The organism is Pseudomonas rhizophila (assembly GCF_003033885.1).
In the GTDB taxonomy this organism is placed as follows: Bacteria; Pseudomonadota; Gammaproteobacteria; order Pseudomonadales; family Pseudomonadaceae; genus Aquipseudomonas; species Aquipseudomonas rhizophila.
On the sequence record NZ_CP024081.1, the window covers coordinates 2,424,708 to 2,480,387 of the forward strand.

56 protein-coding genes and 1 tRNA gene (2 of these 57 running past the window's edge) are annotated in these 55,680 nt (G+C 59.8%); 41 read left to right on the forward strand and 16 right to left on the reverse strand.

Annotated elements, in window-relative coordinates:
• Positions 1-202 carry the final stretch of an L-arabinose ABC transporter permease AraH gene (gene araH, locus CRX69_RS11330; protein ID WP_076383836.1) on the forward strand. It extends 767 nt beyond the left edge of the window, so the window shows 202 of its 969 coding nt (coding positions 768-969); its start codon lies off the left edge, out of view; the stop codon is at positions 200-202.
• Between the two features lie 178 nt (positions 203-380).
• Here the strand turns inward: araH and CRX69_RS11335 are convergent, their stop codons facing one another.
• Both CRX69_RS11335 and CRX69_RS11340 read right to left on the reverse strand, forming a co-directional pair.
• Entirely contained in the window at positions 381-761 is a 381-nt protein-coding gene (locus tag CRX69_RS11335; protein ID WP_107322024.1) for a Rho termination factor N-terminal domain-containing protein, read from the reverse strand.
• 67 nt (positions 762-828) lie between these two features.
• Positions 829-1,170 (reverse strand): hypothetical protein, encoded by a 342-nt coding sequence (locus tag CRX69_RS11340; RefSeq protein WP_047228216.1) that lies wholly within the window; start codon positions 1,168-1,170, stop codon positions 829-831.
• A 179-nt stretch (positions 1,171-1,349) separates the two neighbouring features.
• Between CRX69_RS11340 and CRX69_RS11345 the strand changes: the two genes are divergently transcribed.
• Complete coding sequence (locus CRX69_RS11345) at positions 1,350-1,832, forward strand: GNAT family N-acetyltransferase (protein ID WP_047228217.1); 483 nt, start codon at positions 1,350-1,352, stop codon at positions 1,830-1,832.
• Between the two features lie 5 nt (positions 1,833-1,837).
• On the opposite strand, the gene CRX69_RS11350 is transcribed toward CRX69_RS11345, so the two are convergent.
• A complete protein-coding gene (locus CRX69_RS11350; protein WP_076383838.1) occupies positions 1,838-2,470 on the reverse strand; it encodes a glutathione S-transferase family protein in 633 nt (210 codons plus the stop codon).
• A 187-nt stretch (positions 2,471-2,657) separates the two neighbouring features.
• Here CRX69_RS11350 and CRX69_RS11355 point away from each other — a divergent pair, with 187 nt between their 5' ends.
• The 5 genes from CRX69_RS11355 (at position 2,658) to CRX69_RS11375 (ending at position 7,839) form a co-directional block, all read left to right on the forward strand.
• A complete protein-coding gene (locus CRX69_RS11355) occupies positions 2,658-3,641 on the forward strand; it encodes a 2-dehydro-3-deoxygalactonokinase (RefSeq protein ID WP_076383839.1) in 984 nt (327 codons plus the stop codon).
• Between the two features lie 17 nt (positions 3,642-3,658).
• Positions 3,659-4,279 (forward strand): 2-dehydro-3-deoxy-6-phosphogalactonate aldolase, encoded by a 621-nt coding sequence (locus CRX69_RS11360; protein ID WP_047228220.1) that lies wholly within the window; start codon positions 3,659-3,661, stop codon positions 4,277-4,279.
• Between the two features lie 49 nt (positions 4,280-4,328).
• Positions 4,329-5,477 (forward strand): galactonate dehydratase, encoded by a 1,149-nt coding sequence (dgoD, locus tag CRX69_RS11365; protein WP_047228221.1) that lies wholly within the window; start codon positions 4,329-4,331, stop codon positions 5,475-5,477.
• A 188-nt stretch (positions 5,478-5,665) separates the two neighbouring features.
• On the forward strand, positions 5,666-6,976 hold the full coding sequence (locus CRX69_RS11370; protein ID WP_047228222.1) for an MFS transporter: 1,311 nt from the start codon (positions 5,666-5,668) through the stop codon (positions 6,974-6,976).
• Positions 6,977-7,035: 59 nt separating this feature from the next.
• Positions 7,036-7,839 carry an IclR family transcriptional regulator gene (locus tag CRX69_RS11375; RefSeq protein WP_013693986.1) on the forward strand — a complete coding sequence of 268 codons (804 nt, stop codon included), beginning with the start codon at positions 7,036-7,038 and terminating at the stop codon, positions 7,837-7,839.
• 6 nt (positions 7,840-7,845) lie between these two features.
• Here the strand turns inward: CRX69_RS11375 and CRX69_RS11380 are convergent, their stop codons facing one another.
• Positions 7,846-8,898, reverse strand: coding sequence for an NAD(P)-dependent alcohol dehydrogenase (locus tag CRX69_RS11380; RefSeq protein ID WP_047228223.1), 1,053 nt, complete (start codon positions 8,896-8,898; stop codon positions 7,846-7,848).
• 179 nt (positions 8,899-9,077) lie between these two features.
• Between CRX69_RS11380 and CRX69_RS11385 the strand changes: the two genes are divergently transcribed.
• Positions 9,078-9,968 (forward strand): AraC family transcriptional regulator, encoded by an 891-nt coding sequence (locus tag CRX69_RS11385; RefSeq protein ID WP_107322025.1) that lies wholly within the window; start codon positions 9,078-9,080, stop codon positions 9,966-9,968.
• A 183-nt stretch (positions 9,969-10,151) separates the two neighbouring features.
• Here the strand turns inward: CRX69_RS11385 and CRX69_RS11390 are convergent, their stop codons facing one another.
• Positions 10,152-11,816 carry an electron transfer flavoprotein-ubiquinone oxidoreductase gene (locus CRX69_RS11390; RefSeq protein ID WP_076383842.1) on the reverse strand — a complete coding sequence of 555 codons (1,665 nt, stop codon included), beginning with the start codon at positions 11,814-11,816 and terminating at the stop codon, positions 10,152-10,154.
• Positions 11,817-12,362: 546 nt separating this feature from the next.
• On the opposite strand from CRX69_RS11390, the gene CRX69_RS11395 reads away from it, so the two are divergent.
• The 11 genes from CRX69_RS11395 to CRX69_RS11445 all read left to right on the forward strand — a co-directional run bounded on the left by CRX69_RS11395 (position 12,363) and on the right by CRX69_RS11445 (position 20,297).
• Positions 12,363-13,112 (forward strand): electron transfer flavoprotein subunit beta/FixA family protein, encoded by a 750-nt coding sequence (locus CRX69_RS11395; RefSeq protein ID WP_007908338.1) that lies wholly within the window; start codon positions 12,363-12,365, stop codon positions 13,110-13,112.
• A gap of 1 nt (position 13,113) precedes the next feature.
• Positions 13,114-14,043, forward strand: coding sequence for an electron transfer flavoprotein subunit alpha/FixB family protein (locus tag CRX69_RS11400; RefSeq protein ID WP_107322026.1), 930 nt, complete (start codon positions 13,114-13,116; stop codon positions 14,041-14,043).
• Between the two features lie 90 nt (positions 14,044-14,133).
• On the forward strand, positions 14,134-14,958 hold the full coding sequence (locus tag CRX69_RS11405; protein ID WP_076386580.1) for a substrate-binding periplasmic protein: 825 nt from the start codon (positions 14,134-14,136) through the stop codon (positions 14,956-14,958).
• Between the two features lie 9 nt (positions 14,959-14,967).
• Entirely contained in the window at positions 14,968-15,327 is a 360-nt protein-coding gene (locus CRX69_RS11410) for a DUF4398 domain-containing protein (RefSeq protein ID WP_047228227.1), read from the forward strand.
• A complete protein-coding gene (locus tag CRX69_RS11415) occupies positions 15,324-16,133 on the forward strand; it encodes an OmpA family protein (protein WP_047228228.1) in 810 nt (269 codons plus the stop codon). The genes CRX69_RS11410 and CRX69_RS11415 overlap by 4 nt, the downstream gene beginning before the upstream one ends.
• Before the next feature lie 201 nt (positions 16,134-16,334).
• Positions 16,335-17,774 carry an aminotransferase-like domain-containing protein gene (locus tag CRX69_RS11420; RefSeq protein WP_107322027.1) on the forward strand — a complete coding sequence of 480 codons (1,440 nt, stop codon included), beginning with the start codon at positions 16,335-16,337 and terminating at the stop codon, positions 17,772-17,774.
• Between the two features lie 89 nt (positions 17,775-17,863).
• Positions 17,864-18,340: a translation initiation factor 2 gene (locus CRX69_RS11425; protein WP_107322028.1), complete on the forward strand. Its 477-nt coding sequence runs from the start codon at positions 17,864-17,866 to the stop codon at positions 18,338-18,340.
• A 138-nt stretch (positions 18,341-18,478) separates the two neighbouring features.
• The gene (locus CRX69_RS11430; protein ID WP_107322029.1) at positions 18,479-18,733 is read left to right on the forward strand and encodes a YkgJ family cysteine cluster protein; all 255 of its coding nucleotides are present in this window, start codon (positions 18,479-18,481) and stop codon (positions 18,731-18,733) included.
• 37 nt (positions 18,734-18,770) lie between these two features.
• The gene (locus CRX69_RS11435; protein ID WP_047228232.1) at positions 18,771-19,379 is read left to right on the forward strand and encodes an START domain-containing protein; all 609 of its coding nucleotides are present in this window, start codon (positions 18,771-18,773) and stop codon (positions 19,377-19,379) included.
• A gap of 138 nt (positions 19,380-19,517) precedes the next feature.
• On the forward strand, positions 19,518-19,754 hold the full coding sequence (locus tag CRX69_RS11440; protein WP_047228233.1) for a hypothetical protein: 237 nt from the start codon (positions 19,518-19,520) through the stop codon (positions 19,752-19,754).
• Positions 19,755-19,955: 201 nt separating this feature from the next.
• Positions 19,956-20,297 carry a ribonuclease E inhibitor RraB gene (locus tag CRX69_RS11445; protein WP_047228234.1) on the forward strand — a complete coding sequence of 114 codons (342 nt, stop codon included), beginning with the start codon at positions 19,956-19,958 and terminating at the stop codon, positions 20,295-20,297.
• 95 nt (positions 20,298-20,392) lie between these two features.
• On the opposite strand, the gene CRX69_RS11450 is transcribed toward CRX69_RS11445, so the two are convergent.
• Positions 20,393-21,205, reverse strand: a complete 813-nt coding sequence (locus CRX69_RS11450) for a c-type cytochrome (protein ID WP_107322030.1) — start codon at positions 21,203-21,205, stop codon at positions 20,393-20,395.
• Positions 21,206-21,822: 617 nt separating this feature from the next.
• Here CRX69_RS11450 and CRX69_RS11455 point away from each other — a divergent pair.
• The 3 genes from CRX69_RS11455 (at position 21,823) to CRX69_RS11465 (ending at position 26,023) form a co-directional block, all read left to right on the forward strand.
• On the forward strand, positions 21,823-23,028 hold the full coding sequence (locus tag CRX69_RS11455) for an acetyl-CoA C-acetyltransferase (protein ID WP_107322031.1): 1,206 nt from the start codon (positions 21,823-21,825) through the stop codon (positions 23,026-23,028).
• Between the two features lie 25 nt (positions 23,029-23,053).
• The gene (locus CRX69_RS11460; protein ID WP_107322032.1) at positions 23,054-25,198 is read left to right on the forward strand and encodes a 3-hydroxyacyl-CoA dehydrogenase NAD-binding domain-containing protein; all 2,145 of its coding nucleotides are present in this window, start codon (positions 23,054-23,056) and stop codon (positions 25,196-25,198) included.
• A gap of 90 nt (positions 25,199-25,288) precedes the next feature.
• The gene (locus CRX69_RS11465) at positions 25,289-26,023 is read left to right on the forward strand and encodes an amidotransferase (RefSeq protein ID WP_047228238.1); all 735 of its coding nucleotides are present in this window, start codon (positions 25,289-25,291) and stop codon (positions 26,021-26,023) included.
• 99 nt (positions 26,024-26,122) lie between these two features.
• On the opposite strand, the gene CRX69_RS11470 is transcribed toward CRX69_RS11465, so the two are convergent.
• The 3 genes from CRX69_RS11470 to CRX69_RS11480 all read right to left on the reverse strand — a co-directional run bounded on the left by CRX69_RS11470 (position 26,123) and on the right by CRX69_RS11480 (position 28,935).
• Positions 26,123-27,094 carry a magnesium and cobalt transport protein CorA gene (locus tag CRX69_RS11470; RefSeq protein WP_047228239.1) on the reverse strand — a complete coding sequence of 324 codons (972 nt, stop codon included), beginning with the start codon at positions 27,092-27,094 and terminating at the stop codon, positions 26,123-26,125.
• A 214-nt stretch (positions 27,095-27,308) separates the two neighbouring features.
• On the reverse strand, positions 27,309-28,031 hold the full coding sequence (locus CRX69_RS11475; RefSeq protein ID WP_076383849.1) for a lysophospholipid acyltransferase family protein: 723 nt from the start codon (positions 28,029-28,031) through the stop codon (positions 27,309-27,311).
• Positions 28,032-28,245: 214 nt separating this feature from the next.
• Complete coding sequence (locus CRX69_RS11480; RefSeq protein ID WP_107322033.1) at positions 28,246-28,935, reverse strand: crotonase/enoyl-CoA hydratase family protein; 690 nt, start codon at positions 28,933-28,935, stop codon at positions 28,246-28,248.
• A gap of 307 nt (positions 28,936-29,242) precedes the next feature.
• Between CRX69_RS11480 and CRX69_RS11485 the strand changes: the two genes are divergently transcribed.
• Both CRX69_RS11485 and CRX69_RS11490 read left to right on the forward strand, forming a co-directional pair.
• Positions 29,243-29,332: transfer RNA gene (locus tag CRX69_RS11485), tRNA-Ser, on the forward strand.
• A gap of 1,638 nt (positions 29,333-30,970) precedes the next feature.
• A complete protein-coding gene (locus tag CRX69_RS11490; RefSeq protein ID WP_230682628.1) occupies positions 30,971-31,471 on the forward strand; it encodes a nuclear transport factor 2 family protein in 501 nt (166 codons plus the stop codon).
• A gap of 77 nt (positions 31,472-31,548) precedes the next feature.
• Here the strand turns inward: CRX69_RS11490 and CRX69_RS11495 are convergent, their stop codons facing one another.
• The 4 genes from CRX69_RS11495 to CRX69_RS11510 all read right to left on the reverse strand — a co-directional run bounded on the left by CRX69_RS11495 (position 31,549) and on the right by CRX69_RS11510 (position 34,814).
• The gene (locus CRX69_RS11495) at positions 31,549-32,616 is read right to left on the reverse strand and encodes an alpha/beta fold hydrolase (RefSeq protein ID WP_107322034.1); all 1,068 of its coding nucleotides are present in this window, start codon (positions 32,614-32,616) and stop codon (positions 31,549-31,551) included.
• A gap of 179 nt (positions 32,617-32,795) precedes the next feature.
• Positions 32,796-33,272, reverse strand: a complete 477-nt coding sequence (locus tag CRX69_RS11500; RefSeq protein WP_107322035.1) for a GNAT family N-acetyltransferase — start codon at positions 33,270-33,272, stop codon at positions 32,796-32,798.
• Positions 33,273-33,376: 104 nt separating this feature from the next.
• Entirely contained in the window at positions 33,377-33,727 is a 351-nt protein-coding gene (locus CRX69_RS11505; protein ID WP_107322036.1) for a DUF7079 family protein, read from the reverse strand.
• Positions 33,714-34,814, reverse strand: a complete 1,101-nt coding sequence (locus tag CRX69_RS11510; protein ID WP_107323254.1) for an NAD(P)/FAD-dependent oxidoreductase — start codon at positions 34,812-34,814, stop codon at positions 33,714-33,716. Before CRX69_RS11510 ends, CRX69_RS11505 begins: the two co-directional genes overlap by 14 nt.
• 77 nt (positions 34,815-34,891) lie before the next feature.
• Here CRX69_RS11510 and CRX69_RS11515 point away from each other — a divergent pair, with 77 nt between their 5' ends.
• The 3 genes from CRX69_RS11515 (at position 34,892) to dapF (ending at position 36,934) form a co-directional block, all read left to right on the forward strand.
• Positions 34,892-35,347, forward strand: a complete 456-nt coding sequence (locus CRX69_RS11515) for a GNAT family N-acetyltransferase (protein WP_107322037.1) — start codon at positions 34,892-34,894, stop codon at positions 35,345-35,347.
• A 138-nt stretch (positions 35,348-35,485) separates the two neighbouring features.
• On the forward strand, positions 35,486-36,049 hold the full coding sequence (locus CRX69_RS11520; RefSeq protein ID WP_107322038.1) for a GNAT family N-acetyltransferase: 564 nt from the start codon (positions 35,486-35,488) through the stop codon (positions 36,047-36,049).
• Positions 36,050-36,112: 63 nt separating this feature from the next.
• On the forward strand, positions 36,113-36,934 hold the full coding sequence (dapF, locus tag CRX69_RS11525) for a diaminopimelate epimerase (protein ID WP_107322039.1): 822 nt from the start codon (positions 36,113-36,115) through the stop codon (positions 36,932-36,934).
• Here the strand turns inward: dapF and CRX69_RS11530 are convergent.
• Positions 36,916-37,653: a GntR family transcriptional regulator gene (locus tag CRX69_RS11530; RefSeq protein ID WP_107322040.1), complete on the reverse strand. Its 738-nt coding sequence runs from the start codon at positions 37,651-37,653 to the stop codon at positions 36,916-36,918. The genes dapF and CRX69_RS11530 overlap by 19 nt on opposite strands.
• A 167-nt stretch (positions 37,654-37,820) precedes the next feature.
• Between CRX69_RS11530 and CRX69_RS11535 the strand changes: the two genes are divergently transcribed.
• Both CRX69_RS11535 and CRX69_RS11540 read left to right on the forward strand, forming a co-directional pair.
• Entirely contained in the window at positions 37,821-38,645 is an 825-nt protein-coding gene (locus CRX69_RS11535; protein ID WP_107323255.1) for an amidohydrolase family protein, read from the forward strand.
• 34 nt (positions 38,646-38,679) lie between these two features.
• On the forward strand, positions 38,680-39,978 hold the full coding sequence (locus tag CRX69_RS11540; RefSeq protein ID WP_107322041.1) for an SLC13 family permease: 1,299 nt from the start codon (positions 38,680-38,682) through the stop codon (positions 39,976-39,978).
• A gap of 266 nt (positions 39,979-40,244) precedes the next feature.
• Here the strand turns inward: CRX69_RS11540 and CRX69_RS11545 are convergent, their stop codons facing one another.
• Positions 40,245-40,406 (reverse strand): DUF2986 domain-containing protein, encoded by a 162-nt coding sequence (locus CRX69_RS11545; RefSeq protein WP_076383854.1) that lies wholly within the window; start codon positions 40,404-40,406, stop codon positions 40,245-40,247.
• Positions 40,407-40,508: 102 nt separating this feature from the next.
• A complete protein-coding gene (gene glcC / locus CRX69_RS11550; RefSeq protein WP_047228250.1) occupies positions 40,509-41,282 on the reverse strand; it encodes a transcriptional regulator GlcC in 774 nt (257 codons plus the stop codon).
• A 251-nt stretch (positions 41,283-41,533) separates the two neighbouring features.
• Between glcC and glcD the strand changes: the two genes are divergently transcribed.
• From glcD to CRX69_RS11610, 12 genes are all read left to right on the forward strand, one after another.
• On the forward strand, positions 41,534-43,033 hold the full coding sequence (glcD, locus tag CRX69_RS11555) for a glycolate oxidase subunit GlcD (protein ID WP_107322042.1): 1,500 nt from the start codon (positions 41,534-41,536) through the stop codon (positions 43,031-43,033).
• Positions 43,034-43,038: 5 nt separating this feature from the next.
• On the forward strand, positions 43,039-44,097 hold the full coding sequence (glcE, locus tag CRX69_RS11560) for a glycolate oxidase subunit GlcE (RefSeq protein ID WP_177513939.1): 1,059 nt from the start codon (positions 43,039-43,041) through the stop codon (positions 44,095-44,097).
• Between the two features lie 2 nt (positions 44,098-44,099).
• Entirely contained in the window at positions 44,100-45,317 is a 1,218-nt protein-coding gene (gene glcF, locus CRX69_RS11565) for a glycolate oxidase subunit GlcF (RefSeq protein WP_107322043.1), read from the forward strand.
• A 12-nt stretch (positions 45,318-45,329) separates the two neighbouring features.
• Complete coding sequence (locus CRX69_RS11570) at positions 45,330-45,731, forward strand: heme-binding protein (RefSeq protein ID WP_047228253.1); 402 nt, start codon at positions 45,330-45,332, stop codon at positions 45,729-45,731.
• A 78-nt stretch (positions 45,732-45,809) separates the two neighbouring features.
• A complete protein-coding gene (locus tag CRX69_RS11575) occupies positions 45,810-47,987 on the forward strand; it encodes a malate synthase G (RefSeq protein WP_107322044.1) in 2,178 nt (725 codons plus the stop codon).
• A 249-nt stretch (positions 47,988-48,236) separates the two neighbouring features.
• On the forward strand, positions 48,237-49,934 hold the full coding sequence (locus CRX69_RS11580; RefSeq protein ID WP_047228255.1) for an L-lactate permease: 1,698 nt from the start codon (positions 48,237-48,239) through the stop codon (positions 49,932-49,934).
• A gap of 505 nt (positions 49,935-50,439) precedes the next feature.
• A complete protein-coding gene (locus CRX69_RS11585) occupies positions 50,440-52,626 on the forward strand; it encodes a response regulator (RefSeq protein WP_107322045.1) in 2,187 nt (728 codons plus the stop codon).
• 685 nt (positions 52,627-53,311) lie between these two features.
• A complete protein-coding gene (locus tag CRX69_RS11595; protein ID WP_047228264.1) occupies positions 53,312-53,728 on the forward strand; it encodes a glycine zipper domain-containing protein in 417 nt (138 codons plus the stop codon).
• Between the two features lie 193 nt (positions 53,729-53,921).
• Positions 53,922-54,089: a hypothetical protein gene (locus tag CRX69_RS27675; RefSeq protein ID WP_171061338.1), complete on the forward strand. Its 168-nt coding sequence runs from the start codon at positions 53,922-53,924 to the stop codon at positions 54,087-54,089.
• Positions 54,090-54,158: 69 nt separating this feature from the next.
• Positions 54,159-54,362, forward strand: a complete 204-nt coding sequence (locus CRX69_RS11600) for a hypothetical protein (RefSeq protein ID WP_076383858.1) — start codon at positions 54,159-54,161, stop codon at positions 54,360-54,362.
• Positions 54,363-54,452: 90 nt separating this feature from the next.
• Positions 54,453-54,812 carry a hypothetical protein gene (locus CRX69_RS11605; protein WP_107322046.1) on the forward strand — a complete coding sequence of 120 codons (360 nt, stop codon included), beginning with the start codon at positions 54,453-54,455 and terminating at the stop codon, positions 54,810-54,812.
• A gap of 196 nt (positions 54,813-55,008) precedes the next feature.
• Positions 55,009-55,680, forward strand: partial view of an HAD-IA family hydrolase gene (locus tag CRX69_RS11610; protein ID WP_047228267.1) — the 5' portion only. Its footprint extends 24 nt past the window's final position; 672 of the gene's 696 nt are visible here — the first part of the coding sequence; it begins with the start codon at positions 55,009-55,011; its stop codon lies off the right edge, out of view.

Below are 55,680 nucleotides of genomic sequence, written 5' to 3' on the forward strand. Positions count from 1 at the left end.
CGTGATCTCGGCTTGCGTGTTGGGCGGGGTGTCGTTGAGCGGCGGTATCGGCATGATTCGCCATGTCATCGCCGGGGTGCTGATTCTGGCGATTATTGAAAACGCGATGAACCTGAAGAACATCGACACCTTCTACCAGTACGTCATCCGTGGCTCGATCCTGTTGCTGGCGGTGGTGATCGACCGAATGAAACAACGCTGAAACCTGCCCCGACCGGGCTGGACCCAATCGCGAGCAGGCTCGCTCCCACAGGATTTGTGCCGGATTCCGAACCCGAGCACGGCGCAGATCCCCCTGTGGGAGGTTCCGAACTCCGGCACAGCGCAGAACCCTGTGGGAGCGAGCCCGCTCGCGATGGCGTCATTCCTGACGCCCGCGATCAACCGACCTTGCGCAGCGCTTCAACCAATTCCTGCTTACGCATCTTCGAACGTCCGGGAATGTTCTTCGCCCGGGCCTCTTTCATCAGGTTATCCACAGTCTGGGTCGCGCGGGAGGCCTTGCTGGTGCGCGGCTGACCTTCGCGGGTCTTGGCTGCGCGACGGGCCGATTCCTTGCGGTCGGTTTTCTTTTCTGCTGCCGGTTTTGTCTTCCCCGACCCACCGGAGCGTTCGCCACCGCCAGACTGCTTGTTGACCGTCGCCCAAGCACGAGCCTCGGCCTTGTCCTCGGACAAACCCTTTTTCTCGTAACTTGCTTCAATGTGTTCGGCTTTGCGCTTTTGCTCGGCTGTGTATTTGTCTTTGCTTCCACGAGGCATGGGAATCTCTCCTCAAGTGTGTGAGCAGAGCCACCCGCCAGGAGCGCGTCGCTCGCTCCCTGGGGGGTTACTGGCTGGCGCCGCCCTCGGAACCCGACCCGCCGGTGGTGGTTTTCGAGCCCGTGCCGGTTTCGGCGTTATCGGGGGTATTGGAGTCCGGCGTATTCATGCCGCCCTGACGACCCGCATCATTGCCCTGCACCCGCGGATCGGTGCCGTTGGCGGGAGGCTGACCATTGTTCAGGCCGCCACCGGTGCCATCGGTGTTCAGCTTGGGCATGCCTTCGGTTGCGGGGGAATTGGGCGCCTGTACCGGATCGGTCGGACCGGTGCCGTCGGTGGTGGCTGCGAAAGCCGCCGAAGACAGCAGCGTGGCGAATGTGAATGCAGTCAGCCTTGATGAGATCATGGTGTCGCCTCCATTTTTTAGAATGCTTGCCTGATTTTGGGCTGTCCTGAATCCGGGTTTGTGCCTGACAGGCGACGAATGGTGCCGTAGGGACCGTCACTCAAAATTTGTCTTCGAGGTGTGACGAGCGCAGCGTGGCGGCTTAGTATGGCGCTTTCAATTGGCTACAAGGCCCGTTCATGTCGATCCAGATTCGTCCTGCGCAACCCAGCGATGCGCCTCAAATCCTTGCCTTCATCACTGAACTTGCCGATTACGAAAAGGCCCGCCACGAAGTCATCGCCAGCGTGACGGACATTCAGCGCAGCCTGTTCAGCGAGGGCTCCACTGCCCATGGACTGATCTGTCTGCGTGATGGCGTGCCCATCGGTTATGCGGTGTTTTTCTTCAGTTATTCCACGTGGCTGGGCAGCAACTGCCTGTACCTCGAAGACCTGTACATCACGCCTGACCAGCGCGGCGGCGGGGCAGGGAAGACGCTGCTGCGTCACCTGGCGAAAATTGCCTGCGACAACGACTGCGGCCGCTTCGAGTGGAGCGTGCTGGACTGGAACACGCCGGCGATCGAGTTCTACAAGTCCCTCGGCGCGCAACCCCAGGAAGAGTGGGTGCGCTACCGGATGGACGGCAAGGTGCTACGGGATTTCGCTAACGGCAATTGAGCACTTCATGAGTGGGCGTCGGATGCCCACTCGGCAAACCCCGGTCGTGGTTCGAGTCGTTTGCAATATGCGGCCACGGCCGGGTAGTCCGGGCGTTCCATGGGCGTCTGGCGCCAGCGATGCACCGACAGACCGATGAGCACATCCGCGAGGGAAAAATCCGCACCGGCCACGTAGGCGCCAGTGCGGCTCAACTGATCCTCCAGCAACCCCATCTTTTCGTTCCAGCCTTTGACCCCGGCGGCGATGCGTTGTGGGTCCTGAAACTCCGGGTTCTTGCGCACCAATGCATGAAACGCATAGCCCCATGACGGGTTGAGTTCGGTCGCTTGCCAGTCCATCCACTGTTCGATTCGGGCGCGCGCGGCCGGTTCGACGGGCAGTAGATCGTTGCCTCCATGCTTGCCCACAAGGTAGCGACAAATGGTGTTGGACTCCCACAGCACACCGTTTTCATCAATGATCACCGGCACTTGGGCGTTGGGGTTGAGCGCCAGAAACTCGGGGTCATGGGTCGAGGCAAAGCCGATGCCCCAGTCTTCGCGCTCGTAGGCGATCTCCAGCTCCTGACAGGTCCACAACACTTTTCTGACGTTGATCGAAGAAGTGCGGCCGAGGATTTTCAACTGTTGTCCCATCCCTTTTTCCCTGAGTTGTTTGGCGTCCGATCAGAAACGTAGCAGGGTCTTGGGCGAATGGCGATTGGCTTTGTCGTCGATGTATTTAATCCCAATATATGGGAGTGATATTTATATATTGAGATTTTGTTGCGCCCAGGTTTATAGTCCGTGCACTCACTGCCAAAAAACAAAACAGGTGAAACGGATGCAGGCGCAATTGATTGCGCTCGATTGGGGGACCACCTCATTACGGGCTTACAAACTCGCCGCCGGGGGCGAGGTGCTCGAACAGCGTTCGCTGTCGTCGGGGATCATGCAGTTGCCCTCCGGGCCGCGAACGGTGGCCGGTCAGGTGTGCATCGACGGTTTTGAACTGGCCTTCGACGAGGCGTGCGGCGATTGGCTCGACGCCCAGCCAGGCCTGCCCGTGATCGCCTGCGGCATGGTCGGCAGCGCCCAGGGCTGGCGCGAAGCGCCTTACTGCGACACACCCGCCAACGTCGCCAATCTCGGACATTCCCTACAAATCATTCGTAGTCTTCGCGGTGTCGATGTGCACATCGTGCCGGGGGTGATCCAGCGTTCGCGGTTACCCAATGTCATGCGCGGCGAAGAAACCCAAGTGCTTGGCGCCTTGCACAGCCTGCCGGATGAAGCGGTACTGATCGGCTTGCCCGGCAGCCATTCGAAATGGGTGGAAGTGGCCAACGGTTGCATCGTGCATTTCGATACGTTCATGACCGGCGAGATCTTCGCCGTGCTCAGTGACCACAGCATTCTGGGCCGCACCCAGCAACGTGGCACGGCGTTCGATAGCCTGGCTTTTGATCGCGGCGTGCAGGTGGCGTTGTCGGTGGACGGCCAGATCGGCCCGTTGTCCACCGTGTTCAGTGCCCGCAGTCTGGGCTTGACTGGCGAACTCAGTGGCAGCGCCCAGGCGGATTACCTTTCCGGCCTCCTGATCGGTCATGAGCTGACGGCCCTGGCTACCGTGCAACGCCGACGGCGCGACACCATTCATCTGCCGACGGTGGTGTTGATCGGCAATTCTCAACTCTGCGTCCGTTATCAACGGGCCCTCGATGCCTGCGGTTTTGCCCGGGTGTCCCTGGCCGAACAGGCCACCGAACGTGGTTTGTGGCAACTGGCCGTGGCGGCCGGGCTGCTCGATTCCACCGCATCGCGTTAAACGACTGGAGGTCTGACATGCTCACACAAGCACTGGCGCACAACGGGCTGATCGCAATTTTGCGCGGTCTGCGTCCGGAGGAGGCCGCCGCTATCGGCGAAGTCCTTTATGGCGCCGGATTTCGCGTCATCGAAGTACCGCTCAATTCTCCCGAGCCGTACGAAAGTATCCGCATCCTGCGCAGTACCTTACCCGCCGATTGCCTGATCGGGGCCGGCACGGTGCTCACGCCGGAACAGGTCGAGCAAGTGAAAGCCGCCGGCGGTCAAGTCATCGTTATGCCCCATAGCGATCCTAAGGTGTTGCGGGCGGCGAAAGCCGCGGGCTTGTACCTCTCGCCCGGCGTCGCCACGCCCACCGAAGCCTTTGCTGCACTGGCCGAAGGTGCCCATGTGTTGAAGATGTTTCCTGCCGAGCAAATGGGGCCGGCGGTGGTCAAGGCGTGGCTCGCGGTATTGCCGGCCGGAACCGTGCTGGTGCCGGTGGGCGGGATTACCCCGGACAACATGGCGGTGTTCGTCGAGGCCGGCGTCAAGGGGTTCGGCCTGGGTTCCGGGTTGTTCAAGCCGGGCCTGACGGCTGACGAAGTGGCGGTGCGCGCCAAGGCCTACGTGGCCGCGTGGAATGCCTTGAACTGACGACTTTTCCAGCGCCCCGCGCGCTGCATCTGATAAGAGAGACAACAAGATGAAAATCACCAAACTGACCACGTTTATCGTTCCGCCGCGCTGGTGCTTCCTCAAGGTCGAAACCGACGAAGGCGTCACTGGTTGGGGCGAACCCGTGGTTGAAGGCCGCGCCCACACGGTGGCGGCCGCCGTTGAGGAATTGTCCGACTACCTGATCGGCAAAGACCCACGCAACATCGAAGACATCTGGACCGTGCTGTATCGCGGCGGCTTCTACCGCGGCGGGGCGATTCATATGAGCGCCCTGGCCGGTATCGACCAGGCGTTGTGGGACATCAAGGGCAAGGCCCTGGGCGTGTCAGTCAGCGATTTGCTTGGCGGGCAGGTACGCGACAAGATCCGCGTGTATTCGTGGATCGGCGGCGACCGCCCGGCGGACACCGCCCGAGCGGCGAAAGAAGCCGTGGCGCGGGGTTTCACGGCGGTGAAGATGAACGGCACCGAAGAACTGCAGTTTCTCGACACCTTTGAAAAGGTCGACCTGGCCCTGGCCAATGTCGCGGCGGTACGGGATGCAGTCGGGCCGAACGTCGGCATTGGCGTGGACTTCCACGGTCGGGTGCACAAGCCGATGGCCAAGGTGCTGATGAAGGAGCTCGATCCGTACAAGCTGATGTTCATCGAAGAACCGGTGCTCAGTGAGAACTACGAAGCCCTGAAGGAATTGGCGCCGCTGACCAGCACCCCGATTGCCCTGGGCGAGCGGTTGTTCTCGCGCTGGGATTTCAAACGGGTGCTCAGCGAAGGTTACGTGGACATCATCCAGCCGGATGCGTCCCACGCCGGTGGCATCACCGAAACCCGCAAGATCGCCAACATGGCCGAGGCCTACGACGTGGCGCTGGCACTGCACTGCCCGCTGGGCCCGATCGCCCTGGCGGCGTGCCTGCAACTGGATGCGGTCTGCTACAACGCGTTCATCCAGGAGCAGAGCCTGGGCATCCATTACAACGAGAGCAACGACCTGCTGGATTACATCAAGGATCCGCGGGTGTTCGACTATGACAAGGGTTTCGTGAAAATCCCTAACGGTCCAGGCCTGGGCATCGAGATCAATGAGGAGTACGTCATCGAACGCGCCGCCATCGGCCACCGCTGGCGCAACCCGATCTGGCGGCATGCCGATGGCAGTTTTGCTGAGTGGTGAGTGGGTTCTGATTTCACCCGATCCCCTTGTGGGAGCGAGCCTGCTCGCGATGGCGATTTGTCCGCTGCACATGAGTCAACTGACACACCGTCATCGCGAGCAGGCTCGCTCCCACATTTGATCTCCCCTGCTGGGAGATCCGCTCAACGTCCCCGATTCCTCAATAAACATAAAAAGAGGCACCTCACATGCAAGCGCACACCCTGAGCGCGCAAGCGTCGTTGGTGACGCCCAGCCGCAAGCGTTTTTTCATCATGGTCCTGCTGTTCATCACCGTGGTGATCAACTACCTGGACCGCAGCAACCTTTCGATCGCCGCCCCCGCGCTGACCAGTGAGCTGGGCATCGATCCGATCCACGTCGGGCTGATTTTCTCGGCGTTCGGCTGGACCTACGCCGCCATGCAGATCCCCGGCGGCTGGCTGGTGGATCGGGTGCCCCCGCGTATTCTGTATAGCGTTGCACTATTGCTGTGGTCGGTGGCCACGGTGATGCTCGGTTTTGCCGCCAGCTTCATCGCGTTGTTCGTCCTGCGCATGGCGGTTGGCGCCCTGGAGGCACCGGCCTACCCGATCAATAGCCGCGTGGTGACCACCTGGTTTCCTGAGCGCGAACGGGCCACGGCCATTGGTTTCTACACCTCGGGGCAGTTCGTCGGGCTGGCCTTCCTGACGCCGGTATTGGCGTGGCTGCAACACGCCTTCGGTTGGCACATGGTATTTGTCGCCACGGGCGCGGTGGGCATCATCTGGGCGGTGATCTGGTACGCGGTGTATCGCGAACCGCGGGATTTCAAAGGGGTCAACGCCGCCGAGATCGAACTGATCCGCGAAGGCGGCGGGTTGGTGGATATCCAGGCCGATACAGCCAAGGCCAAGGCCAAGTTCAGTTGGGCGGACCTGGGTATCGTCCTGACCCAGCGCAAGCTGTGGGGCATTTACCTGGGCCAGTTCTGCCTGAATTCCACACTGTGGTTTTTTCTGACCTGGTTCCCGACCTACCTGGTGAAATATCGCGGCATGGACTTCATCAAGTCCGGCCTGTTGGCGTCATTGCCGTTCCTCGCCGCGTTTGTCGGTGTGTTGTGTTCCGGGTTCTTCTCCGACTGGTTGATCCGTCGCGGTTCCACGGTGGGGTTCGCCCGCAAACTGCCGATCATCGGCGGGCTGCTGATCTCTACGGCGATCATCGGCGCCAACTTCGTTGAGTCGACACCGCTGGTGATCGCTTTCCTGGCCCTGGCGTTTTTCGGCAATGGCCTGGCGTCGATCACCTGGTCGCTGGTCTCGACCCTGGCGCCCGCGCGGTTGCTTGGCTTGACGGGCGGGGTGTTCAATTTCATCGGTAACCTGGCGGCCATCGCCACGCCCATCGTCATCGGTTTCCTCGCCAGCGGCGATTCGTTTGCCCCAGCCATCACCTATATCGCCGTGCTGGCGTTGATTGGCGCGCTGTCCTACATCCTGCTGGTAGGGAAGGTCGAGCGCATCGAGTTGTAGTCCGACGGGGCGGGCGACCATAATGCCGCCCGTTCCCCGCTCACTGTTGAAGGCCGGATATGCAGCAAGACGATCCAAAAATCACCAAGGACGCGGCGCCCACAGGCACCCAGACACTGCTGCGTGGTCTGGGTGTGGTCCAGGCGGTCGCCAGCGGCGCCCGTGACCTGAAGGAAATCGCCCGGTTGATCGGCACCACTCGCAGCACCACCCATCGTTTGGCCAGTTGCCTGGTGGATGAGCGCTACCTGCGGGTGGTGCCGCAAGTGGGTTATCTGTTGGGGCCGAAGCTGATCGAGCTGGGTTTTCAGGCCCGGGAAGAGTTGCCGCTGGTGAGCCTGGCGGGGCCGTACCTGGACGAGTTGTCGGCGCTCACCGGTGACACTGTTCACCTGGCGATTCGCGAGGGCGACGAGGTGTTGTACCTGCTGAAAAATCCAGGGCGCAATGGCCCGGAAATGCGTTCGCGCGTGGGCCATCGCATGCCGCTGGCGCGTACCGGGATCGGTAAGGCGCTGATGCTCGATGATTCTCAGGAACAATGGAAAAGGCTGTATGAAATCAGCTTGCCGGCGGGAGGGAAGAATCAGTTCTGGCCCCAGCATCAGGAGCAATCCTGGGAGCAGTTCCAGCAGCGGATGGTGGAGTATGTAGCGGGTGGTTATGCCTTCGATCTGGAAGACAACGAGCCGTCGATTCGTTGCGTGGCGGCGCCGATCCGCGACGCCGGCAAGCGCATCGTCGCCGGTATCAGCATCGCCAGCACCGTACCGTATATGCCGCTGGAAAAAATGGCCGAGCTGATTCCCCTGGTCAAAGGGGTCACAGCCCGGCTGTCGGCGGAACTAGGCGCGAAGGTCTGACGAACGTCAGGCTTTGAGCGTCGCCATGTCGATGACGAAGCGGTACTTCACGTCGCCTGCGATCATGCGGCTGTAGGCCTCGTTGATCTGGCGGATGTCGAGCATTTCAATGTCGCAGCTGATGTTGTGTTCGGCGCAGAAATCCAGCACTTCCTGGGTTTCGGCAACACCGCCGATCAGCGAGCCGGCCAGGACCCGACGGCCCATGATCAGTTTGGCCGCGTGTACCGGCGGATCGATCGGCTCGACCAGACCCACCAGGATATGCACGCCGTCGAAACGCAAGGTGTCGAGGTAGGGATTGAGGTCGTGCTGCACCGGAATGGTGTCCAGCAGGAAGTTGAAATGTCCGGCGGCAGCAGCCATCTGTTCTGCGTCGGTAGACACGATCACGTGGTCGGCGCCCTGGCGTCGGGCTTCCTCAGCCTTGCTCGCCGAGCGGGTGAACAGCGTCACTTCCGCGCCCATGGCCTTGGCGAACTTGATGCCCATGTGGCCGAGGCCGCCCATGCCCAGCACGCCGACCTTGTCACCGGCTTTCACGCCATAGTGCTTGAGGGGCGAGTAGGTGGTGATGCCAGCGCAGAGAATCGGTGCGGCGCCGGCCGGGTCGAGGGTTTCCGGGATGCGCAGCACAAAGTGTTCGCTGACCACGATGCTGTTGGAGTACCCGCCCATGGTGTGGCCGCCGCTGATACGGTCCGGGCTGGCGTAGGTCTGCGTCATGCCTTGGTAGCAGTATTGTTCCAGGTCAGCGCGACAGGCTTCGCACTCGCGGCAGGAGTCGACCATGCAGCCAACGCCCACCAGGTCGCCAATCTTATAGCGGGTGACATTCGCACCAACGGCGGTGACTTTTCCGACGATCTCATGGCCGGGCATCAACGGATAAACGGCAATGCCCCATTCATTGCGGGCCTGGTGGATGTCGGAATGGCATACGCCACAGTAGAGAATGTCGATCGCCACATCGTCGGCTCGCGGGCTGCGGCGTTCGAACTTCATTGGGGCGAGGGGAGTGGTGGCCGATTGGGCGGCATATCCGATAGCAGTGTACATAATGGACCTCGCTAAGCAGTGAACGGTGAGGTGGACCATTGTGGGAGTCATGTCGCTTCGCGGCGATGGCGATTCCTACGCGTGTCGTGCCTATTCCTCCGACATTGACTATGGTTTGATCCTACGAAGCATTAGACCTGCGATGATGCTTTCATCCCTTTTTTCGTGAAGTTTTTCCCATGTTGTTGACCCGTCATCTTGATGCCAATGCCCCTTTGGTCTCGCTGATTGAACCCCTGGCGACCCGCGACGGATTCTTGCCCACGCAGTTGCCGGGCGTACAGGTGCTCAGGGCCAGCCAGGACGTTGCCCGTGGTCCACAGCTCTACGAGCCGAGTCTGGTGATCATTGTCCAGGGCAGCAAACTGGCGTTCCTGGGGCCACGCACGCTGGAGTACGGTGCGGGGCATTATTTGATCCAGGCGCTGCCGGTGCCGTTCGAATGCGAAACCTACGCCATGCCCAATGCTCCGTTGCTGGGGGTTTCCGTGGCAATCGATCGGGCGATACTGGGGGAGCTGGTGCTGGCCATGGGACTGGTGCCGGGGCGCAGCCTTGCGCCGCAGACCCCGGAGTCGATGACGTGTGCGGTGCTCGATGACGCCATGCGTGGATGTGTCGAGCGCTTGTTGCACTGCCTGCACGATCCGTTGGAATGCCAGGTCATGGGGCAGGCGCGGCTGCGGGAGCTGCTGTTTGTCGCCTTGCGCGGGCCCCAGGCCGACGTGCTGCGCGCGCTGGTGGAGCAGCAAGGACAGTTTGCCCGGATTGCCGCTGCCCTGAGCCATCTGCACGCGCATTTCACCGAGCCGTTGAACGTCGAGACGCTGGCCAGCTGCGCGAACATGAGTGCTTCGACCTTCCATGAACATTTCAAACGCAGCACGCTGTTGTCGCCGGTGCAGTACCTCAAACGACTGCGTCTGCTCAAGGCTCAGCGGTTGCTGCTGATCGAGGGCATGGGCGTGGCCCAGGTTGCGCACCAGGTGGGGTATCAGAGTTCGTCGCAGTTCAGCCGGGAGTACAAGCGTTACTTCGAGCGCAGTCCCGGGGAAGAGCGCGTCGCTTGATCACTCAGGATTCCTTGTGGGAGCGAGCCTGCTCGCGATAGCGCCTTGTCATTCAAGATGAATGTCGACTGACGCGCCGCTATCGCGAGCAGGCTCGCTCCCACATGGGTTCGGTATGGTTGACAGAATCGCAGGCAACAAAAAGGCCCCCATGTCGGGAGCCTTGATGTTCAGCGAATCGGCTTACATATTCGGGTAAGTCGGCCCGCCGGCGCCTTCCGGCGAAACCCAGGTGATGTTCTGTGCAGGGTCCTTGATGTCGCAGGTCTTGCAGTGAACGCAGTTCTGGGCGTTGATCTGGAAGCGCTTCTCGCCGTCTTCCTGGGTCACCACTTCGTACACCCCGGCCGGGCAATAGCGTTGGGCCGGTTCGTCATACAGCGGCAGGTTCTTGCTGATCGGGATGCTCGGATCGGTCAGCTTCAGGTGGCAGGGCTGTTCTTCTTCATGGTTGGTACCGGAGATGAACACCGAGCTGAGTTTGTCGAAGCTGATCTTGCCGTCCGGTTTCGGGTAGTCGATCTTCTTGCAGTCAGCCGCCAGTTTCAGGCAGGCGTAGTCCGGTTTGGTGTCATGCAGGGTGAACGGCATCTTGCCGGCGAAGATGTTCTGGTCGAGCCAGTTGAAGCCGCCGCCGATGATAGCGCCGTACTTGTGAATCGCTGGGCCGAAGTTACGACTGGCGAACAGCTCTTCGTACAGCCAGCTGTTCTTGAAACTGTCGACGTAGGCGGTCAGTTCATCGCCGCCTTCGGATTCGGCGAACAGGCGATCGGCCACCGCTTCGGCGGCGAGCATGCCGGACTTCATGGCGGTGTGGCTGCCTTTGATCTTGGCGAAGTTCAGGGTGCCGAGGTCGCAACCGATCAGCGCGCCGCCCTTGAAGACCATTTTCGGCAGCGAATTCAGGCCGCCCTTGCAGATGGCACGCGCACCGTAGCTGACGCGCTTGCCGCCTTCCAGGTACTGCTTGAGCACCGGGTGATGCTTGAGGCGCTGGAACTCGTCGAACGGCGACAGGAAAGTGTTGCTGTAGGACAGATCGACGATCAGGCCGACGACCACCTGGTTGTTTTCCAGGTGATAAAGGAAAGAGCCCCCGGTATTTTCGGTGCCCATGATGTCCAGCGGCCAGCCGGCGGTGTGCACCACCAGGCCCGGTTGATGCTTGGCCGGGTCGATTTCCCAGATTTCCTTCAGGCCGATGCCGTAGTGCTGGGCGTCGGCGTCGCTGTCCAGGTTGAAGCGCTTGATCAGTTGCTTGCCGATATGACCACGGCAGCCTTCGGCGAACAGCGTGTATTTGCCACGCAGTTCCATACCAGGGGTGTAGAGGCCTTCTTTCGGCTTGCCTTCACGGTCGACACCGAGGTCGCCGGTAATGATCCCGCGTACGACGCCGTTCTCGTCGAACAGCGCTTCCTGGGCGGCGAAGCCCGGGTAGATTTCCACGCCCAGGTTCTCGGCCTGCTGGGCCAGCCAGCGGCACAGGTTGCCCAGGGAAATAATATAGTTGCCTTCGTTGTGCATGGTCTTGGGCACAAAGAAGTCAGGGATTTTGCTCGCGGTCTCGGCGTTTCTCAGGACAAAAATGTCATCGCGCACGACGGGCGTGTTCAACGGTGCGCCGAGTTCTTTCCAGTCCGGGAACAATTCGTTCAGGGCGCGGGGTTCGAATACCGCACCGGAGAGAATGTGCGCACCGACTTCGGAGCCTTTTTCGACCACGCAGACGCTGATTTCCTTACCGGCTTCGGCGGCCTTCTGTTTCAGTCGGCAAGCGGCAGACAGGCCAGCGGGGCCGGCACCGACGATGACCACGTCGAATTCCATGTATTCGCGTTCCACAGGCTATCTCCTACTCAAGGCTCAACAGTTTTTTCTAATTGGAGGTTTGGCGTTGCATCCACGATCTGCTTCGCGAAATCGACGAAAGCGGCAATGAATGACCCGCGGTTCTCTCTTAAGCGGCGCATTATATCTACACCACTCTCAGGGTCCAATACAAACGTTTGTTTGAAATAGCCGCAGGCCAGATAAATCACTGACGTACGGCTTATGACTGACCATTTTGCCGTATTGACCGGAATGGGCGTTCCGGTCAAGATACGGGCGGTTTTGCGCTCGCCGTAGGCTGACTGTTGGTTCCAAGAGCACCTCTAAAGACAGGGCGAAGGCAGCACAAAGTGACGTATTGCGTGGTTCGGACGCGCAGTTTACACGCCACGATAATGAATGACTCGTCGGTCATCACTGACGAACGGTCTTCACTCCCGTGAGCAAGGTCATGTGTGGTTCATGCCGGCGTTTTTAGAGGTGCCCTTGCGCCCATGAGCATCAACCGCCAGGTTCGCCTAGGCGACTTTCTTTTCACCGGAGAGTAACGAGGAATCCATGAAGGTTCTTGTAGCTGTCAAACGAGTGGTCGACTATAACGTCAAGGTTCGCGTCAAGGCGGACAACTCCGGCGTCGACCTCGCCAACGTCAAGATGTCGATGAACCCTTTCTGCGAAATCGCCGTAGAAGAAGCCGTACGCCTGAAAGAAAAAGGCGTGGCGACTGAGATCGTCGTCGTCTCCATCGGCCCGACCACTGCCCAGGAGCAACTGCGTACCGCGCTGGCGCTGGGTGCTGATCGCGCCATCCTCGTCGAATCCGCCGAAGACCTGACTTCCCTGGCCGTGGCCAAGCTGCTCAAGGCCGTTGTCGACAAGGAACAGCCACAGCTGGTGATCCTCGGCAAGCAGGCCATCGACAGCGACAACAACCAGACTGGCCAGATGCTCGCGGCATTGAGCGGCTACGGTCAGGGCACGTTCGCGTCCAAAGTTGAAGTGTCCGGCGACAGCGTTGCCGTGACTCGCGAAATCGACGGCGGCGCGCAGACTGTTTCCCTGAAACTGCCGGCCATCGTCACCACCGACCTGCGTTTGAACGAGCCGCGTTATGCGTCCCTGCCAAACATCATGAAAGCCAAGAAGAAGCCGCTTGAAGTGCTGACTCCGGACGCTTTGGGCGTTTCCACCGCCTCCACCAACAAGACCCTCAAAGTCGAAGCGCCGGCTGCACGCAGCGCGGGCATCAAGGTCAAGTCGGTGGCTGAACTGGTCGAGAAACTGAAAAACGAAGCGAAGGTAATCTGACATGACTATCTTGGTAATCGCCGAACACGATAACAAGGCGTTGGCTCCGGCCACGCTGAACACCGTTGCTGCCGCTGCGAAAATCGGTGGTGATGTCCACGTTCTGGTGGCCGGTCAAGGCGTTGGCGCCGTGGCTGAAGCCGCTGCGAAAATCGCGGGTGTGGCAAAAGTGTTGTCGGCCGACAACGCTGCCTATGCGCACCAGTTGCCGGAAAACGTTGCACCGCTGGTGGCCGAGCTGGGCAAGGGCTACAGCCACATCCTGGCTGCCGCCACGTCCAACGGCAAAAACATCCTGCCGCGCGTTGCCGCTGCGCTGGACGTCGACCAGATCTCCGAGATCATCTCGGTGGAAAGTGCCGACACCTTCAAGCGCCCGATCTATGCCGGTAACGCCATTGCTACCGTGCAGTCCAATGCTGCGGTCAAGGTCATCACCGTACGTGCTACCGGTTTCGACCCGGTTGCCGCCGAAGGTGGCTCCGCTGCTGTTGAAGCGGTGGCTGCTGCTCACGACGCCGGTATCTCCAGCTTCGTCAACGAAGAACTGGCCAAGTCCGATCGTCCGGAACTGACCGCTGCCAAGATCGTCGTTTCCGGCGGTCGCGGCATGCAGAACGGCGACAACTTCAAACACCTGTACGCCCTGGCCGACAAGCTGGGTGCTGCCGTCGGTGCTTCCCGCGCCGCGGTCGACGCAGGTTTTGTACCTAACGACATGCAGGTCGGCCAGACCGGCAAGATCGTTGCGCCACAGCTGTACATCGCCGTCGGTATCTCCGGCGCGATCCAGCATCTGGCCGGCATGAAAGACTCCAAGGTGATCGTCGCGATCAACAAGGACGAAGAAGCGCCGATCTTCCAGGTGGCTGACTATGGCCTGGTAGCGGACTTGTTCGAAGCCATCCCTGAGCTGGAGAAGCTGGTCTAATCCGGCGTCTTCACTTATAAAGAGCCCGGCCCTTTGGCCGGGTTTTTTATTATCTGCACGTTGTTGTCACTGCAAGGGGAGCATATCGCCATGGATCTTCGCCGTTTGGCTGGCGTGTCGTTGCTGTGGGCGCTGGCCGTCGTGCCAGGTCTGTCTGTCGCCGCCGGCAAGTGTGAACGTCTGATCGCCACCGGTAGCCCGGATGCGCCGCCCTACCTGTGGCAAGACCCCCAGGATCCCAAACACCTGATCGGTGCCAGCGCCGACCTGCTGGCGCAAGTGGCGACGGAGCTGGGGATCAAGATCGAATTGCTCTATGCCGGCAAGCGTGCTCAGGCCCTGGACGAAGTGCGCAGCGGACGCATGGACCTGCTCGTCGACGCCGCGCTGACCATCAGCGAGCTTGAAACCCTGGACTATGTTCATCCGCCCTTGCTGAATAACGATTACCTGGTGTGGACCCGCAAGGATTCGACATTGGTGATCGCTCAGCCCGAGGACCTTCATGGTCATCCCGGGGCATTGTCGCAAAAGGCGCGAATGACCCAGGCATTTGGCGTATTTGCCGAGCAGCAATTGTCCCTGACCCGTACCCCCAACCTGACTGAAGCCTTTCAGAAACTGCTGCTGGGGGAGGTGGAGTATGTCCTGGCAGGGCGTTACTCGGGCCTGGCGATGGCCCAGACATTGGGCATGGCCAATGACCTGCAGGCCGCGCCGCAACCAGTGGATACCCCGGGGCTGTTCCTCGCGGTTTCCCATAACTCCGCCTGCAATGACCCATGGTTGCGCGGACAGCTGGCGCAAAAGATGACAGAATTGGCCGCGTCCGGCCTGACGGAGGCTGTGTTGCAGCGCAATATCGAGCGTTGGAAAACACAGTTGCAGCCACCTGTTGGTGCCCCAAAACAGTAGGGAACATTAGTGACTATTCGACCTCTTTTCGCTGCCCTGGCCGTACTGGCTCTGGCGGGTTGCGCAGCCGATCCGGCGCCGAATGAACAGATTCGCCTGACTGAACAGGCGCTGGAGCAAGCCCGCGCCGTGGGCGCCACATCCGAAGAAGTGCCCGAGTTGAAACTCGCCGAAGAAAAGTTCGCCCGCGCCCAGTCCAACATGGCCGACGAGTCGTTCAAGAAGGCCCGCATGCGCGCTGAGCAAGCCGAACTGGATGCACGCCTGGCCGAAGCGAAGGTGCTGACCCTCAAGGGCGAGGAACACCTGAACGTGCTTAACACCCGCATCGAGCGCTTGCGCAAACAGTTGAGAGATGATGCCCAATGAAGCAGTCCCAAGTATTTGGCGGCCTGATTCTCGCGGGCCTGGCCAGCTTGTACGGTTGCGCGGGTCAGCGCAGCGAAGTGGCGCTGGAAAAGGCAGGTGCCGACTTCCAGAAGGTCAAGGAAGACTCCAACGTATTGCGAGCCGCGCCCAAGGATGTCATCCGCGCCGGTGAATCCCTGGCCCGGGCCGATCGCTTGTCCAGCTACTGGGGCAGCAGCGAAGATGTGCTGCATTACGCCTACCTGAGCCAGCGTTACAGTGAGATTGCCCGTGAGCACAGCAATCAGGTGCTCAATGAAGAGCGCGCGGCGAAGCTCGAACTGGAGCGCCAGCGCCTGCAATTGGCCCTGCGCGAGTCCAAGTTGCTGAGTGTCCAGCAACAGGGCAAGTGGCTTGAAGAGCAGATCATGGCGATGGCGACCACCCAGACCGATCGCGGCCTGGTGATGACGCTCGGTGACGTGCTGTTCGACACCGGCCAGGCGCAGTTGAAGAACTCGGCAAACCGGGTGGTGCTCAAGATCGTGCAATTCTTGCAGCTCAACCCCAAGCGTGTGGTGCGCATCGAAGGTTACACCGACAGCACCGGCGGCAAGCAGGAAAACCTCAAGCTGTCCCATAGCCGGGCCCAGGCGGTGGCGGACGTGCTGGTGGACCTGGGGATCGACGAAAAGCGCATTCAGGTCGAAGGCTACGGTGATGAGTTCCCGGTCGACGTCAACGCTTCCGAGCGTGGTCGGGCACAGAACCGTCGGGTTGAAATTGTGTTCTCCGACGAGAAAGGCCAGCTCGGCGCCGCCCGCTAAGGGCTGCGTTGCTGGAAAACCCGGCCCCTTCAGAGGCGCCGGGTTTTTTTGGGCCTGCGAATCAGTGATTCATGAGTACAGTTGGGGGCTGTCACTGCCCTCTAGGGTCGGGTAATCTGGCAACTGTCCCAGTACACTTCTAAACTGTTCCGGTACTATCTCTCACAAAAATAAAATGCCCGTGAAATCGAGTGCTGCGTCATGACCAACCTCTTGCTCTATCAACGTATTGCCCAACAACTGGCTGAAGACATCCGGCGCGGTGTGTATCAGCCCGGCGAACGTGTGCCTTCGGTGCGCAAGATGAGCTCGCAGCTCAACGTCAGCCATGCGACGGTGCTGCAGGCCTACGCCAACCTTGAAGATCAGGGGCTGATCCGTGCGCGGCCGCAGTCCGGTTACTACGTGCATCAAACCCCGGCCCTGACGGCGCCGACGCCGGACATCGCGCGGGTCGAGCGTCCGGGGCTGGTTACGCGCAGCAGCATCATCCAGCAAGTGTTGGTTGAGTCGCGCCGCGAAGGGGTATTTCCCCTGGGCGCGGCGGTGCCGAGCGTCGACTACCTGCCTGTACGAGCGCTGCACCAGCAACTGGCCAAGGTCACGCGCTTCCACAGCCCGCGGGCGTTCAGCTACATGTTCAGCCCGGGCTTCGAACCCTTGCGCCGCCAAGTGGCGATTCGCATGCGCGATGCCGGGGTCGTGGTGGATCCCTCCGAGGTGGTGATCACTCACGGTTGCGTGGATGCGCTGCAAATGTCCTTGCGGGTGCTGACCCGGCCAGGAGACCTGATCGCCGCCGAGTCGCCGACCTACTACGGCTTGCTGCAACTGGCGGATCTGCTGGGCCTCAAGGTCATCGAGATCCCCAGCGACCCGGTCACCGGCATGAGCCTGGAAGCCCTGCAACTGGCGGCCAATCAGTGGTCGATCAAGGCGCTGGTGCTGACCACGCGCTTGAGCAATCCCCTCGGTGGGACGATGCCCGAGGAGCGGCAAAAGCAACTGTTGCGCCTGGCCTCGGATTTCGACATCCAGATCGTTGAAGACGATATTTATGGCGAGTTGATGTTCGAGCAAGGACGCACCAAGGCGCTCAAGGCCTATGACCGGTTGGACCGAGTCATTTACTGTTCGAGTTTTTCCAAGACGTTGTCACCGGGCGTGCGCATTGGTTGGATGATTGCCGGTAAATTCCAGCAGGAAATCCAACGGCTCCAGACCTTCAGCACGCACTCGGCATGCAGCGTCACGCAGATGGGCATCGCGGCGTACCTGGAAAATGGCGGCTATGATCGGCACTTGCGTTATATCCGCCAGGAGTACCGCAAAAACCTCAGTGCCTTTCAGTTGGCAGTGCAGCAATACTTTCCCGAAGGTACGCAAATGAGCCGGCCTAATGGAGGCTTCATTCTGTGGGTCAGTCTGCCGGGGCGGGTCAACACCCAGGAGTTGCATGTACGGGCGTTGCAGCAAGGTATCAGCATTGCACCAGGGCTGATTTTCAGTAACACCGAACAGTTCAACCATTGCATCCGCCTCAATTGCGGTACGCCTTGGAACCGCGAAGCTGAACGGGCCTTGATGACGCTCGGCTTGCTGGCCACCCAACTGTGCCAGGAGACCACCAGCGGTTTTTGATAGAAACTGGCGGCTCCTGCCTGATGTGCTTGTCAGCGGCTGAGTAACAGGCGAGCATGGGGATCTCTGCCGTAAGTGCCGTAGTGTCTATGAAAGCCATTGCTCCTGCCGCCTGGGTTTTGATCGGCCTGTTGACTGCCTTCCCTTCGGAAGGTGTCGTGGCTGCGTCGGCGCAGGAGAAACCGGCCGCCAGTGCCACTAAAAGCGCCTCGAAGAAAAAACCGGCAGTTGTTAAAAAAGCGCCGGCTAAAAAAGCTGCGGTAGCGAAGAAAAAACGGGCCCCTGTCGCCTCCAAGAGTCAATCTGCCCGCGAGGTCGCCAAAACCCGGTTACCGCCGGCCAAGCTGGATTTGAGCCTGCCTCAAGACATGGTCGAGGATCTGCAGCCTCCGGGGGCGGTGCCGTTACCCAAGCGTGAGCCTTTGTTGCCCTCCATGTTTGGGGAAAAACCGGGCCCGTTCCAACTCAATGGCCGTTTGCTGAGCAATGAAATGCAATTGCCGTTGCGCAATCAGGAGCGCAATGAAGTCGAAGGCGCGGCGTTGGATTTCGAATTCAAGCAGTAATCCTCCCATCTCGCCGCTGACTGTAGGGTCATCCTGGCGTACAAGAAAAAACACACGGACGGTAATTTAAAACGAGTGTTTTAGCCGTTACTCTGTGTTCTGTTACCAATCATTACTTGTCGTGAGGATGTTGTCGTCATGAAATGCCGCGAAGGCTGTGGCGCCTGCTGCATCGCCCCTTCCATCAGTTCGCCGATTCCTGGCATGCCCCACGGCAAGCCGGCGGGCGAACGTTGTGTGCAGCTGTCAGTCGATAACCTGTGCCAGATCTTCGGCCAGCCGGAGCGGCCGAGGGTGTGCTCGGCGTTCGAGGCCGACATCGAGGTCTGCGGCAACAGCTCTGAAGACGCCATCCGGCTGATCGGTTGGTGGGAGCAAATCACGGCAGCGTAATGGGCCAGTTCGGAACTTCGATAACAAGGAAAAAACTATGGGTTCGCTGCATCGTATGGCTGTGTTGTGTGGTTTGACCGTGCTGCTGGCAACGGCTACCGCCCAGGCAGAAGACTGGAAAGTCGCCAAGGAAGAGGATGGCATCAAGGTTTCCCTCAGTGAAGTGGCCGGTTCCAAGTACAAGGCCTACCAAGGCGTGACCGTCATGAAAACCACCATGGCCAAGCTGCAAGCGCTTCAGGAAGACGTTTCGGCTGCCTGTGCCTGGATTCACGAATGCAAGAGCCAGGAGCTGCTCAAGCATGAAGGGGACCAGAGCTGGACCTACACCCAGTTCAACACGCCCTGGCCGGTTACCCCGCGGGACTCGGTGTTGCAAGTGACCACCGTCAAAGGTGCCGATGGCAGCCTGACCCGCAACCTCAAGGGCGTGCCAACCTACCGGCCTGAAAAAAAGGGTTTTGTGCGGGTCACTCAAGTTGAAGGCTTCTGGAAATTCACGCCCAAGGACGCCGGTCAGGTCGAAGTGATCTATCAGGTCCACACCGAACCAGGTGGCGATGTTCCTTCCTGGCTGGCCAACAAGTTCGTGGTGGATGCGCCGTTCAATACGTTGAAAGCCTTGAAAGCACGTGCCGAGAAATAATCGCCGACGCTGCATGAAAAACCGCCCGTGAGGCGGTTTTTTTTATGGCAGCCGTCCAACGACTGAGCGGAACGATTGTTCAGCCCTGAATGTCGAGATAGAGGTAAGCCAGGCCCTGAATTGATCGAGGAGACACCGATGCAAAAGTGGGAAATCACTTTCGTTGATGATCACGGCGAAGCCATCGCCGAGCGGTTCGACTATGAACAGGAGCCCACGATGGAGCAGGCTGCGCAGTTGATTCGCCAAAAGCTGCTCCCCGTACCCGCCAAGCTTGATCTCAATGACCTGGAGGGCCGCACCGCAGACCCTACGGTCAAGAATCTCAAATCCCAGCACAGTATCGAAATCATCAGCATTACACCGATTTCATGAAGTCACTGCCTGGCCCCGCTTGGCAGTGACCACTACTTGCAGCTACTCTGCAATTGAGATCAGCGAAAGGATCGCTTAGGTCCGGTCTTGTCAGCTACATGCTTGTGTCCCGACGGTAATTTGATGCCGTATCGCTGCAACCCAAGGGTTGCCCGCACGGGAAGACGGAAAGTCTATCCATCGGTTTGAGGAGGACGTTTCATGAGCACAGCCTATCAAGAAGACATCAGCACCAGTGTGCTTCGCCGCATGAAAGAAGGCGGTTTCGATTTCTCACAATTCCATCCCATCGAGTTCTACGCCATTTTCCCGGATGAGGAGCGGGCGCGCAGGGCGGCAGGTCAATTTCGGGGTGAGTCATTGAATGCACAGATCAGCGCACGGGATGACGGCGCCTGGTCATTGGAGTTGAGCCGGGTGATGTACGCCACCTACGATGACATTGGAGACTTCGAACAAAACTTCGAGGCGGTAGTGGAACCTTTGGGTGGCATCATCGAGGGGTGGGGCGTCAAACAGGAAATACGGCGCCTGCACGCCTGACCGTTCATTCACGCAACCCGAGCAACGGCTGACCCATGTGTCGGCCGTTTTCATAGGTGTGCTCCCACCGGGTCACCTCAGGCACAAAACCGACTTCATGGGGCCAACGGCTGTTTACGCCCCGCCATGTGCTTGAGATACCCCACCAGCAGATCCAGCTCCGCATCCGGCAGCACGGTGGCCGAGAACGCCGGCATCTTCCCTTGGGGCCAGCGACGCAGGCTTTGTGGGTCGCGGATATAGCGCTTGAGGAAATCCCCGGAAAAGTACTCGGTAGGATTGAAGGGGATGTTCAGGTCCGGGCCAAACTGCGCGTCGCCTGCGCCGTTGAGCCGATGGCAAGCCAGGCAGTTTTTCTGGAACAGTTCAAAGCCCTTATAGACCGGGTCATCCTGGGTCACCGTGGGTGCTGGCAGCAGGGCAGGGAAGCGCTCGGCTACCGCTGACAGGCGCTTGATGGTCGCCACCGCGTACGGCCATTGTTCGGGGCTGATGTGACCTGCCTGGGGGTTGGTCCAGACCAGATAGAAGGGCCCGGCGCTGCCCTTGCCTTCACCCAGTGGGGGCCAGGGGTGGGCCGGGTCTTCGATCGCCAGCCAGGCTCGCGCGCCGTTTGTGTTGAGTAACGGTGCTGCGGGCAATTCGGCGGCAAATCCTTCCAGCGCCACGGCCTGGAGATGGTCGTCGGGCTCGACGCCAGTCAACAGCGCTGTCAGCGGCACGGCGCGATAATTCATCGGTTTTTTGTAGGAAACGTCTTCAGCGATCTGGATCGTTCGAGCGTCAGGATGCTGGAGCAGTTCTTCGGTCTGCCAGGTGCGGGCAGTCGTGCCCAGCTCCAGCACCAGCTGCGCGGCAAACAAGGGCGTGCTGAGCAGCAGCGCGCCGAACACAATGAGAACTTTCACGAGGGTCGTCTTCCATGTCGAGGGAGTGCCGCAAAGGTTGGCACAGCCACCGCGACTCGAACAACGAACTCGTCACATTTTTTGATGATACAAGCGCTACCGCTTGCCGATGGTACAGGCACCCGCGCGCCGGATTCAGCCGATCACCTTGGTGATATTCGGCACAATCAACAGCAGCGTCGTGGCGAAGAGAATGAGTCCGGCTTGGCGAACTTTCGAATGTTTGAACATGGCTGACCCGCCTTTTTTGTTATTTCCTGAGGCCAGCCTGCATATCTCCTGACGGCTGGCGTTGCACTTCCTGTCTGACAAGCGCCTCGGCAAAACCCGACGACTATCTTGTACAAGGATTACATTAGGGGCCGCAGCCGCCTTGGCTTAGATCCAATTCGTATTAGTTTGCTGCCGTCCGCTCTTAAAGTGATATGAGGCCTAGTGCCACCTTCGTGAAGGCCCTTTTGCTAGACACTTTGCTCACCTGAATCGGTTAACCCGATAGCATGCTACCGTTCGTCTGAGCGTGGCCGTCAACGTCGTTGAGCACTGCGGTCATTGAATCTCGGGCCGCTGGGCTTATGGTTGGAGCCATTGCATTGTCCCAGTGGTTTGAGGATGTCATGACCGAAGCTTTGATTTTTGACGCATTACGCACCCCCCGTGGCAAGGGCAAGGCCGATGGCGCTTTGCACAGCGTCAAGCCGGTGAACCTGGTGGGCGGCCTGCTCACTGCCCTGCAGCAGCGCATGGGCCTGGACACCAGTCAGGTTGACGATATCGTGCTCGGTTGCGTGACGCCGATAGGTGATCAGGGCGCCGACATCGCCAAGACCGCCGCGCTGATCGCCGATTGGGATGTCAGCGTGGCAGGCGTGCAGCTCAACCGGTTCTGCGCCTCGGGCCTGGAAGCGGTGAACCTGGCGGCGATGAAAGTGCGCTCCGGGTTCGAGGATCTGGTGGTGGCCGGAGGTGTCGAATCCATGTCTCGCGTGCCCATGGGCAGCGACGGCGGCGCTTGGGCGCTGGATCCTCAATCCAACCTGCAGGGCCACTTCACACCTCAGGGCATCGGTGCTGACCTGATCGCAACCCTGGAGGGCTTCAGCCGCGAGGACGTCGATGCTTTCGCGCTGCACTCCCAGCAAAAGGCCGCCCGGGCCCGGGCCGACGGTTCGTTCAACAAATCCCTGGTGGCGGTGCGGGACCAGAATGGCATCGTGCTGCTGGATCACGACGAATTCATCCGTGCGGACTCGACTCTGGAGGGCCTGGGCAAGCTCAAGCCGAGTTTCGAAGCCATGGGCCAGATGGGCTTCGACGCTACGGCGCTGCGGGTCTACAGCCATGTGGAACGGATCAATCATGTCCACACGCCGGGCAACAGTTCCGGCATCGTCGATGGGGCGGCGCTGATGCTGATCGGTTCCGAAGCCAAGGGGCAGGCGCTGGGGCTGCAACCGCGGGCGCGGATCGTCGCCACGGCTGTCACCAGCACCGATCCGACCATCATGCTCACCGGCCCGGCGCCGGCTACCCGCAAGGCTCTGGTCAAGGCTGGGCTGCGGGTGGAGGACATCGACCTGTTCGAAGTCAACGAAGCGTTCGCCTCAGTGGTGCTCAAGTTCATCAAGGACATGGCCATCGACCCCGCCAAGGTCAACGTCAACGGCGGCTCCATCGCCATGGGGCATCCCTTGGGGGCTACAGGCTGCGCAATTCTCGGCACCTTGCTCGATGAGTTAGAGGCGCGTCACCTGCGCTATGGCCTGGCGACGCTGTGTGTCGGCGGCGGCATGGGCATTGCCACCGTTATTGAACGTCTCTGAGCCCCGATTTCAAGGAATACTTTTCATGAGCGATGCCATCCGTTACGAAACCGGCCAGGACCGGATCGTCGTCCTGACCCTGGACATGCCAGGCCAGAGCGCCAACACCATGAATGCGACGTACCGCGAGGCCATGGCTGCCTGCGTCGCTCGGTTGACCGCCGAAAAAGACTCGATTGCCGGGGTGATCATTACCTCGGCCAAGAAGACCTTCTTCGCTGGCGGTGACCTCAACGAACTGGTCAAGGTCGGTAAACCCCAAGCCAAGGCATTCTATGAAATGGTGCTCGGCCTCAAGGCGCAACTGCGTGCCCTGGAAACCCTGGGAAAACCGGTGGTGGCGGCCATCAATGGCGCGGCCCTGGGCGGCGGCTGGGAAATCTGCCTGGCTTGCCATCATCGTGTGGCGCTGGATCACCCGTCGGTGCAGATTGGCTTGCCGGAAGTCACCCTGGGCCTGTTGCCAGGTGGCGGCGGGGTGGTGCGGATGGTGCGGTTGCTTGGCTTGGAGAAAGCCTTGCCGTATTTGCTCGAGGGCAAGAAGGTGCGCCCGCAACAGGCACTGCAGGCCGGTCTGATCGATGAGCTGGCGGTGGATCGCGAGGACCTGCTGAGCAAGTCCAGGGCCTGGATTCTCGCCAACCCCAGCGTGGTCCAACCTTGGGATGCGAAAGGCTATCAGATCCCGGGTGGCACGCCGTCTCACCCGAAAGTCGCGCAAATGCTGGCGATAGCACCTTCCATCCTGCGCAACAAAACCCAGGGTTGCCTGCCCGCGCCGGAGAAAATTCTCTGCGCGGCAGTGGAAGGTGCCCAGGTGGATTTCGACACCGCCCACGTGATCGAAACCCGCTACTTCACTGAGCTGACCACTGGCCAGGTGGCCAAGAACCTGATCGGCACTTTCTGGTTCCAGCTCAACGAAATCAAGGCCGGCGGTTCGCGCCCGCAGGGCTTTGCACCTTATCTGACTCAAAAAGTCGGGGTGCTCGGCGCTGGCATGATGGGGGCTGGTATCGCCTACGTCAGCGCCATGGCCGGGATTGCGGTGGTGCTCAAGGACGTCAGCCTTGCCGCCGCCGAGAAAGGCAAGGCCCGTACGGCGGCGCTGCTGGATAAGAAGGTCGCCCGCGGGCAGCTCACCGTCGAGCAGTGCGAAGCCACGCTGGCGCGGATTCAAACCACTGACAGCGACGCGGACCTGGCCGGTTGCGATCTGGTCATTGAGGCGGTGTTTGAGGATCGCGCCCTGAAAGCCAGCGTCACAGCCGCTGCCCAAGCGGTTGTTGGGGCGGACGCGGTGCTCGCCTCCAACACCTCGACCCTGCCCATCACCGGTCTGGCGACGGCTGTACCGGATCAGACGAAGTTCATCGGCCTGCATTTCTTCAGCCCGGTGGAGAAAATGCCTCTGGTGGAAATCATCAGGGGCGCCCGTACCAGCGGCGAGACCCTGGCACGAGGTTTCGATTTCGTTCTGCAAATCAACAAGACGCCGATCGTGGTCAACGACAGTCGTGGTTTCTTCACCTCTCGGGTATTCGGCACCTTTACCAACGAAGGCATCGCCATGCTGGGTGAGGGCGTGAGTGCGCCGATGATCGAGACCGAGGCGCGCAAGGCCGGGATGCCGGTGGGGCCTCTGGCGATCTCTGACGAAGTTTCCCTCAGCCTGATGAGCCATATCCGCGCGCAAACCGCCAAAGACCTGCAAGCGGAAGGGCAAACGCCGATCGAGCACCCGGCGTTCGCCGTGATTGACCTGCTGCTCAACGAATACAAGCGGCCAGGCAAAGCCGCCGGGGCCGGTTTCTACGAGTATCCGGCCAACGGGCAGAAACACCTGTGGCCGGAGCTCAAGCATCGTTTCGAGAAAGCCGACGGGCAGATTTCGCCTCAGGATATCCGCGATCGCCTGCTGTTCATCCAGGCTCTGGAAACCGTGCGCTGCGTAGAGGAGGGCGTGCTCACCTCCACGGCGGACGCCAACGTCGGCTCGATATTCGGTATCGGTTTCGCCGCCTGGACCGGCGGTGCGTTGCAGTTCATCAACCAGTACGGCCTGCGGGATTTTGTCGCCCGCGCTCAGTATCTGGCCGAGCAGTATGGCGAGCGATTTTCACCACCGGCCTTGTTGCTGGAGAAAGCCGCCAGGCAAGAACTGTTCTGACTGACAGGGGAAGGGGCTTGCCTTGGGACGGTATTTCAAGGCACGCTCAGGGGGTGTGCAATATTCCCATCATCGTGTCAGGTATTTTTTATGTCGCTGCGCATCTGCATTTTGGAAACCGATACCCTGCGTCCGGAACTGATCGACCAATATCAGGGTTACGGGCAGATGTTCCAGCGCCTGTTTTCACAACAGCCCGTCGCGGCTGAGTTCATTGTGTACAACGTGATGCAGGGGCAATACCCCAACGATGATGAGTCGTTCGACGCTTACCTGGTAACCGGCAGCAAAGCCGACTCCTTCGGCACCGACCCCTGGATTCAAACCCTCAAGACCTTCTTGCTGGATCGCTACCAGCGAGGCGACAAGTTGCTGGGCGTGTGCTTCGGTCATCAACTGCTGGCGCTGTTGCTGGGCGGCAAGGCCGAGCGCGCCACTCAAGGCTGGGGCGTGGGCACCCACCGCTACAAGCTCGCGGCCAAGGCGCCATGGATGAGCCCGGTGATGGAAGAGCTGACCCTGCTGATCAGTCACCAGGACCAGGTCACCGAGCTGCCGGAAAACGCCACGGTGATCGCGTCCAGCGATTTTTGCCCGTTCGCCGCCTACCACATCAACGATCAGGTGCTGTGCTTCCAGGGCCACCCGGAATTCATCCACGATTACTCCCGGGCGCTGCTGGAGATCCGCCAGCAACACCTTGGCGAGCAGATCTACCGCCAAGGCATGGCCAGTCTTGAACAGGCGCATCACGGCACTACAGTGGCTGAGTGGATGATGCGTTTCGTCGCGCACAAGCCTGAAACCGCAGCGGCCCAAGACTAAAACACCATCGCCCCCACACTTGATAGACAGGTAATCAAGTGTGGGAGCGAGCCTGCTCGCGATGAATGTCACGCCAGCCTCAACCGCCTACAAGCGCGCTTACAACCACCCCGAGCGCTTGAAGCTCCCCCACAACGCGGTACAGCCCACCGCGATAAACCCCAGCACCAGAAAGTACCCGTAGTGCCAGGTCAACTCCGGCATGTTCTCGAAGTTCATCCCATAGATTCCGGCTACCGCCGTGGGGAACGCCAGGATCGCCGCCCACGCCGCGAACTTGCGCTGCACTACGCTCTGGCGCGACGCTTCGAGCAGCACGCCGACTTCAATGGTCTGGCTGGCGATGTCCGCCAAAGTCGCCAGGTCTTCCATCTGCCGCGTGACATGAATCTGCACATCGCGGAAGTACGGGCTCATGTTTTTGTCGATGAAGGGAAAGTCCAGTCTTTGCAGTTCTTCGCTGATTTCCACCATCGGTGCTGCATAACGGCGCAGGCGTAATACGTCACGGCGCAAGCTGTGCAAGTTCTGAATATCCCGCTCGTTCAGGGAGCTGCACAGTACGTTGCGCTCCAGTTCATCGATCTCGGCGTGAATGGCTTCACCCACCGGCTGGTAATTTTCAATGACGAAATCCAGGATGGCATAGAGAACGAAGTCTTCCCCGTGCTCCAGCAGAATAGGCCGCGCCTCACAGCGTTGTCGCACGTGGGCGTAGGACGCCGAGTGGCCATTGCGGGCGGTGATGATGTAGCCGTTGCCGGCGAAGATATGAGTCTCGATGAACTGTAGCTTGCCGTCCTTGCGCACCGGCGAATACGTGACGATAAACAGTGCATCGCCAAAGGTCTCCAACTTGGGGCGACTGTGCTTCTCCATCGCGTCTTCAATCGCCAATTCATGCAGGTTGAATTGACGTTGCAGGTTGGTCAGTTCCTGGGCACTGGGCTCTTCCAGGCCGATCCATACAAAGTGGCCCGGTTTGGCTGCCCAGGCGCTGCCTTCGTCGAGGGTGATGTTGGTGACTTTCTTACCGGCGCTGTAAACCGCAGCAGCAACGACTCTACCCATGATGGTGGTTCACTTCTTCTTGGAAAATGGCAGTGGCAGGCAATCTGTAGCTTAGTGTGCCCTGCTGCTTGAGAGTCAGCAAAATCCACCGAGTTCGCCGGTAGAGTCAAATGCCCTACAGGTGGAATCAGAATCGTGCGGGTTTTTGTGGTGAGGGGATAAACCCCCTCGCCACAGGGTTATGTGCCCGGCTGGCTATTGTTTAACAGGCTCGTTAAACAGCCTGCACCTGCCGGTCCATCACCGCGATGCACTCGCGCATTTGCTCACGGCACTGGGCGATGAGCTGGGGCATGTCATCCAGGCTCAACCCCGCCGTGGGAATGGCCGGTAGCGAGCGTATGAGAATGTCGCCGCCTCGCCAGCGATTGAGGCGCATGTGCTTGATGTAGCTGCTGACGCACACCGGAACAATCGGCACCCCGGCGGCGATCGCCATCTGGAACGCGCCTTTCTTGAAGGGCAGCAGATCCTCGCCAAGATTGCGCGTGCCTTCCGGGAATACCCAGATCGATGTGTCCTCGTGCTGCAACGTGTGAGTGGTGGTCAACATCGACTGGCGCGCCTTGATCGCGTTACCCCGGTCAATCAGCACATTGCCCGCCAGCCAGAACAATTGCCCGAACAACGGCACCCACTTCAGGCTCTTCTTACCGATGCACACGGTGCGGTAGGGCACCACGTTACCGAACACGAACAGGTCATAGTTGGACTGGTGGTTGGCAATGATCACGCAGCTCTGGGACTTGTTTACCAGCGTGTCGACCTCGGCCTTCACCCGCAGACGCAAAATGCACATGGCGGGCCACGCATACAATCTGGCGCATAAACGGCTGTTGTCTGGATTGAACGGCCGACACAACCCCAGGATCACCCCGAGCACACCCGCCAGCACAAAATGCACACCCATCAACAACATACGCAATAAAAACAGCATCTACAGGCCCCGTCGGGACAAAAGGTGGCGCAGTGTACGGATGTGCACTGTTTTCGGCAATTGCCGCTATAGAGGTAGGAGATGGGCGATGTTTGAGCGCATGTTTCCGATTAACGTGTCAGAAGCAGGCTAGAGCGGTTGTCGGTTTTTAAACGGAGCATGTAAGAAAAAGCCCGACACAGCGGTCGGGCTTTTCGTTTTGCGCTGAGGCAAGTTAACCCATGTGCTCCTGATCCAGCAGAATTGCACTGTCCAGCGTCTCCAGCAGGGCCTTGCGCACTTTCAGCTTGGTGTTCTTGTGGGCGGTCATGTTGATTTTCTTCAACTGACGCGCGGCCTCCAGCACCGCACCCTGCAGCTCATCGGTCGACACCACCTTGTCGAGGAAGCCGGCGTCCACCGCGCTCTGCGGGTTGAACATCTCGCCATTGATCACCGAGCGATGAAACGCAGACTTGCGCAAGCGATCGCGGGCCAGCTCGATACCGGCGTGGTGCATGGTCATGCCGATCTGCACTTCGTTCAGGCCAATGCTGAACGGCCCATCGACACCGATGCGATAATCCGCCGACAGAAGCAGGAACGCTCCCTTGGCCACCGCATGCCCTGGGCACGCGACAACGACGGGGAAGGGGTGCGACAACAGGCGACGGGCCAGGGTCGAGCCGGCCGTGACCAGACTCACCGCTTCCTTGGGACCGGCGGTCATCACCTTCAAATCATAACCACCGGACAGAATCCCGGGTTGCCCGGTAATGATCACCACCGCCCGATCCGTCACAGCCTGATCCAGCGCAGTGTTGAACGCGGCAATCACATCCGGCGAGATGGCATTGACCTTGCCGTTGTTCAAGGTCAGGGTCGCGATACCGTCTTCGAGATGGTAGGCAATCAGGTCGCTCATGGCGCTATTCCTTGTAAGAGAAGTGACGCAGACGTTACCCACCGCCGCAGGCCAGGTAAAGCGCTGTGACTGACTCACCGGTCAGCCCCCAGCCCCGACAAACCGCCTGACCGCCCCATCGCCCGCGCCTTGCTCCATGGAACACTGCACACACAAACCCGAAGATTGGCCGGTTTGCCATGCTCGGACGCGTTTGAAATGTCCGATCACCTTAACCGCATGAAAATTCTGAAAAAAACCTTTGCCATCGGAAAAGCTTTCGACTACATTAGCGCGCCTCGACAGACTGAACAGTTTGCCGAGACACGGTGAAGTGTCCGAGTGGCTTAAGGAGCACGCCTGGAAAGTGTGTATACAGGAAACTGTATCGAGAGTTCGAATCTCTCCTTCACCGCCACATTCTGAAAACACAAACCCCTGATTTTCCTAGAGAAAGTCGGGGGTTTGTGGTTTTTGGTGTCTGGAAAAAAACGATATGGGACAGATTTGGGACAGATGAGCGGTTTCCTCGTTTGCGAACGGGATGCCCACCTTGAAGTCCGCTGTGATTACAATAAGCCATCACAACGCAAGGGATTAACTATATGGCAGTGCAGGAAGGAATAGACGCATTGGTGGAAGAACTGAGCCGCTGTGGAAAAAGCTCCGCAGGGTATGTGGCCGTTCTACAGGGTCTTGGCGAGGTCGGTGGCGCCCAAGCGGTAGAAGTGCTGATTAAGGAAATGCGTACGTAATCTGCAATGATCGAGGCGCAACCTTAGGTATGAACGCCACTCATTTCTGGATGGGCGGTTTAGCGCTAGCAAAGCCTTTGTCATAAAAATTGGTCAAAAAAGCACTTATCCCCCTCCCGCCAACGGGCTTTGTGTCGCTTTTTTGTGCAAAGGCGGGAAGGGGGGCAAACAATAGCTCCGCCTAGGCCGGCTGTGGGCCCTGTGGTTGTTGCCTTGATTGCACGAAGTGCAAGGTTTTGAAAAAAAGTGCAGTGGGTTTGCACAGCGTTGTGTCGGGCGCGCGAATTGATCAGGGCAACGGGATGGCCGGCCCACGCGGTCTGCAGAGGTGAAAACCGCCAATAGACGCAGTTTTCGTTTTTGGAACTGTTGGCACCACCGGAATTTTAGTCATCATCCAGCCTAACCCCAATCTAGCTGAAAGGCCCAGCCAGTAAGGCTTTCCGGTGTTCTGCACCATTGCACAGCGTTACCAAGAAATTGGCAGGTTTCAGCGCCGGTTAAGAGGGGTAGAGAATTGCCATAAAAGGGAGGGCGCTCGGCCATTTTTCAAACGTGGGCTGGGGAAAAGGTAATTTTGGTAACGGAGGGATGAAAAATAGCTAGAGCCGTTGCTGGGCTTGGCTCTCAGGCATTACCTCAAGAGGTAATTTTTGGTAATTGTTAGGGTAATAATTTCTGAAGTGCCCGATTTTACTGGGTTTGAGGGCTATCAGGGATTACTAATAAGAAAGGTAATTTCCTAACCTCATACTTACCAAATTATTACCTCTGCGGAATTCGCTGAAAGCCACGATTTTCAAGGCTTCCAGAGGTCGGCTCATGCTCCATTACCAAAATTACCTTTTTCCCATGGGTCAACATGAAACGTCGAAATGGACTTCGCGACCCTGTTCTACAACCTGGTGCGCAAACCCATGGGACTGGCATGGGACTGAGATCCAAAATCTGGCTCCTCTGCAGCCCTTATAAACCGGGGGGGATGCTCAGAAAACCGCAAACGGGTAGTTTCGAATCTCTCCTTCACCGCCACATTCTGAAAACACAAACCCCTGATTTTCCTAGAGAAAGTCGGGGGTTTGTGGTTTTTGGCGTCTGGAAAAAGGCGATATGGGACCGGCGGGCGACTCCCCGCGTGCTGGCGGCAACCCCGCATAGGAGCCAGGCTCAGGTGCCCACGCCGTTCCACCAAACAGCATCGGGCAATCTCACAGCAGTATCGAGCAAAAGCTTCCGAGCCCATGCCGTTAAGGTTCCTCTTGAAGAGGTTCCTATCAACGTATTGTTGTGAGAGAAAGATCATGACCCCATGGATGAGTTTGGCTGTGCGCCTTCAGGCTGTCGCGCTGTGTTTGGTGCTTTCAACGAACACGGTTTCAGCGTCGCAAGCCGCTGACCAAAACATCAATACCGACCTGGTGCGCCAAGCATTTACCAACTGGCAACAAGGCCAAGGCACGGTTTTCGATCTGCTGGCGCCCGACGCAACGTGGACCGTATCTGGATCAAGCCCGGTTTCTGGTGTGTATAACAGCAAGACGGATTTAATCGAACGAGCCGTACGACCGATCACCGCTCGGCTGGCAACGCCCATTTCCCCTACCGTGCAAAGCATTGTGGCTGAGGGCGATGTCGTAGTGGTTCTCTGGAAGGGAGAGGCCATGGCCCTTGACCGCAAGCCCTACAACAACACTTACCTGTGGCACATGACACTCAAGGATGGCCAGATCACAGAGGTAACAGCCTTTCTGGACACCTACGTGTTGAATGACCTTATGCGTCGGGTTGATCCTGTTCGGTAATAGCCCGCAAAAAGACGGCTCGTTGAATAAACGAGCCGTTTTTTTATGCCGGTGTTATCAAGGCAAGGGGCTGGCTATCAAAGATGATCCGAATCAATCACAGCCTTGGCAAACGCTTGCGGATCTTCCTGCGGCAAGTTGTGGCCGATGCCGCCGTTGATCAACCGGAATTCGTATTTGCCGGTGAAGCGCTTGGCGTAATCCTCGGGAGCTGGGTGCGGCGCGCCGTTGGCATCGCCTTCAAGGGTGATGGTCGGCACGCTGATGGGAGGCGCCGTCGCCAGTTTCTGTTCCAGGGCGTCGTATCGGGTCTCGCCCTGGACCAAACCGAGACGCCAACGGTAGTTGAATACGGTGATCTCGACGTGGTCGGGGTTTTCCAGCGCCTTGGCGCTGCGGTCGAAGGTGGCGTCATCGAATGCCCATTTGGGCGACGCCAGTTGCCAGATCAACTTGGCGAAGTCGTGGGTATTTTTCTCGTACCCGGCGCGGCCACGGTCGGTGGCGAAATAAAACTGATACCACCACTGCAACTCGGCCTTGGGTGGCAGCGGGTTCTGACCGGCGGCCTGGTTGCCGATCAGATAGCCGCTGACCGCGACCAGCGCCTTGACGCGCTCCGGCCACAGGGCCGCGACGATGTCCGCCGAACGTGCGCCCCAATCGTAGCCACCGAGCACGGCTTGCTTGATTTTCAGCGCATCCATGAAGTCGATCACGTCACTGGCCAGCGCGGCTGGTTGACCGTTGCGAAGCGTTTTTTCGGACAGGAAATGCGTATCGCCGTAGCCCCGGGCATACGGCATCAGCACGCGGTATCCCTTCGCTGCCAGCAAGGGCGCGACTTCGTCATAGCTATGAATGTCGTACGGCCAGCCGTGCAACAGAATCACCACCGGCCCATCGGCGGGGCCGGTTTCGGCGTACGCCACGTCCAGCAGACCGGCCTTGATATGCTTCAGCGCACCGAATGGGGAGGGCGTTGTATGCGTGACGCCGGACTTGTTCGCGGTTGGCTGCGCGGCGCTGGTGGATTGCCCGTGGGCTACCCCGAGCGCGCCGAACAGACTGAGAGCGAGGATGGATGAGCCGAGCAGGCGGCGATGGGTTTTACCGGTTTTGCTGTGCTGCAGTGCCGTTTTCATGGTGATGCCTCCATTGCGAGCCATGGGTCAGGGGCTCTGGTTGATGCCCTTGAAACCTTGGGTGCATTTGAACGGGGCAACGTATCCGGGCTGTGTCGAATGGGAGGTAAAAGTGCAAGGTTATGTAGCGATGTATCCTCGGGATACACGAGGATACATCGCAGCAAGATTGCCGGCGGCTAACGATTTTGGCCGGCTGCAGGATCGTTCTGTCGCAGATAATAATTGTCGAACTCGCCGCTTTCGACGAGTTGGAAACCGTGGCGGATGTAAAAGCGATTCGACGCGCTTTCTTTGAGAGCGCCCACTCGTAATGGCAGCGCAGCGGCATCCGCCTCTTTGAATATTTGGCTGAGAACAGCAGAGCCTATTCCTGATCCCTGCGCGTCAGGGCGCACGTACAAGTGGTCAAGCAAGAGTTCATTGTCGTGACGTTTGATGACTACGAACCCCACCCTCTGTCCTGTTACCACGATGTGGCGTGTGCAGTCTGGTTCAAAACCGCCTAGAAATCGCTCGCGTGCGCGCACGGGATCAAATCGCCCGACACGCTCAAGACTTTCGCGCATGGCTTCGATTCTGACGGCTACCAGATCGTCCAGATCGCTGTTTTGAGCGGGGACCAAGGTGACAAGCGAATGGGGTGTGAGGGGCATTATTTCGTGCTCTATCATTTTGCCGAAAGACGTTGATCAGTGTGAGATTGTTGCCTGCCGAGTGCGGCATCCTGGGCGCGCGAGGGGCCGGATAAAAACCGGGATCAGGCATATCCCGGTGGAAGCCGGGTCGCCACATGGTTCCAGCATCTGGCGATCTCCACGGCAATACTGCCGCTGGGTTTTCGGACCTCGAGTTGATCATTTATCGTGAGCTGCTCCAGCAGCCACTCATCCGTCCATCCCGCCCATTCGCCTGCGACGGACCTGAGGTTGGCTTCCAGGACCGGGAACACTTCATTCCATAGGATGCTGTGGATTACCTTAGGCGAATAGCTGGTTTCAAGGATCACGCGAGCGATGTAGTCGTAGGTCAATGCGTCGATCTCGGTGTCGAGAAACAGTGATGAAAGGGCTTGCCAGATTTTCAGGCGATTGGGGTCAGCGGCTTTCATGCTTTGTCCTCTGCGGGTTTGGGAAAAAGCGGTCTGGACGACATGGGGCAAGGGCAGAAGAGGTCTTCTTATCGATTATCTCCTCGCAGACAAGACGACCCACTATCGCTGCCAAGGTGACTCCCGGATGCATCGCGCAAACATACATGCCGCCGATATCGGGTAGATAGCCGATGATCGGGATACCGTCGATAGGAATGGGTCTGAGTCCGACACAGGCCGACTCTGGTCGAATGGAAATAACCCCGTGTAATTCGTTCTGAATGACCCTGGCGGTCCTAAGCGCCATTTCCCCTGGCTGGTTTTCCAGAGCGTCGTCCAAGTAGTCTTCTGCTGCGACTAACGTACCGTTTGCGCTTTGTCGGACTTCCATTTCAGGGCTTGAGATGATGGTGTGCACGAGGTTGGGTTGTGATGTGTAACGGATGAATATTGCAGGGGATGCCTCTATTGGAAGGGACACTTTTAGCGTCTCTGTCAGCTTCGCGATACCCGTCCCAGCTGCCAGTACAACTATGTCGGCATCGATGATGCCCCGTGTGGTTTCTACGCCCGTTACCTTTGTCTTCTGAGTTGTAAAGCCAATGACCCGAGTCTGAGTCAGAACTTTCGCTCCATGAGCCTGAGCGCCTGCGATCAACGCATGGGTTGCTTGCACTGCGTCCAAAGCGCCTTCTTCAGCGTTATACAAGGCCTGTTGAGGGGGATTTTTGAGATTTGGCTCAAGGTCGAGAATTTGCGAACGGGATACCAAGGTGGCCGAAGCTCGATTCGCTGAGGCTTGCCGCACTCCATCCGGGCTCGTGCCATAGGCCAGAGAGCCAGTCCATTGCACCTTCAGGTCCGGCAGCTCCGTTTCGAGTCGACGGTACTCCGTGATGGCTGCACCTCGCAATTGCGCGACTGGGTCGTGCCCGCTGTGTGAGGTGTTGATCCATGCGAATGAGCTTCCAGTCACTCCAGACGCTATATCTTGAGCTTCGAGCAGGGTGACATTCGCACCTTTGCCCGCCAGATGATATGCCAGGGATGCGCCCACGATGCCCGCGCCAATGACAACAACTCGTGTATCTACAGCAATGGCCATATCAACTTCCTCCCTGTCGACCGCACGATGGTACAACAGCTGCATTGATCGCTGATCACTCGGAGCAAGAACTCAAGATGCAAGCCCACATTCGTCTCGCAACCCCTGAGGATGCAGAATCGATAAGCAACGTAGTGATCAGCGCCCTGCGTCAATCCAACGCCAACGATTACCCACCCGAGGTAATCGCCCAGGTTGAGCGCAGCTTCTCTGTTCAGGCAGTTCAGCTATTGATGGAGCAACGTCGGGTTTATGTGGCGTCTGTCGATCAATGTGTCGTCGCGACGGCCAGCCTCGACGGAGGTGTCGTCAGAAGTGTTTTTGTCGAACCGCGGTGCCAGGGAGAAGGCATTGGCAAGCAACTAATGTCCGTCATTTGTTCGGCCGCTCTCAACAGGGATCTGGACGTTTTGCTCGTGCCTTCCTCCATCACGGCAGAGGGCTTTTACGCAGCGCTGGGATTTCAGAAAGTACGTGATGAACTTCACGGCGCCGAGCGCACGATTATCATGCGCAAATTGTTGTTGAAGTAGTGCCTGCTCAATCCCTGACTCGGTTGGAACAGCCCATCGCTTTTCAATACATCGGTGATCAGTGCTACAACATGTTCAGCTTTGTCCCTAAGGCAGGATGGTTTCGGGACGCCATAACATTTGAAAAGGAACTTCACTATGGAAACCATCCCCACGATTCAGACCCGCCGTCTTATCCTCACGCCTTTACAACTGGCCGATGCACCGGCTATCCAACAGCTGTTTCCTCATTGGGAAGTGGTGCGTTATCTCGACAGTCGCGTGCCATGGCCCTATCCGGAAGACGGCGCGCTGACGTACGTTCGCGACCATGCGCTTCCCGCCATTGCGGCCGGGCGCGAGTGGCATTGGATGATCCGCACTTGCGAAGATCCGGCACATTGCATCGGCAGCATCAGCCTGTACGATCAACCGGGCAACAACCGAGGCTTTTGGCTGGCGCCTCAATGGCAGGGAAAGGGCTACATGCGCGAGGCCTGTGAGGTTATCAACGCCTATTGGTTTGAAATCCTGGGGCGTCCCGTCATGCAAGTTCCCAAGGCGGTGGGCAATCATGCTTCGCGTAAAGTTTCGGAACACGAAGGCATGCGCATGATTGCAACTCGGCAGGGTGATTTTGTCTGTGGGTCGTTGCTAAAGGAAGTTTGGGAAATGACGCGTGGAGATTGGCTTGAGAAAAAGGCTGCGCTGGCGTCGCGTTGAGCAGAACTCCAATGGGCCAGGTCGCCTTTGAACGTGAGTCACTTCATTCCTCAGGATCTATTTATGCCCTTGAACTTTCACAAAATGCACGCCAATGGCGATGATTTTGTTGTCGTGGACGCGCGAAACTCAGCCAACCCCATAACCAGTGCCCTGGCCCGGCGAATGGGTGATCGCAACCGAGGCATCGGTTTCAATCAACTCGCGGTGATGCTCGATTGTGAGGATGCAGACGCACGCCTGATATTCTGGAATGCAGATGGTTCCACGCTGGACGTTTGCGGCAGCGCGACGCGGGGCGCTGCGGATCGGCTGATGCGCGAATCGAATGTGACTTCGATAACGCTGCGCACCCATCGCGGTCTGCTCACGTGCGAACGAATTTCAACCGGTGCAATTTCCGTCAACATGGGGCAGCCGCTTTTCGGCTGGTCGGACATTCCCCTGGCTGGGGACCTGGACAGCGCTGTTCTGCCACTGGCGGATAGCCCGATAGCGTGCAGCATGGGCAACCCACACTGCACTTACTTTGTGGACGATCTGGCCGACGTTGATATCGCGACAGTCGGACCGGCAATTGAAACCAGCGCGCTGTTCCCGCTCAAGACCAACGTGCATTTCGTTCAGGTCATCAATCGAAAGCACATTCGTTTGCGCATATGGGAACGGGGCGGTGGCATCGCACTGGGCTCAGGTTCCTGCTCTTGCGGCGCCGCTGTGAACGGGATTCGTCGTGGCTTGCTGGATCATTGTGTTGAGGTTGAATGTGATGGTGGAAGCGTGACGGTTCAATGGGATGGCCGGGGACCGGTGTTTCTCATCGGACCGGTAGAGGCAACGTTTTCGGGAACTATCCCCGATAGTTTTCAGCAAATCTCCACCTGATAGCGAAAAGTGTCGGCTGCGCCGCGCGACAGTCGGTATTCCAGGGGTTGACGGTCGTAGCCCAGGGCCACCCGTTCGACTACCACCACTGGGCTGCCGGCGCTGACTCCCAGCGTGGCGGCCAGTGGCTCATCGGCCGAGGTGACGGTGAGGGTTTCCCGGGCTGATGCGACGCGCATGCCGCAGCGTTCTTCGTAGAAGGGGTAGAGCAGGGTGCCGAAGTCGTTCAGGTCTGTGTCGAGCAGGGCGCCGAATTGAGCGGCCGGTAGCCAGATCTGCTCGTGGAACAGCGGCCGGCCGTTCATGAGGCGCAGGCGCTCCAGGCGGATGGTGGCGTCGTGCTCGGTCAGATTCAGCGCCTGGCGCACGTGGGCGTCCGGGGTCTCCTGGGTGCGACTCAGGATGCGGCTTTGCGGCACTTGCGATTGACCGCTGGCATCGACCTGTCGAAAGAAACGAAACAGTGAACCGTCGAAGTTGGGTCGGCGCACGAACGTGCCACGGCCCTGGACGCGCAGCAGTAACCCTTCCCCGACCAGCGTTTCCACCGCTTTGCGTACCGTGCCTACCGCAACGCCGTAGTGGCGGGTCAGTTCTGCCTCGGTGGGAATGGCTTCACCGGGCAGCCATTCGCCTGCGGCGATTTTCGCCAGCATCTCTTCACGCAGTCGTTGATAGAGCGGCAGTCGCTCGTCATGTCCAAGGTGTGTAAGGGCCATACCGTCAATCCAAATCCAAGCAATGCGCCACTTTACCTCACTGGGCGCGTTGACAGGGATGGTTGTTTATAGATATGGTCATCCAGTCATCTATATGAATTTCAGGTCTGTAATCACCTTACATGCCTGGCGGGCTCCCACAAAAAATCAACAAAGGCAGCTTCCTGATGTCCCTGTCGTTCGAAGGCATAGATACTCACGCCCACATATTCCGACATGACTTGCCCATGGCGAGTGATCGTCGCTACAGCCCTGATTACGACGCCTTGGCCGAGCACTATCTGGGGCATCTGGATCGCTGCAGCCTTGCCCAGGGCGTGCTCATCCAGCCGAGCTTCCTGGGAACCGACAACCGTTTCATGGTCGAGGCCCTGCAACGTTATCCGCAACGTTTGCGAGGCATCGCGGTGGTCGAACCGGACATCGAGGATGCACAGCTCCAAGCTTTGGCCAAGGCTGGCGTGGTAGGCATTCGCTTGAATCTGATCGGCAAGGCGCCGCAGGACTACATCGATGCACGCTGGCAGACGTTTTACCAGCGACTGGCCCGACTTGGCTGGCAGGTTGAAATCCAGTGCGGCTTCGACGCCTTGGTCCTGGTTGTACCGTTCGTTCTGGCGAGCGGTGTCACGGTGGTCGTGGATCACTTCGGTCTTCCGTCCAACGGTATCGACCCGAGTAACCTCGCCCATCAGGGCTTCCTGGCCTTGCTCGGCGAGGACCGGCTGTGGGTCAAGTTGTCTGCCGCCTATCGCAGTCAGTCAGACCTGCCCCGCGCGGCTTGCGTGTTGACGCAATTGCGCCAGGCGTGTGGCGGTATCGATCGTTTTGTCTGGGGCAGCGATTGGCCCCATACCCAGTTCGAGTCGCGCACCGGCTATGACGCGCAATTGGCCTTTGTGCATGCCTTGTTTCCCGACCCGGTGGAGCGCCGGCAGGTGTTGGTGGATAACCCCACAACCCTGTTCGGCTTTGCTGCGTCGACGCGTTGAACTCCCCATAACAAAATAATACGGAACACACATCATGATGAGCCTGTACGTCGTCGCCGCGATCGTTCTTGCTGTCGCGCTGGGATACACCACCAAAATCAACATCGGCCTGTTCGCCATCGCCTTTGCCTATCTACTGGGCTGTTTCGGCATGGGCTTGAGTCCTTCCGAAATCATCGCCATGTGGCCGCTGAAGATTTTCTTCATCATCTTCTCGGTCTGCCTGTTCTACAGCTTCGCCATCGTCAACGGCACGCTGGAGAAACTGGCCGAACACTTGCTCTATCTCTGTCGTAACGTGCCGCACCTGCTGCCTTATGCGGTGTTCCTGACCGCTTGCCTGATTGCCGGGCTCGGCGCGGGTTACTACACGGTGCTCGCTTTCATGGCCCCGCTGACGCTGCTGCTGTGCCAGCGCACGGGCATGAGCCTGATACTCGGTGGCATGGCGGTGAACTACGGGGCCCTGGGCGGTGCCAACTTCGTGTCCAGCCAGAGCGGTATCATTTTCCGAGGCCTGATGACCGGCCTGGGTGTTCCTGAAAGTGAAGCCTTCATCAATGGCCTGGCGATCTTTGCCAGCACCATGGTCATTCCGCTGGTGGTCATCACCGCGTTCGTATTCTTCGCCGGCCACGGCCGTGCGCTGAAGAATGCGGCGGTCGCGATCGAGACGCCGAGCCCGCTCAACCGTGAGCAGAAAATCACCTTGTGGCTGACCTTGCTGATGATGCTTATCGTGTTGGCCGGTCCCATCGCGCACATCCTGTTCCCAGGCAATGCGACGGTGACGTTCGTCAACTCGAAGGTGGACATCGGCCTGATCGCCAGCGTGTTCTCGGTGATTGCGCTGATGCTCAAGCTGGGCGACGAGCGCAAAGCCATCGCCTCGCTGCCTTGGGGCACACTGATCATGATTTGTGGTGTGGGCATGCTGATTTCGGTGGCGATCAAGGCCGGCGCTATCGACGCTTTGGCATCGTGGATTGGCGGCAATATCCCACCGGTGCTGGTAGCCCTGGTGTTCGGTGTCGTCGCTGCGCTGATGTCGATTTTCGCCAGCACCTTGGGAGTGGTTACACCCGCGCTGTTCCCCATGGTGCCGCCGCTGGCCGCCGCCATGTCGATCGACCCCATGGTGCTGTTCATCAGCATCGTGGTTGGCGCCCAAGCCACCTCTATCTCGCCGTTCTCCTCCGGCGGCAGCCTGATCCTGAGCTCCTGCGCCGATGAGCAGAGCCGAACCCGGCTGTTTCCCCAATTGCTGCTGCGTGCCGCGCCCATCGGCTTCGTCGCGGCCATGCTGTTTAACCTTGCGCTGACTTTTATCTGAAGAGTTCGTTTTGGCAGGTCTGGGAAGTTGATCGTTCCCACGCTCTGCGTGGGAATGCATCCCGTGACGCTCTGCGTCATCTTCCAGAAGCGGAACGCGGAGCGTCCCTGGCGACATTCCCACGCAGGAGCGTGGGAACGATCGAGGTGCGATTCACTCAAGACCTGCCTGAACCACTGTGGCGAGGGAGCTTGCTCCCGCTGGGCTGCGCAGCAGCCCCACTTTCACCGCCATTGCTGATGCGACTGGCGCTTAAGATCGAAGACTCAGCTCTCAGGGGTTATGACTGACTCTGGAGCGGGCTCGGCAGCCAGCTTCAATCGGTCAGCCTTGCTGATGTATTTGGATTTTTTCGGCGGGGCCAGTTTGGCACTCGCCTTTTTTGCGTGAGCTTTCAGTAACTGATTTATTTTTTTACGACGATTCATACTTTTCTACTCGGTTTGCAAAGTCTTGGATGATGGTGAAAGTCTGGGTGTGAAACCAAGCATTGATTTTGCGCTTCCCAGCCGGCCCCGCTACCCAGAAACCTACCCCCAACCCTCAAGCCGCATGGTTGCACGTACCAGGCGTTGCTCTTCCTGTTCGATTTCCTTGAGGTTGTCGCGGATGCTGTGGATGTGTTCGCGCGCAGCGCGCTGAGCTTGTTCTGGCAGGCGCTCGATGACGGCGTGATAGAGCCGGGTGTGCTGGCGGTCGATCTGGCGTTTTTGCATCGGGCGATGGTAGAGGTTGTTGACCGAGGCGAACACCGTACTGAGCATCAAATCGGTCAACGACTGCAGGGTGTGCAGCAACACCGGGTTGTGCGAGGCCTCGCAGATCGCCAGGTGGAAGGCGTGGTCGAGGCGGGCATGTTCGCGCGGCTCGGCAGGTACGGGTTGGCTGTGGGCGGCGAGCATTTCTTCGTAGCGCCGGGTGAGCAGGACAAAGTCTGCATCGGTGCCGCGCAAGGCGGCCAGGCGTGCTGATTCGGCTTCCAGCAGTGCGCGCACTTCCAGAAGATCAAACAGGGTGCGCGGCTGCGAATTGAACAGGTGCATCAGTGGGCTGGCATCGCGGTTCCCGTTCAGCGTGGCCACCCGTGAGTCACGGCCTTGGGCGGTCTCGATAATGCCGCGCCCGCGTAGCACTTTCAGCCCTTCACGCAGGGCCGAGCGGGATATTCCCAGTTTTTCGCACAGGCGGCGCTCCGAGGGCAGTGCCTGGCCCACCTTGAGCACGCCATCGACGATCAATCGTTCGATCCGCTCGGCGACCACATCACTGACCTGGCGGCGAACGGCGGAAGTTTCTTCGAGCATGTCAGGGGCCTCGGCTAACTGGTAGTACCAGTTTTAAATGGTCATTCACGCTGCGCCCAATATAGCCACTAACCCCTTTATAAGTAAGGCCCTTGGCAAATACGGGTTAGAGGCGGGCTTGAATAAACTGGTCATACCAGTTCATCCGGTGATAGACGACCACCCTGCAAGGCTCTACATATAGCGCATAACAAGCAGCCCGGCTCGCTACCGGCGCGGCACAAAAGAACAATAAAGCGAGAAAGCCTGCCATGAGTATTTTGTACGACGAGCGCGTTGATGGGGCGCTGCCTGAAGTGGACAAGTCAGCGCTGCTGGCGGAACTGCGCCAGCAGCTTCCTGACCTGGAAGTGCTGCACACCCAGGAAGACCTCAAACCCTACGAGTGCGACGGCCTCTCTGCCTACACCACCACGCCGATGCTGGTGGTATTGCCTGAGCGCATCGAACAAGTCGAACGCCTGCTCAAACTCTGTTACCAACGCGGTGTGCCTGTGGTGGCACGCGGGGCAGGGACGGGCTTGTCCGGTGGTGCGCTGCCGTTGGTCCAGGGGATTTTGCTGGTGATGGCGCGCTTCAAGCACATCCTTGAAGTCAATCCAGAAGGGCGCTTCGCTCGCGTTCAGCCGGGCGTTCGCAACCTGGCCATCTCCCAGGCGGCCGCCCCTTACGACCTGTATTACGCACCGGACCCATCCTCGCAGATCGCCTGTTCGATTGGCGGTAACGTCGCCGAGAACGCCGGAGGCGTGCACTGCCTCAAATATGGCCTGACCGTGCACAACCTGCTCAAGGTGGAAATCCTCACGGTTGAAGGCGAGCGCATGACCTTGGGCAGCGAGGCCCTGGATTCGCCCGGCTTCGACCTGCTCGCCTTGTTCACCGGCTCCGAAGGCATGCTGGGGATCATCACTGAAGTCACGGTCAAGCTGCTGCCCAAGCCGCAGGTGGCCAAGGTGTTGCTGGCCAGCTTTGATTCGGTGGAGAAAGCCGGGCGCGCGGTGGGTGAAATCATTGCGGCCGGCATCATCCCCGGCGGCCTGGAGATGATGGACAACCTGGCCATTCGCGCCGCCGAGGACTTTATACACGCCGGTTATCCGGTGGACGCCGAGGCCATCCTGCTGTGCGAACTGGACGGTGTGGAGGCCGACGTGCACGACGACTGCGAGCGTGTCCGCGCGGTGCTGGGCGAGGCCGGCGCCACCGAAGTGCGCATGGCTCGCGATGAGGTTGAACGGGTCAAGTTTTGGGCCGGGCGCAAGAACGCCTTCCCGGCCGTCGGGCGTATCTCGCCGGACTATTACTGCATGGACGGCACCATTCCACGTCGCGAACTGCCCGGGGTGCTCAAGGGCATCAGTGAGCTGTCCGAGGCGTTCGGCCTGCGTGTGGCCAACGTGTTCCATGCCGGTGATGGCAATATGCACCCATTGATTCTGTTTGATGCCAACCAACCCGGCGAGCTGGAGCGGGCAGAGTCCCTGGGCGGCAAGATTCTCGAACTCTGCGTCAAGGTGGGCGGCAGCATTACCGGCGAACATGGTGTGGGGCGCGAGAAGATCAATCAGATGTGCGTTCAGTTCAACAGTGACGAACTGACCCTGTTTCACGCGGTGAAAGCAGCCTTCGACCCGCGCGGCCTGCTCAACCCCGGCAAGAACATTCCGACCCTGCACCGCTGCGCCGAATTCGGCGCCATGCACGTGCACCACGGCCAACTGCCCTTTCCTGAACTGGAGCGCTTCTGATGGTGATGCAGCACGACTGCGACGCCAGCGAGGCGTTGCTGGAACAAGTCAATCACGCCCTCAACAGTGCTACGGCGTTGCGCATTCAGGGGGGGAACAGCAAGGCGTTTCTCGGTCGCAAGGTCGACGGCGAAGTGCTCGATACCCGTGCCCACCGCGGCATCGTCAGCTACGACCCGACCGAGTTGGTGATCACCGCCCGCGCCGGCACGCCGCTGGTTGAGCTGGAGGCGGCGCTGGACGCGGCCGGGCAGATGCTCACCTGCGAGCCTGCGCAATTTGGCGGCGCAGCGACCCTCGGCGGGATGGTTGCGGCAGGTCTGTCGGGCCCGCGCCGGCCTTGGTCCGGCGCGGTTCGTGACCTGGTCCTGGGCACCCGCTTGATCACCGGAACGGGCAAGCACCTGCGCTTTGGCGGCGAGGTGATGAAGAACGTCGCCGGCTACGACCTGTCGCGGCTGCTGGCCGGGAGCTTTGGCTGCCTGGGAGTGATTACCGAGGTGTCGCTCAAAGTGCTGCCCAAGCCGCGCCAGTGCCTGAGTCTGCGGCTGGAGATGGACGCCGCGCTGGCCTTGCGCAAACTGGCCGAGTGGGGTCAGCAACCCATTTCGCTGAGCGCCGCCAGCCATGATGGTCAGGCTTTGCACCTGCGCCTGGAAGGTGGTGAAGGCTCGGTCGCAGCGGCCCGTGAACGTCTCGGCGGTGAGCTGCTTGAGAGCTCGTACTGGGTTGACCTGCGCGAGCAGCGCCTGGATTTCTTCGCGGACCCGCGCCCGCTCTGGCGATTGTCGGTGCCGACCAACACCGGCGTGTTGGCGCTGCCCGGTGAGCAACTGATCGACTGGGGAGGCGCCCAGCGCTGGCTCAAGTCCGATGCCGATGTCGCGCTGATCCGCCAGATCGCCGCCCAAGCCGGTGGCCACGCCACCTGTTTCACCGCCGGCCACTGCGACAGTCCATTCCATCCGCTGGCCACCCCGTTGCTGCGCTACCACCGACAGCTCAAAACCCAGCTTGACCCCCAGGGCATTTTCAACCCTGGCCGAATGTATCGCGAGGTGTAGTTGTGCAGACCCATCTGAGTGAACAGGCCAAGCACCTGCCGCGCGCCGAGGAAGCCGAACGCGTCCTGCGCAGCTGTGTGCATTGCGGCTTTTGCAACGCCACCTGCCCGACCTACCAGCTTATCGGTGATGAGCTGGACGGCCCGCGCGGGCGTATTTACCTGATCAAGCAAGTGCTGGAAGGCAACGAAGTCACGGCCAAGACCCAACTGCACCTGGATCGCTGTCTGAGCTGTCGCAACTGTGAGACCACCTGTCCGTCGGGCGTGCAGTACCACAATCTGCTGGATATCGGCCGCGCGGTAGTCGATGCCGCCGTTCCGCGCCCGCTGGCTCAGCGCGTATTGCGTCAAAGCCTGCGTGCCGTGGTGCCCCATGCGCGGCTGTTCAAAGGGCTGATTGAGGTTGGCCAGGTTTTCCGTCCGCTGTTGCCGGCCAGCCTCAAGGCCAAATTGCCGCGTACTGCCAGTGCCGCCAAACCCCGCCCCGAGCCACGCCATGCACGCCGTGTGCTGATGCTTGAGGGCTGTGTGCAGCCTGGCCTGGCACCTAACACCAATGCCGCCACGGCGCGGGTGCTCGATCGCCTCGGCATCAGCGTCACGCCGATCAATGAAGCCGGTTGCTGCGGCGCAGTGGACTACCACCTCGACGCCCAAGAGCAAGGCTTGCAGCGTGCGCGGCGCAACATCGATGCCTGGTGGCCCGCCATCGAGAAGGGCGCCGAGGCCATTGTGCAGACCGCCAGCGGCTGCGGCGCCTTCGTCAAGGATTACGGCCATCTGTTGGCGCAGGATCCGGCCTACGCCGAGAAAGCCAGGCGCGTCAGTACCCTGGCCAAAGACCTGGTTGAAGTGCTCAGCGTCGAACCTCTGGAGCAACTGGGTGTGCATGCCGACAAGCGCGTGGCTTTCCACTGCCCCTGCACTCTGCAGCATGCGCAGAAGCTGGGGGGCGCCGTGGAAAGCGTGCTCGCTCGCCTCGGGTTCGGTTTGACGGCTGTGCCCGACAGTCACCTGTGTTGCGGCTCCGCCGGGACCTATTCGTTAACCCAGCCGCAGCTGTCCAGGCAGTTGCGCGACAACAAACTCAATGCCCTGGAAAGCGGTAAGCCGCAGGCGATTGTCACCGCCAACATCGGCTGCCAGACCCACCTCGACGGCGCCGGTCGCACCCCTGTGCGGCATTGGATCGAACTGGTCGAAGAAGCCCTGAATTAACCGGAGAACAGCATGCTTAGCAAAGCCGTATTGAGCCAGACCGAAGTCAGCAAAATCCTCGCCGCTGCCCGCAGTGAAGCGGAGAAAAACCACTGGGCCGTGAGCATCAGCGTGGTCGACGACGGCGGGCATCCGCTGGCCCTGGAGCGCCTGGATGGCTGCTCACCGATCGCCGCCTACATCGCCGCCGAGAAGGCCCGCAGCGCCGCCATCGGGCGTCGTGAAACCAAAGGTTATGAAGACATGGTCAATGGCGGGCGTAGCGCGTTCCTGTCCGCGCCGCTGCTGACTTCGCTGGAAGGTGGTGTGCCGGTGATTGTCGACGGCCAGGTGATTGGCGCGGTGGGCGTTTCCGGGGTCAAGGCCGATCAGGACGCCCAAGTGGCCAAAGCCGGTATCGCCGCATTGGGCTGATTACAAGGGCTAGGCGCCTGTTCAGTGAGCCGCGCTGACATCTGACGCCGGCCACCTACTGTTTTTTGGAGAGTGAAAATGACTGATCGCGTGAACTGCCAGCGCCTGCAAGTGGCCGTCAACCTGCAACGTTTCGTCGACGAGCAAGTGCTGCCCGGCACCGGGATTGAACGCGAGGCGTTCTGGGCCGGCTTCGACGCCCTGGTGCATGACCTGGCGCCGCACAATCGTGCGCTGCTGGCCGAGCGCGATGCGCTGCAGGCGAAGCTGGACAGCTGGCACCGCGCGCACCCAGGCCCGATCAGCGACATGCCGGCCTATCGCGATTTTCTCGAGTCCATCGGCTACCTGTTGCCGCAGCCAGACACGGTACGGGTCAGCACCGCCAACGTTGACAGCGAGATCACCCACCAGGCCGGTCCACAGCTGGTGGTGCCGATGATGAATGCCCGCTACGCGTTGAACGCCGCCAATGCGCGCTGGGGCTCTTTGTACGATGCGTTGTACGGCACCGATGCTATCGCTGAAGACGGTGGTGCTCAAAAGGGCCCGGGTTACAACCAGGTGCGTGGTGACAAAGTCATCGCCTTCGCCCGTGCGTTTCTCGATCAGGCCGCGCCTTTACGCATGGGCTCGCATGCTGACTCGGTCAATTACCGGGTCAGTGAGGGGCAACTGCAGGTGACCCTGGCTGACGGCACCCAGACCGGTTTGGCCCAGGCCGACAAGTTCGTCGGTTATCAGGGCCAGGCCAGCGCGCCGACAGCGGTGCTGCTGAAAAACAACGGCCTGCACGTGGAAATCCAGATCGATGCCGGCAGCCCGATCGGCGCCAGCGATGGCGCAGGGGTCAAGGATCTGCTGGTGGAGTCCGCGCTGTCGACCATTCTCGACTGCGAAGACTCCGTCGCGGCGGTCGATGCGGCCGATAAAGTGCTGATCTACCGCAACTGGCTCGGTCTGATGAAAGGCGACCTCAGCGAAGCGCTGGAAAAGGGCGGCAAGTCTATCGTGCGCCGTCTCAACCCGGACCGCGAGTACACCGCTGCCGCTGGCGGTGCGTTGAAGCTGCACGGCCGTTCGTTGCTGTTTGTGCGCAACGTCGGGCACCTGATGAGCAACCCGGCGATCCTCGACGGCGAAGGCCACGAGATCCCCGAAGGCATCCTCGACGGGGTGATGACCAGCTTGATCGCCCTGCATGACCTCCAGCGCCACGGTAACTCGCGTACCGGTAGCATCTATATCGTCAAGCCGAAGATGCACGGCCCGGCTGAAGTGGCCTTTGCCGATCAGTTGTTCACGCGCATCGAAGACCTGCTGCACTTGCCCCGGCACACCCTGAAGATGGGGATCATGGACGAAGAGCGCCGCACCAGCATCAACCTCAAGGCGTGTATCGCCAGCGCGGCGGCGCGGGTGGCCTTCATCAACACCGGCTTCCTCGACCGCACCGGTGATGAGATGCACACCGCCATGGAGGCCGGCGCGATGCTGCGCAAGGGCGACATGAAGAGCAGCGCCTGGATCCAGGCCTACGAGCGCAACAACGTGCTGGTTGGCTTGAGCTGCGGTCTGCGTGGTCGGGCGCAGATTGGCAAGGGGATGTGGGCCATGCCGGACCTGATGGCCGCCATGCTCGAGCAGAAGATCGCCCATCCCCAGGCCGGCGCCAACACGGCCTGGGTCCCGTCGCCGACCGCCGCCACCTTGCATGCCTTGCACTACCACCAAGTGGATGTGCAGGCGGTGCAGCGCGAGCTGGAAGCCATCGACCTCAACAGTCAGCGCGACGACCTGCTCAATGGCCTGCTCAGCGTGCCGGTGGTGGCCGAGCCTGACTGGAACGCCAGCCAGATCCAGCAAGAGCTGGACAACAACTGCCAGGGCATCCTCGGTTATGTGGTGCGCTGGGTCGAGCAGGGCGTGGGTTGCTCCAAGGTGCCGGATATCCACAACGTCGGCCTGATGGAAGACCGCGCCACCCTGCGTATTTCCAGCCAACACATTGCTAACTGGCTGCACCACAACGTCGTTAGCCAGACTCAGGTGCGCGCAAGCCTTGAGCGCATGGCCAAGGTGGTCGATCAGCAGAACGCCGGTGATCCGCTGTATCGCCCGATGGCCGATGACTATGCCGCCTCGATGGCGTTCCAGGCCGCCTGCGACCTGGTGTTCAAGGGCCGCGAGCAACCCAGTGGCTACACCGAACCGCTGCTGCACGCCTGGCGTCTGCGGTTCAAGCAACAGGCCTGAGGGAGACACGCTCTGCAATCGTCGAGGGGCTGCGGTGTGCGTCGTGACCGCAACCCCGAAAGCCCCTGCTTTAGCGGGGGCGCAATACAACAGGCCCCGACAGCCCATGGCTGCCGGGGCCCTTGAGCATGAGCGCGGCGACGGGTGATCCCCTGTCGACGCGGTTCGCGGAGCACCTGTGCTCTGGATGCGTGGCGCCGGATACCCCCGGCAAACTGTGGTTCACAACAATAAAAAGGAACCAAAACCATGAGTCAAACACTGCTGTCCATCCTGGCCTTCGTGCCGCTGGTACTGGCGGGCGTGTTACTGATCGGCTTTCGCTGGCCAGCCAAATACGCCATGCCCGTGGTCTTCGTACTGACGGCGCTGATCGGCCTCGGGGCCTGGGACATGACGTTGAATCGGGTCCTGGCGTCCTCGCTGCAGGGCCTCGTCCTGACGGCGGCGATTCTGTGGATTGTTTTCGGTGCCATTCTGTTGCTCAACACCCTCAAGCATTCCGGCGGCATCAGCTCCATTCGCCGTGGCTTTGCCAATATCAGCCCGGACCGTCGGGTCCAGGCGCTGATCGTGGCCTGGCTGTTCGGCTGCTTCATCGAGGGCGCTTCGGGCTTTGGCACACCTGCGGCGGTAGTCGCGCCGTTGATGGTCGCGTTGGGCTTCCCGGCCATGGCCGCGGTGGTACTCGGCATGCTGGTACAGTCCACTCCGGTGTCTTTTGGTGCCGTCGGTACGCCCATGGTGGTCGGGGTCACAGGCGGCCTTGACCAGACCGGTCTTGGCGCGCAACTGGCTGCTGTGGGCAGCAACTGGGACGTGTTCTTCCATTTGATCGTCTCGCGGGTGGCGATCATCCATGCCCTTTGCGGGATTCTCATGCCGCTGATCATGATCAGCATCATGACCCGCTTCTTCGGCAAGAACCAATCCTGGCGCGAAGGCCTGGTCATGGCACCGTTCGCGATCTTCACCGGACTCGCCTTCGTCATTCCTTACGCGGCCGCCGGAGTGTTCCTCGGTCCGGAATTCCCTTCGATGATTGGTGCCCTGGTGGGCCTGAGCATTGTGATCCCGGCTGCCAAAGCGCGCTTCCTGTTGCCCAAGACCACCTGGGATTTTGCCCCGGCCAGCGAGTGGCCAGCGGAGTGGATGGGCAGGATCGAGATGAAGCTCGACGACATGGCCGGCAAAAAAGCGATTTCCGTCCCCATGGCCTGGGCACCCTATGTGCTGCTGGCCGTGTTGTTGGTGCTGTCGCGCAACATTCCACCGCTCAAGGCCTGGCTGCTGTCCCTGAGCTTCGGGGCCAAAGACATTCTGGGTGAGACGGGCGTGTCCGCCAGCCTGGAACTGCTCTACCTGCCAGGTGGTTTGCTCTGCGTGGTTGCGCTGATGACATTCTTCTTGCACCGCATGCGCGCCAGCGAACTGGTGGCGGCCGTGAGTGAATCGAGCAAAACCTTGCTGGGCGCCGGTTTCGTGTTGATCTTCACCATCCCGATGGTGCGTATCCTGATCAACTCAGGGGTGAACGGATCGGACCTGGTGTCGATGCCGGTGGCAATGGCGCGTCTCGTCGCAGACAGTGTCGGCAGCGTGTACCCGTTCTTCGCCCCGGCGGTGGGCGCACTGGGCGCATTCATCGCCGGCTCCAACACCGTGTCCAACCTGATGCTGGCGCAGTTCCAGTTCAACACCGCGCAACTGTTGGGCATCTCCGGCGCGCTGATGGTGGCGTTGCAATCGGTAGGCGCGGCGGCCGGCAACATGATCGCCATCCACAACGTGGTGGCGGCGTCGGCGACAGTCGGCCTGCTGGGTCGCGAAGGCATCACCCTGCGCAAGACCATGCTGCCGACGCTGTACTACATCGTCCTGGCCGGTATCATCGGCATGATCGGCTTCTATCTGCTGGGTATCAGCGATCCGCTGACGAAGTCCTGAAACCTGCAGGCTGCCCGCCGATGGGGCGGGCAGCTTCGGTCAGGCGAGTCCACCGGAGCTAAACCAGCGCATCTGTTGACAGGTTGTAAATGAAAGCCCCTGATTCGTGATGAATCAGGGGCTTTGGAGTGTCTGGCGTTTTATAGAAGGGTACCCGCTGGCGCCGCATCCAACCGCCTTGCAATCACATCCATCACGTCGCAACCGTCACGCAGCGGAATGCAGTAAAGCTGTGCCAAACCCCATCGCCATTTTGGGCGACGCTCAGACTATAGGCGCCACCACAAAAAATACGCAAGGGATTGATAGCGCGGAGGTTTCCCAATGACATGTGGGATATTTCCGTAGCTCAATCAGCCAATTCCGCCATTCCACCCCCATTTACAGCCCTACACGTCCCACAATCCAATCGCGCATTCCCCTCCGGCGCGGGATAATACGGCCCGGCTTGGGGTCACAACCGCTTCCCCCTGATTGTATTGGCGGCTGAGAAGGATCGATCGCAATGACAGACTGGCTGCAAAGCTATGGAGAGATGGCTGAACGGGTTCGCGGCCACGATTGGGACGCCAGCCCGCTCGGGCCGCCGAAACAGTGGCCCGATGTGCTGAAGACCACCGTAGCGTTGAGCCTCGCCTCGCATTTCCCCCAGGCCATCGTGTGGGGGCCGGAACTGATCACGTTGTACAACGATGCCTTCGTGCCCATCCTCGGCAATAAACCCCAAGCGCTGGGTCGGCGGTTCGATGAGGTGTGGAAGGAAGTCTGGAGCGACATCGGCCCGATTGTGCGGGCGGCCTTCGAGGGGCAGGCGACTTATATCGAGAATTTTCCCCTGATCATCGAGCGTGGCGGCGGCCTGGAACAGGCGTATTTCACGTTCTGCTACAGCCCCATCCGTGATCAGTTCGGCAAGGTCGTGGGCATGCTGGACACCGTCACCGAGACCACTTCCACGGTGTTCATGACCCAGCGCCTGGCGGTGCTGGATGCCATTGGCAATGCCGTGGCGAATGCCACCGACCCACAGGCCATCATGGCCACCACCACGCGGATTCTGGCGGCGCACCTGAACCTATCCAATTGCGCCTATGCGGATATGGATGAGGACGAGGATGGCTTCACCATTCGCGGTGATTGGGCTCGGGCGGGGTCACCCAGTATTGTCGGGCATTACCGGCTGGCGGATTTTGGTCGGCTGGCGGTTGCCAACCTGCGGGCCGGCAAACCCCTGGTGGTCAACGATAACCTCAAGGAGCTGGCGCCCGAGGAAGCGGCGACGTTCCAGGCGATCGGTATCGCCGCGACCATTTGCGTGCCGCTGATCAAGAACGGACGTTTGACCGCATTGATGGCCATCCACGACAAAACGCCGCGGGTCTGGTCCAGCAACGATCTGGCGCTGCTGATGGAAGTGACCGAACGATCCTGGGCTCACATCGAGCGGACCCGCGCGGACGCCGCCGTGCGCGAGGGGCTAGCGGTCCTGGCGGAACTGAACGCGACGCTGGAGGAGCGGGTCGAGGAACGCACCACGCGCCTGAAACAGACCGAAGCGGCCCTGCGCCAGTCGCAGAAACTTGAAGCCATCGGCCAGCTCACCGGCGGGGTGGCCCACGACTTCAACAACCTGCTGACGATCATTCGTTCCTCCGTCGACTTTCTGCACATGCCTAACCTCTCCGATGAGCGGCGCAACCGCTACATGACGGCGGTTTCCGAGACGGTGGAGCGTGCCGCCAAGCTGACCAGCCAGTTGCTCGCCTTCGCCCGGCGTCAGCCGTTGAAACCGCAAGTCATCGATGTGGGCAAGCAGGTGCAAAGCCTCGGCGACATGCTGCAGACCGTCACGGGGGCGCGGATTCAGGTCAAGGTCGAGCTGAGCGACCGGCCTTGTTACATCCGCGCTGACTTGAGCCAGTTTGAAACGGCGCTGATCAACATGGCCCTCAATGCCAGGGATGCCATGGATGGGCAAGGCACGTTGTCGCTGCGGCTCATTGGCGGTGCTGGCATGCCGCCGATCCGAGGTCACGCGGGAGCCGGGCAGTCTTTTGCCGCCATTGCCCTGGCGGACACCGGCACCGGCATTGCGGCAGAAGTCCTGGAGCATATTTTCGAGCCGTTCTTTACCACTAAGGAAGTGGGCAAGGGCACCGGGCTGGGGTTGTCCCAGGTGTTCGGTTTTGCCAAACAGTCTGGCGGCAACGTGGATGTTTCGACCGTGGTCGGGGAGGGGACGGTGTTTACCTTGTACCTGCCGGAAGTCGAGCCTGAAGAGATTGATGAGCCCAACCGGGAGGAAACCACGCCCCTGCTGCTGGAAAAGGGCAAGCGTCGGGTGTTGATCGTGGAGGACAACCTGGAGGTCGGGCGTTTTGCCAATCAGATCCTGCAGGATCTGGGCTACGAAACGGCCTGGGCGACCAACGCCGAGGAGGCTCTGGATATGGTTGGCCCGGATGCGATGGCGTTCGACGCGGTATTTTCCGACGTCGTCATGCCCGGCATCAGCGGCATTGCCCTGGCCAAGGCACTGCGCCGGCGCCGCCCGGATCTGCCGGTGGTCCTGACGTCGGGTTATAGCGAGGAGCTGGCCCACCGTGGCCATGAAGATTTCGAGTTTCTATCCAAGCCCTATTCGGCCGATCAGGTTTCCCGGATCTTGAGCCGCGATGGCGGGGCGGATTGAATAAAGCGGTCCGTGGGCAAGTCACGCAGCTCCATTCGTCGGCCAGACGCTTGCCTGAATAATCAGTCCTTTGATGACCGACTAGTCTGAAAGTCGTGAAGGCCTATATTTTTCAGGCAACGGGTTGTTGCCGGTGTGGGCCTCGACGAAAAGGGGAAAGGCGATGGGAGCACCGTACAGCGAGGATAACGGAGCCGCATATCCGATCAATGAAGGTTTGCAGTGTGGGCAATCGGCCTATAGGGCGGACTTTGGCGACGAGCCGATCAAATCCATCAGGACCAAGGTGTCCAAAGTGCCGCGAGGGGAAAAGGCCAAGTTCCTGCCCAGGGTCCCGGTCAGGAAGTAACGTTGCAACTCTACAATTCAGTCCTGTCATCGTGGCGAGGGAGCAAGCTCCCCGCCACGACACCATTCCAGCCTCTGGCATAAATATTCTTCATCTTTTTTTTCACGACGGTTTCTTTCACGTTTCTTTCACAAGCGGGCGCGTAATCTTGGCTCATCCGTTAGAAAGCAGTAACCGCAGTACCTGCCCGTTTCCCCAGCGGGCTTTTTTTTGCCTGTCATAAAACTACCCCTCCGTTTGTTGTCCAAGTGACATGGCCCGACGCTATCTGGCGTAGACTGACGCCCGCGCGTACCGGCCATCTTTCCCCGATGCGGCATTCTTGAGGTTTCTATCATGCGTTTGACTTTATCCACCTTGGTGCTTGGGCTTGTGGTTGCTCAAGGCGCGATGGCTGCCGGTGACGGTACTGCTGCGGTTGGCGGTGGTCTGGGCGGTGCGTTGGGTAACGTAGTCGGCCAACAGATGGGCGGCAGCACAGGCGCGGCCATTGGCGCCGGTGTCGGTGGTGCAGCCGGCAGTGCGGTGGGGGCGCGTAAGGGCAGCCGTACGGAAGCGGCCATTGGCGGTGGTTTGGGGTCGGCCGGCGGTTCGATTGTCGGTAACAGCCTGGGCGGCTCGACGGGCTCCACCATCGGCGCAGGTATTGGTGGCGCGGCGGGTGGTGCATTGGGTAGCAACCTGTCCAATGACAACGATGGTCATTCGGGTGGTAAGAAGCACAAGCACAAACATAAGAACAAACATCGCTAAGCGCATGTTTGGATGAGAAAGACCCGGCCTGTGAGCCGGGTTTTTTGTTCGCCATGGGTTTGCGGTTTATCTGCTCACAGGGTTGTCTGGCCACAGGGCTGTCCGGCGTTTTCTTTACCGGGTTATTTACCCGGAACGTTTCCCCTCTGCGCACCTCGAATTCATACATCCATCAGCAATTGCGAGGTGCGTCATGACGCCGGAAACCGAAGGTACGGAAGAAAAAGGCCCGTCGGGCGTTCCTTTCGTCAATGATCCGGGCAATGAAGACCCCGGCTCGCTGATGGACGACGCCCAGGTGCCCTTGATCGAGGGTGAAGAGGTGGAAGACGCTGAGATCGAGGACGAGTCCTACGATTGAAGTCGCTCAAGCTGACCGCCCGTGTTCTCAAAACTGCATGACGTGTTGTCCCGTCATCAGGAGGTTGCCATGACTGCCGATTCGCCTGTCCCTGACGACGATGAAACCCCGGAATACCCGCTGCCCTCGCCAACCGACTCGCTGAGCCGGGACCAGCGCCCGCCTGACGACGACGCCGGGGTAGAGCAGGTGCCGAGTGAGGATGAGGATATCGAGGCGAGCCCGGACGATCCGGACATTGCCGGTAACGACGCCTCCGGCGAACCGAGCTGATTGCCGGTTCCGCCCGTCGATTTATCGGCACCATCGGCCAGTCACGATTGCCACACATCAGGTAGGTAACCTTAAAAAGGGAGACTCACCATGATGAAATCAAATGTGACCGCGCTGACCCTGGCCGGGATTCTGTCGGTCAGTTCCATGGCGGTTTTCGCCCAGTCTTCGGGCGGCAATCCCCCCGTAGATAAGGGGGGGATGCCACCTTCCACCGAGATGGAAGCCGGCACGCCGTCGGGCACGGGAGGCGCGTTGCCCCCGGGTTCCGTGGAGAGCGGTAATGGCAGCGACGCCAGTGGTAGCAGCACCAGTCCCGGTACGGGCAGCGGCTCAATGAGCGGCGGCAGTTCCATGGGGGGCGATGCCTCCAGCAGTGGAACCGGGGCCGGAACCAGCGACAGCGGTGGTAGCTCCGATGACGACGGTTCGAGTGGTTCCAGCCAATAACGCATTGATCATCATCTGAACCTGATCCTTGTTGCGGCGAGGGGGCAAGTGCCCTCGCTGCAACAGTCGCCCACACAGATTTCCCGTTGCCTGTGCCAAGCCACTCTCGTTATCCTGCTGAATCCTTTAAGGTGAACACGTTGCTCTGGCCAAACCTGAGCCATCTCTGGAACCTTGTGATAACGGATCAGATGCGATGAAAGCACCGCTGCAAGAGCTTGGCCCGATCAAAGCTGTGATATTCGACATGGATGGGCTGTTGCTGGACACCGAAGGCATTTACACCGAGGTGACCTCCATCATCGCCGAGCGTTACGGGCGCACGTTTGATTGGAGCGTCAAGCAGAACATCATCGGACGTGGGGCCGGGGATCTGGCCCGCTATGTCGTTCAGGCGCTGGAGTTGCCGATCACCCCGGAAGAGTTCCTGGTGATCCGCGAGCCCTTGATGCGCGAACGCTTTCCGCACGCCCTGGCGATGCCCGGTGCTGAAGAGCTGGTGCGGCATTTGAAGGCCCATGACGTTCCGATTGCGGTGGGCACCAGTTCGTCGAGCCAGTCGTTTGCACTGAAAACCACGCTGCACCGGGACTGGTTTGCGTTGTTCGATTTCATCGTCACAGCGGATGACCCGGAGGTGGGCGCGGCGAAGCCGGCACCGGATATCTTCCTCACTGCCGCCCGACGCCTGGGCGTTGCACCCCGCGATTGCCTGGTATTCGAAGATTCACCGTTCGGGGTGACCGCGGCGAAAGCGGCGGGAATGACTGCCATTGCCATTCCGGATTCGGCCATGGCCGACGAAAAATACGCCCATGCCGACGCGATCATTCGTTCCCTGAAGATCTTCCAGCCAGGCCTGTGCGGT

Excerpts from the sequence above, each read along its gene's own strand:
- CRX69_RS11335 (WP_107322024.1), bottom strand. The coding sequence starts at position 761 with ATGCCTCGTGGAAGCAAAGACAAATACACAGCCGAGCAAAAGCGCAAA.
- CRX69_RS11340 (WP_047228216.1), bottom strand. The coding sequence starts at position 1,170 with ATGATCTCATCAAGGCTGACTGCATTCACATTCGCCACGCTGCTGTCT.
- CRX69_RS11345 (WP_047228217.1), top strand. The coding sequence starts at position 1,350 with ATGTCGATCCAGATTCGTCCTGCGCAACCCAGCGATGCGCCTCAAATC.
- CRX69_RS11350 (WP_076383838.1), bottom strand. The coding sequence starts at position 2,470 with ATGGGACAACAGTTGAAAATCCTCGGCCGCACTTCTTCGATCAACGTC.
- CRX69_RS11355 (WP_076383839.1), top strand. The coding sequence starts at position 2,658 with ATGCAGGCGCAATTGATTGCGCTCGATTGGGGGACCACCTCATTACGG.
- CRX69_RS11360 (WP_047228220.1), top strand. The coding sequence starts at position 3,659 with ATGCTCACACAAGCACTGGCGCACAACGGGCTGATCGCAATTTTGCGC.
- dgoD (WP_047228221.1), top strand. The coding sequence starts at position 4,329 with ATGAAAATCACCAAACTGACCACGTTTATCGTTCCGCCGCGCTGGTGC.
- CRX69_RS11370 (WP_047228222.1), top strand. The coding sequence starts at position 5,666 with ATGCAAGCGCACACCCTGAGCGCGCAAGCGTCGTTGGTGACGCCCAGC.
- CRX69_RS11375 (WP_013693986.1), top strand. The coding sequence starts at position 7,036 with ATGCAGCAAGACGATCCAAAAATCACCAAGGACGCGGCGCCCACAGGC.
- CRX69_RS11380 (WP_047228223.1), bottom strand. The coding sequence starts at position 8,898 with ATGTACACTGCTATCGGATATGCCGCCCAATCGGCCACCACTCCCCTC.
- CRX69_RS11385 (WP_107322025.1), top strand. The coding sequence starts at position 9,078 with ATGTTGTTGACCCGTCATCTTGATGCCAATGCCCCTTTGGTCTCGCTG.
- CRX69_RS11395 (WP_007908338.1), top strand. The coding sequence starts at position 12,363 with ATGAAGGTTCTTGTAGCTGTCAAACGAGTGGTCGACTATAACGTCAAG.
- CRX69_RS11400 (WP_107322026.1), top strand. The coding sequence starts at position 13,114 with ATGACTATCTTGGTAATCGCCGAACACGATAACAAGGCGTTGGCTCCG.
- CRX69_RS11405 (WP_076386580.1), top strand. The coding sequence starts at position 14,134 with ATGGATCTTCGCCGTTTGGCTGGCGTGTCGTTGCTGTGGGCGCTGGCC.
- CRX69_RS11415 (WP_047228228.1), top strand. The coding sequence starts at position 15,324 with ATGAAGCAGTCCCAAGTATTTGGCGGCCTGATTCTCGCGGGCCTGGCC.
- CRX69_RS11420 (WP_107322027.1), top strand. The coding sequence starts at position 16,335 with ATGACCAACCTCTTGCTCTATCAACGTATTGCCCAACAACTGGCTGAA.
- CRX69_RS11425 (WP_107322028.1), top strand. The coding sequence starts at position 17,864 with ATGAAAGCCATTGCTCCTGCCGCCTGGGTTTTGATCGGCCTGTTGACT.
- CRX69_RS11430 (WP_107322029.1), top strand. The coding sequence starts at position 18,479 with ATGAAATGCCGCGAAGGCTGTGGCGCCTGCTGCATCGCCCCTTCCATC.
- CRX69_RS11435 (WP_047228232.1), top strand. The coding sequence starts at position 18,771 with ATGGGTTCGCTGCATCGTATGGCTGTGTTGTGTGGTTTGACCGTGCTG.
- CRX69_RS11440 (WP_047228233.1), top strand. The coding sequence starts at position 19,518 with ATGCAAAAGTGGGAAATCACTTTCGTTGATGATCACGGCGAAGCCATC.
- CRX69_RS11445 (WP_047228234.1), top strand. The coding sequence starts at position 19,956 with ATGAGCACAGCCTATCAAGAAGACATCAGCACCAGTGTGCTTCGCCGC.
- CRX69_RS11455 (WP_107322031.1), top strand. The coding sequence starts at position 21,823 with ATGACCGAAGCTTTGATTTTTGACGCATTACGCACCCCCCGTGGCAAG.
- CRX69_RS11460 (WP_107322032.1), top strand. The coding sequence starts at position 23,054 with ATGAGCGATGCCATCCGTTACGAAACCGGCCAGGACCGGATCGTCGTC.
- CRX69_RS11465 (WP_047228238.1), top strand. The coding sequence starts at position 25,289 with ATGTCGCTGCGCATCTGCATTTTGGAAACCGATACCCTGCGTCCGGAA.
- CRX69_RS11470 (WP_047228239.1), bottom strand. The coding sequence starts at position 27,094 with ATGGGTAGAGTCGTTGCTGCTGCGGTTTACAGCGCCGGTAAGAAAGTC.
- CRX69_RS11475 (WP_076383849.1), bottom strand. The coding sequence starts at position 28,031 with ATGCTGTTTTTATTGCGTATGTTGTTGATGGGTGTGCATTTTGTGCTG.
- CRX69_RS11480 (WP_107322033.1), bottom strand. The coding sequence starts at position 28,935 with ATGAGCGACCTGATTGCCTACCATCTCGAAGACGGTATCGCGACCCTG.
- CRX69_RS11490 (WP_230682628.1), top strand. The coding sequence starts at position 30,971 with ATGACCCCATGGATGAGTTTGGCTGTGCGCCTTCAGGCTGTCGCGCTG.
- CRX69_RS11495 (WP_107322034.1), bottom strand. The coding sequence starts at position 32,616 with ATGAAAACGGCACTGCAGCACAGCAAAACCGGTAAAACCCATCGCCGC.
- CRX69_RS11500 (WP_107322035.1), bottom strand. The coding sequence starts at position 33,272 with ATGCCCCTCACACCCCATTCGCTTGTCACCTTGGTCCCCGCTCAAAAC.
- CRX69_RS11505 (WP_107322036.1), bottom strand. The coding sequence starts at position 33,727 with ATGAAAGCCGCTGACCCCAATCGCCTGAAAATCTGGCAAGCCCTTTCA.
- CRX69_RS11510 (WP_107323254.1), bottom strand. The coding sequence starts at position 34,814 with ATGGCCATTGCTGTAGATACACGAGTTGTTGTCATTGGCGCGGGCATC.
- CRX69_RS11515 (WP_107322037.1), top strand. The coding sequence starts at position 34,892 with ATGCAAGCCCACATTCGTCTCGCAACCCCTGAGGATGCAGAATCGATA.
- CRX69_RS11520 (WP_107322038.1), top strand. The coding sequence starts at position 35,486 with ATGGAAACCATCCCCACGATTCAGACCCGCCGTCTTATCCTCACGCCT.
- dapF (WP_107322039.1), top strand. The coding sequence starts at position 36,113 with ATGCCCTTGAACTTTCACAAAATGCACGCCAATGGCGATGATTTTGTT.
- CRX69_RS11530 (WP_107322040.1), bottom strand. The coding sequence starts at position 37,653 with ATGGCCCTTACACACCTTGGACATGACGAGCGACTGCCGCTCTATCAA.
- CRX69_RS11535 (WP_107323255.1), top strand. The coding sequence starts at position 37,821 with ATGTCCCTGTCGTTCGAAGGCATAGATACTCACGCCCACATATTCCGA.
- CRX69_RS11540 (WP_107322041.1), top strand. The coding sequence starts at position 38,680 with ATGATGAGCCTGTACGTCGTCGCCGCGATCGTTCTTGCTGTCGCGCTG.
- CRX69_RS11545 (WP_076383854.1), bottom strand. The coding sequence starts at position 40,406 with ATGAATCGTCGTAAAAAAATAAATCAGTTACTGAAAGCTCACGCAAAA.
- glcC (WP_047228250.1), bottom strand. The coding sequence starts at position 41,282 with ATGCTCGAAGAAACTTCCGCCGTTCGCCGCCAGGTCAGTGATGTGGTC.
- glcD (WP_107322042.1), top strand. The coding sequence starts at position 41,534 with ATGAGTATTTTGTACGACGAGCGCGTTGATGGGGCGCTGCCTGAAGTG.
- glcE (WP_177513939.1), top strand. The coding sequence starts at position 43,039 with ATGCAGCACGACTGCGACGCCAGCGAGGCGTTGCTGGAACAAGTCAAT.
- CRX69_RS11570 (WP_047228253.1), top strand. The coding sequence starts at position 45,330 with ATGCTTAGCAAAGCCGTATTGAGCCAGACCGAAGTCAGCAAAATCCTC.
- CRX69_RS11575 (WP_107322044.1), top strand. The coding sequence starts at position 45,810 with ATGACTGATCGCGTGAACTGCCAGCGCCTGCAAGTGGCCGTCAACCTG.
- CRX69_RS11580 (WP_047228255.1), top strand. The coding sequence starts at position 48,237 with ATGAGTCAAACACTGCTGTCCATCCTGGCCTTCGTGCCGCTGGTACTG.
- CRX69_RS11585 (WP_107322045.1), top strand. The coding sequence starts at position 50,440 with ATGACAGACTGGCTGCAAAGCTATGGAGAGATGGCTGAACGGGTTCGC.
- CRX69_RS11595 (WP_047228264.1), top strand. The coding sequence starts at position 53,312 with ATGCGTTTGACTTTATCCACCTTGGTGCTTGGGCTTGTGGTTGCTCAA.
- CRX69_RS27675 (WP_171061338.1), top strand. The coding sequence starts at position 53,922 with ATGACGCCGGAAACCGAAGGTACGGAAGAAAAAGGCCCGTCGGGCGTT.
- CRX69_RS11600 (WP_076383858.1), top strand. The coding sequence starts at position 54,159 with ATGACTGCCGATTCGCCTGTCCCTGACGACGATGAAACCCCGGAATAC.
- CRX69_RS11605 (WP_107322046.1), top strand. The coding sequence starts at position 54,453 with ATGATGAAATCAAATGTGACCGCGCTGACCCTGGCCGGGATTCTGTCG.